This is a genomic window from Croceicoccus hydrothermalis (genome assembly GCF_022378335.1).
GTDB classification, from domain to species: Bacteria; Pseudomonadota; Alphaproteobacteria; order Sphingomonadales; family Sphingomonadaceae; genus Croceicoccus; species Croceicoccus hydrothermalis.
The window spans coordinates 55775-109955 of the sequence record NZ_JAIQCI010000004.1 but is presented as its reverse complement, the minus strand read 5'-3'; the positions used below and the strand labels follow the sequence as shown (position 1 = coordinate 109955).

At 65.4% G+C, this 54181-nt stretch carries 63 protein-coding genes, 1 tRNA gene and 3 pseudogenes (2 of these 67 cut by a window edge); 25 read left to right on the top strand and 42 right to left on the bottom strand.

The genetic code is table 11. The annotated features are described in order from the left end of the window. The 10 genes in view from flgK to flgB are tightly spaced (at most 32 nt apart) and all read right to left on the bottom strand, a layout consistent with a single transcriptional unit that may run on beyond the window. On the bottom strand, positions 1-518 hold the 5' end (the start) of the coding sequence (gene flgK / locus K4G67_RS04610) for a flagellar hook-associated protein FlgK (RefSeq protein WP_239805207.1). Its footprint begins 823 nt before the window's first position; 518 of the gene's 1341 nt are visible here — the first part of the coding sequence; its start codon is at positions 516-518; the stop codon falls past the left edge of the window. Beyond that, positions 518-880 (bottom strand): rod-binding protein, encoded by a 363-nt coding sequence (locus K4G67_RS04605; protein WP_239805206.1) that lies wholly within the window; start codon positions 878-880, stop codon positions 518-520. The genes flgK and K4G67_RS04605 overlap by 1 nt, the downstream gene beginning before the upstream one ends. Continuing rightward, entirely contained in the window at positions 880-1983 is a 1104-nt protein-coding gene (locus K4G67_RS04600) for a flagellar basal body P-ring protein FlgI (protein ID WP_239805205.1), read from the bottom strand. The genes K4G67_RS04605 and K4G67_RS04600 overlap by 1 nt, the downstream gene beginning before the upstream one ends. Before the next feature lie 21 nt (positions 1984-2004). After that, positions 2005-2664, bottom strand: a complete 660-nt coding sequence (locus K4G67_RS04595; protein WP_239805204.1) for a flagellar basal body L-ring protein FlgH — start codon at positions 2662-2664, stop codon at positions 2005-2007. Beyond that, entirely contained in the window at positions 2664-3452 is a 789-nt protein-coding gene (flgG, locus tag K4G67_RS04590) for a flagellar basal-body rod protein FlgG (protein WP_239805203.1), read from the bottom strand. The genes K4G67_RS04595 and flgG overlap by 1 nt, the downstream gene beginning before the upstream one ends. Positions 3453-3484: 32 nt before the next feature. Continuing rightward, a complete protein-coding gene (locus K4G67_RS04585) occupies positions 3485-4225 on the bottom strand; it encodes a flagellar basal body rod protein FlgF (RefSeq protein WP_239805202.1) in 741 nt (246 codons plus the stop codon). Between the two features lie 5 nt (positions 4226-4230). After that, positions 4231-5046 (bottom strand): flagellar hook-basal body complex protein, encoded by an 816-nt coding sequence (locus tag K4G67_RS04580; RefSeq protein WP_239805201.1) that lies wholly within the window; start codon positions 5044-5046, stop codon positions 4231-4233. 26 nt (positions 5047-5072) lie between these two features. Then, positions 5073-5360 carry a flagellar hook assembly protein FlgD gene (locus K4G67_RS04575; protein WP_239805200.1) on the bottom strand — a complete coding sequence of 96 codons (288 nt, stop codon included), beginning with the start codon at positions 5358-5360 and terminating at the stop codon, positions 5073-5075. Next, positions 5357-5761, bottom strand: coding sequence for a flagellar basal body rod protein FlgC (gene flgC / locus K4G67_RS04570; RefSeq protein ID WP_239805373.1), 405 nt, complete (start codon positions 5759-5761; stop codon positions 5357-5359). Before flgC ends, K4G67_RS04575 begins: the two co-directional genes overlap by 4 nt. Continuing rightward, the gene (flgB, locus tag K4G67_RS04565) at positions 5761-6108 is read right to left on the bottom strand and encodes a flagellar basal body rod protein FlgB (RefSeq protein ID WP_239805199.1); all 348 of its coding nucleotides are present in this window, start codon (positions 6106-6108) and stop codon (positions 5761-5763) included. Before flgB ends, flgC begins: the two co-directional genes overlap by 1 nt. A 271-nt stretch (positions 6109-6379) precedes the next feature. On the opposite strand from flgB, the gene K4G67_RS04560 reads away from it, so the two are divergent. The 8 genes from K4G67_RS04560 (at position 6380) to K4G67_RS04525 (ending at position 12688) form a co-directional block, all read left to right on the top strand. Next, complete coding sequence (locus K4G67_RS04560; protein WP_239805198.1) at positions 6380-7117, top strand: MotA/TolQ/ExbB proton channel family protein; 738 nt, start codon at positions 6380-6382, stop codon at positions 7115-7117. Then, a complete protein-coding gene (locus K4G67_RS04555; protein WP_239805197.1) occupies positions 7114-7578 on the top strand; it encodes a hypothetical protein in 465 nt (154 codons plus the stop codon). Before K4G67_RS04560 ends, K4G67_RS04555 begins: the two co-directional genes overlap by 4 nt. Positions 7579-7622: 44 nt before the next feature. Next, entirely contained in the window at positions 7623-8141 is a 519-nt protein-coding gene (locus tag K4G67_RS04550) for a flagella basal body P-ring formation protein FlgA (protein ID WP_239805196.1), read from the top strand. A gap of 87 nt (positions 8142-8228) precedes the next feature. Continuing rightward, positions 8229-8528, top strand: a complete 300-nt coding sequence (gene flgM / locus K4G67_RS04545) for a flagellar biosynthesis anti-sigma factor FlgM (protein ID WP_239805195.1) — start codon at positions 8229-8231, stop codon at positions 8526-8528. Positions 8529-8584: 56 nt separating this feature from the next. Further along, positions 8585-8851, top strand: a complete 267-nt coding sequence (locus K4G67_RS04540; RefSeq protein WP_239805194.1) for a flagellar protein FlgN — start codon at positions 8585-8587, stop codon at positions 8849-8851. Between the two features lie 68 nt (positions 8852-8919). Beyond that, positions 8920-9828, top strand: a complete 909-nt coding sequence (locus K4G67_RS04535) for a lytic transglycosylase domain-containing protein (RefSeq protein ID WP_239805193.1) — start codon at positions 8920-8922, stop codon at positions 9826-9828. A gap of 47 nt (positions 9829-9875) precedes the next feature. Further along, a complete protein-coding gene (locus tag K4G67_RS04530; protein ID WP_239805192.1) occupies positions 9876-11966 on the top strand; it encodes a flagellar biosynthesis protein FlhA in 2091 nt (696 codons plus the stop codon). Next, entirely contained in the window at positions 11963-12688 is a 726-nt protein-coding gene (locus tag K4G67_RS04525) for a sigma-70 family RNA polymerase sigma factor (protein ID WP_239805191.1), read from the top strand. The genes K4G67_RS04530 and K4G67_RS04525 overlap by 4 nt, the downstream gene beginning before the upstream one ends. A gap of 75 nt (positions 12689-12763) precedes the next feature. Here the strand turns inward: K4G67_RS04525 and K4G67_RS04520 are convergent, their stop codons facing one another. From K4G67_RS04520 to K4G67_RS04485, 9 genes are all read right to left on the bottom strand, one after another. Continuing rightward, a complete protein-coding gene (locus K4G67_RS04520) occupies positions 12764-13264 on the bottom strand; it encodes a DUF2141 domain-containing protein (protein WP_239805190.1) in 501 nt (166 codons plus the stop codon). 8 nt (positions 13265-13272) lie between these two features. Continuing rightward, complete coding sequence (locus K4G67_RS04515) at positions 13273-13473, bottom strand: hypothetical protein (RefSeq protein WP_239805189.1); 201 nt, start codon at positions 13471-13473, stop codon at positions 13273-13275. Continuing rightward, positions 13470-14690, bottom strand: a complete 1221-nt coding sequence (locus K4G67_RS04510) for a nucleotidyltransferase domain-containing protein (RefSeq protein ID WP_239805188.1) — start codon at positions 14688-14690, stop codon at positions 13470-13472. Before K4G67_RS04510 ends, K4G67_RS04515 begins: the two co-directional genes overlap by 4 nt. Then, complete coding sequence (locus K4G67_RS04505; protein WP_239805187.1) at positions 14687-16462, bottom strand: ABC transporter ATP-binding protein; 1776 nt, start codon at positions 16460-16462, stop codon at positions 14687-14689. The genes K4G67_RS04510 and K4G67_RS04505 overlap by 4 nt, the downstream gene beginning before the upstream one ends. Then, on the bottom strand, positions 16455-18188 hold the full coding sequence (locus tag K4G67_RS04500) for an asparagine synthase-related protein (protein ID WP_239805186.1): 1734 nt from the start codon (positions 18186-18188) through the stop codon (positions 16455-16457). Before K4G67_RS04500 ends, K4G67_RS04505 begins: the two co-directional genes overlap by 8 nt. Positions 18189-18405: 217 nt before the next feature. Beyond that, positions 18406-18534 carry a hypothetical protein gene (locus K4G67_RS17515; RefSeq protein WP_275588743.1) on the bottom strand — a complete coding sequence of 43 codons (129 nt, stop codon included), beginning with the start codon at positions 18532-18534 and terminating at the stop codon, positions 18406-18408. Positions 18535-18640: 106 nt separating this feature from the next. After that, complete coding sequence (locus K4G67_RS04495; protein ID WP_239805185.1) at positions 18641-19069, bottom strand: lasso peptide biosynthesis B2 protein; 429 nt, start codon at positions 19067-19069, stop codon at positions 18641-18643. After that, positions 19066-19341, bottom strand: coding sequence for a PqqD family protein (locus tag K4G67_RS04490; RefSeq protein ID WP_239805184.1), 276 nt, complete (start codon positions 19339-19341; stop codon positions 19066-19068). The genes K4G67_RS04495 and K4G67_RS04490 overlap by 4 nt, the downstream gene beginning before the upstream one ends. Then, positions 19341-20264 (bottom strand): phosphoenolpyruvate carboxykinase (ATP), encoded by a 924-nt coding sequence (locus K4G67_RS04485; RefSeq protein WP_239805183.1) that lies wholly within the window; start codon positions 20262-20264, stop codon positions 19341-19343. Before K4G67_RS04485 ends, K4G67_RS04490 begins: the two co-directional genes overlap by 1 nt. A 152-nt stretch (positions 20265-20416) precedes the next feature. Between K4G67_RS04485 and rpe the strand changes: the two genes are divergently transcribed. The 6 genes from rpe (at position 20417) to K4G67_RS04455 (ending at position 26110) form a co-directional block, all read left to right on the top strand. Continuing rightward, complete coding sequence (rpe, locus tag K4G67_RS04480; protein ID WP_239805182.1) at positions 20417-21079, top strand: ribulose-phosphate 3-epimerase; 663 nt, start codon at positions 20417-20419, stop codon at positions 21077-21079. Next, positions 21072-22997: a heparinase II/III family protein gene (locus K4G67_RS04475; RefSeq protein ID WP_239805181.1), complete on the top strand. Its 1926-nt coding sequence runs from the start codon at positions 21072-21074 to the stop codon at positions 22995-22997. The genes rpe and K4G67_RS04475 overlap by 8 nt, the downstream gene beginning before the upstream one ends. Before the next feature lie 130 nt (positions 22998-23127). After that, positions 23128-24714, top strand: coding sequence for a bifunctional phosphoribosylaminoimidazolecarboxamide formyltransferase/IMP cyclohydrolase (gene purH / locus K4G67_RS04470; protein ID WP_239805180.1), 1587 nt, complete (start codon positions 23128-23130; stop codon positions 24712-24714). Between the two features lie 61 nt (positions 24715-24775). Next, a complete protein-coding gene (locus K4G67_RS04465; protein WP_239805179.1) occupies positions 24776-24922 on the top strand; it encodes a hypothetical protein in 147 nt (48 codons plus the stop codon). A gap of 41 nt (positions 24923-24963) precedes the next feature. Next, a complete protein-coding gene (gene msrA / locus K4G67_RS04460; protein ID WP_239805372.1) occupies positions 24964-25599 on the top strand; it encodes a peptide-methionine (S)-S-oxide reductase MsrA in 636 nt (211 codons plus the stop codon). A 46-nt stretch (positions 25600-25645) separates the two neighbouring features. Further along, positions 25646-26110, top strand: coding sequence for a Fur family transcriptional regulator (locus K4G67_RS04455; RefSeq protein WP_239805178.1), 465 nt, complete (start codon positions 25646-25648; stop codon positions 26108-26110). A gap of 3 nt (positions 26111-26113) precedes the next feature. Here K4G67_RS04455 and K4G67_RS04450 read toward each other — a convergent pair whose 3' ends face one another. From K4G67_RS04450 to K4G67_RS04435, 4 genes are all read right to left on the bottom strand, one after another. After that, positions 26114-26749: a PilZ domain-containing protein gene (locus K4G67_RS04450; protein ID WP_239805177.1), complete on the bottom strand. Its 636-nt coding sequence runs from the start codon at positions 26747-26749 to the stop codon at positions 26114-26116. A gap of 147 nt (positions 26750-26896) precedes the next feature. Then, positions 26897-26981 (bottom strand) — tRNA-Leu (locus K4G67_RS04445). Between the two features lie 148 nt (positions 26982-27129). Then, on the bottom strand, positions 27130-27414 hold the full coding sequence (locus tag K4G67_RS04440; protein WP_239805176.1) for an integration host factor subunit beta: 285 nt from the start codon (positions 27412-27414) through the stop codon (positions 27130-27132). A 163-nt stretch (positions 27415-27577) separates the two neighbouring features. Further along, positions 27578-27922, bottom strand: a complete 345-nt coding sequence (locus tag K4G67_RS04435; protein WP_239805175.1) for a GntR family transcriptional regulator — start codon at positions 27920-27922, stop codon at positions 27578-27580. A gap of 250 nt (positions 27923-28172) precedes the next feature. On the opposite strand from K4G67_RS04435, the pseudogene K4G67_RS04430 reads away from it, so the two are divergent. Both K4G67_RS04430 and K4G67_RS04425 read left to right on the top strand, forming a co-directional pair. Further along, positions 28173-29740 (top strand): annotated as a pseudogene (locus tag K4G67_RS04430) (peptide MFS transporter). An 80-nt stretch (positions 29741-29820) separates the two neighbouring features. After that, positions 29821-30501 carry an NnrU family protein gene (locus K4G67_RS04425; RefSeq protein ID WP_239805174.1) on the top strand — a complete coding sequence of 227 codons (681 nt, stop codon included), beginning with the start codon at positions 29821-29823 and terminating at the stop codon, positions 30499-30501. A 32-nt stretch (positions 30502-30533) separates the two neighbouring features. Here the strand turns inward: K4G67_RS04425 and dxs are convergent, their stop codons facing one another. Further along, positions 30534-32456, bottom strand: a complete 1923-nt coding sequence (dxs, locus tag K4G67_RS04420) for a 1-deoxy-D-xylulose-5-phosphate synthase (RefSeq protein WP_239805173.1) — start codon at positions 32454-32456, stop codon at positions 30534-30536. Between the two features lie 150 nt (positions 32457-32606). After that, the gene (msrB, locus tag K4G67_RS04415; protein ID WP_420829988.1) at positions 32607-33095 is read right to left on the bottom strand and encodes a peptide-methionine (R)-S-oxide reductase MsrB; all 489 of its coding nucleotides are present in this window, start codon (positions 33093-33095) and stop codon (positions 32607-32609) included. Between the two features lie 100 nt (positions 33096-33195). Between msrB and queG the strand changes: the two genes are divergently transcribed. After that, entirely contained in the window at positions 33196-34296 is a 1101-nt protein-coding gene (gene queG / locus K4G67_RS04410) for a tRNA epoxyqueuosine(34) reductase QueG (RefSeq protein ID WP_239805171.1), read from the top strand. On the opposite strand, the gene K4G67_RS04405 is transcribed toward queG, so the two are convergent. The 7 genes from K4G67_RS04405 to K4G67_RS04375 all read right to left on the bottom strand — a co-directional run bounded on the left by K4G67_RS04405 (position 34274) and on the right by K4G67_RS04375 (position 39429). After that, the gene (locus K4G67_RS04405; RefSeq protein WP_239805170.1) at positions 34274-35506 is read right to left on the bottom strand and encodes an NAD(P)/FAD-dependent oxidoreductase; all 1233 of its coding nucleotides are present in this window, start codon (positions 35504-35506) and stop codon (positions 34274-34276) included. The genes queG and K4G67_RS04405 overlap by 23 nt on opposite strands. Positions 35507-35701: 195 nt before the next feature. Beyond that, complete coding sequence (locus K4G67_RS04400; RefSeq protein ID WP_239805169.1) at positions 35702-36688, bottom strand: LLM class flavin-dependent oxidoreductase; 987 nt, start codon at positions 36686-36688, stop codon at positions 35702-35704. After that, the gene (locus tag K4G67_RS04395; protein WP_239805168.1) at positions 36685-37578 is read right to left on the bottom strand and encodes a tetratricopeptide repeat protein; all 894 of its coding nucleotides are present in this window, start codon (positions 37576-37578) and stop codon (positions 36685-36687) included. The genes K4G67_RS04400 and K4G67_RS04395 overlap by 4 nt, the downstream gene beginning before the upstream one ends. Before the next feature lie 57 nt (positions 37579-37635). Beyond that, positions 37636-38421 carry an alpha/beta fold hydrolase gene (locus K4G67_RS04390; protein WP_239805167.1) on the bottom strand — a complete coding sequence of 262 codons (786 nt, stop codon included), beginning with the start codon at positions 38419-38421 and terminating at the stop codon, positions 37636-37638. A gap of 51 nt (positions 38422-38472) precedes the next feature. After that, positions 38473-38670 (bottom strand): helix-turn-helix transcriptional regulator, encoded by a 198-nt coding sequence (locus K4G67_RS04385; protein ID WP_239805166.1) that lies wholly within the window; start codon positions 38668-38670, stop codon positions 38473-38475. A gap of 10 nt (positions 38671-38680) precedes the next feature. Beyond that, positions 38681-39289, bottom strand: a complete 609-nt coding sequence (locus K4G67_RS04380; RefSeq protein WP_239805165.1) for a hypothetical protein — start codon at positions 39287-39289, stop codon at positions 38681-38683. Further along, positions 39286-39429 (bottom strand): hypothetical protein, encoded by a 144-nt coding sequence (locus K4G67_RS04375; protein ID WP_239805164.1) that lies wholly within the window; start codon positions 39427-39429, stop codon positions 39286-39288. Before K4G67_RS04375 ends, K4G67_RS04380 begins: the two co-directional genes overlap by 4 nt. Positions 39430-39834: 405 nt before the next feature. On the opposite strand from K4G67_RS04375, the gene thrS reads away from it, so the two are divergent. Beyond that, positions 39835-41847, top strand: coding sequence for a threonine--tRNA ligase (gene thrS / locus K4G67_RS04370; RefSeq protein ID WP_239805163.1), 2013 nt, complete (start codon positions 39835-39837; stop codon positions 41845-41847). A gap of 32 nt (positions 41848-41879) precedes the next feature. Here the strand turns inward: thrS and K4G67_RS04365 are convergent, their stop codons facing one another. The 7 genes from K4G67_RS04365 to rpmH form a co-directional block, all read right to left on the bottom strand. Then, the gene (locus K4G67_RS04365) at positions 41880-42728 is read right to left on the bottom strand and encodes a S1/P1 nuclease (protein WP_239805162.1); all 849 of its coding nucleotides are present in this window, start codon (positions 42726-42728) and stop codon (positions 41880-41882) included. After that, positions 42725-43390: a glutathione S-transferase family protein gene (locus K4G67_RS04360; protein WP_239805161.1), complete on the bottom strand. Its 666-nt coding sequence runs from the start codon at positions 43388-43390 to the stop codon at positions 42725-42727. Before K4G67_RS04360 ends, K4G67_RS04365 begins: the two co-directional genes overlap by 4 nt. A gap of 78 nt (positions 43391-43468) precedes the next feature. After that, complete coding sequence (yihA, locus tag K4G67_RS04355) at positions 43469-44137, bottom strand: ribosome biogenesis GTP-binding protein YihA/YsxC (RefSeq protein ID WP_239805160.1); 669 nt, start codon at positions 44135-44137, stop codon at positions 43469-43471. After that, positions 44134-45909 (bottom strand): membrane protein insertase YidC, encoded by a 1776-nt coding sequence (gene yidC / locus K4G67_RS04350; RefSeq protein ID WP_239805159.1) that lies wholly within the window; start codon positions 45907-45909, stop codon positions 44134-44136. The genes yihA and yidC overlap by 4 nt, the downstream gene beginning before the upstream one ends. A gap of 99 nt (positions 45910-46008) precedes the next feature. Continuing rightward, positions 46009-46218: a membrane protein insertion efficiency factor YidD gene (gene yidD, locus K4G67_RS04345; RefSeq protein WP_239805158.1), complete on the bottom strand. Its 210-nt coding sequence runs from the start codon at positions 46216-46218 to the stop codon at positions 46009-46011. Further along, the gene (gene rnpA, locus K4G67_RS04340) at positions 46215-46655 is read right to left on the bottom strand and encodes a ribonuclease P protein component (RefSeq protein ID WP_239805157.1); all 441 of its coding nucleotides are present in this window, start codon (positions 46653-46655) and stop codon (positions 46215-46217) included. The genes yidD and rnpA overlap by 4 nt, the downstream gene beginning before the upstream one ends. Before the next feature lie 8 nt (positions 46656-46663). After that, positions 46664-46798, bottom strand: a complete 135-nt coding sequence (gene rpmH / locus K4G67_RS04335) for a 50S ribosomal protein L34 (RefSeq protein ID WP_202087482.1) — start codon at positions 46796-46798, stop codon at positions 46664-46666. A 213-nt stretch (positions 46799-47011) separates the two neighbouring features. Here rpmH and K4G67_RS04330 point away from each other — a divergent pair. Both K4G67_RS04330 and K4G67_RS04325 read left to right on the top strand, forming a co-directional pair. Then, a pseudogene (locus K4G67_RS04330) lies at positions 47012-47926 on the top strand (YifB family Mg chelatase-like AAA ATPase); the annotation flags it as partial. A gap of 132 nt (positions 47927-48058) precedes the next feature. Further along, complete coding sequence (locus K4G67_RS04325) at positions 48059-48913, top strand: hypothetical protein (protein WP_239805156.1); 855 nt, start codon at positions 48059-48061, stop codon at positions 48911-48913. On the opposite strand, the gene K4G67_RS04320 is transcribed toward K4G67_RS04325, so the two are convergent. Beyond that, entirely contained in the window at positions 48910-49134 is a 225-nt protein-coding gene (locus K4G67_RS04320; protein ID WP_239805155.1) for a DUF6471 domain-containing protein, read from the bottom strand. The genes K4G67_RS04325 and K4G67_RS04320 overlap by 4 nt on opposite strands. Before the next feature lie 104 nt (positions 49135-49238). Here K4G67_RS04320 and K4G67_RS04315 point away from each other — a divergent pair, with 104 nt between their 5' ends. From K4G67_RS04315 to K4G67_RS04305, 3 genes are all read left to right on the top strand, one after another. After that, entirely contained in the window at positions 49239-50192 is a 954-nt protein-coding gene (locus tag K4G67_RS04315; protein WP_239805154.1) for an IS1595 family transposase, read from the top strand. Between the two features lie 101 nt (positions 50193-50293). Next, positions 50294-50575 carry a hypothetical protein gene (locus K4G67_RS04310; RefSeq protein ID WP_239805153.1) on the top strand — a complete coding sequence of 94 codons (282 nt, stop codon included), beginning with the start codon at positions 50294-50296 and terminating at the stop codon, positions 50573-50575. Then, positions 50562-51035, top strand: a complete 474-nt coding sequence (locus tag K4G67_RS04305) for a hypothetical protein (protein WP_239805152.1) — start codon at positions 50562-50564, stop codon at positions 51033-51035. The genes K4G67_RS04310 and K4G67_RS04305 overlap by 14 nt, the downstream gene beginning before the upstream one ends. On the opposite strand, the gene K4G67_RS04300 is transcribed toward K4G67_RS04305, so the two are convergent. After that, positions 51032-51466 (bottom strand): hypothetical protein, encoded by a 435-nt coding sequence (locus K4G67_RS04300; RefSeq protein WP_239805151.1) that lies wholly within the window; start codon positions 51464-51466, stop codon positions 51032-51034. The two genes, K4G67_RS04305 and K4G67_RS04300, sit on opposite strands and share 4 nt — an antisense overlap. Positions 51467-51528: 62 nt before the next feature. On the opposite strand from K4G67_RS04300, the pseudogene K4G67_RS04295 reads away from it, so the two are divergent. Continuing rightward, positions 51529-52134, top strand: a pseudogene (locus K4G67_RS04295) (ATP-binding protein); the annotation flags it as partial. A gap of 4 nt (positions 52135-52138) precedes the next feature. On the opposite strand, the gene K4G67_RS04290 reads toward K4G67_RS04295, so the two are convergent. Next, positions 52139-53653, bottom strand: coding sequence for a GAF domain-containing protein (locus K4G67_RS04290; protein ID WP_239805150.1), 1515 nt, complete (start codon positions 53651-53653; stop codon positions 52139-52141). A 108-nt stretch (positions 53654-53761) separates the two neighbouring features. Here K4G67_RS04290 and K4G67_RS04285 point away from each other — a divergent pair, with 108 nt between their 5' ends. Next, on the top strand, positions 53762-54181 hold the 5' portion of the coding sequence (locus K4G67_RS04285; RefSeq protein ID WP_239805149.1) for a hypothetical protein. The gene runs 225 nt beyond the window's last position; the window shows 420 of its 645 coding nt (coding positions 1-420); the start codon lies at positions 53762-53764; its stop codon lies off the right edge, out of view.

Here is a 54181-nt window from a genome sequence, read left to right as displayed (position 1 = left end):
ACGTTGAGCGTGGTCACATCCTCGGTCGCGCGAATATGCAGCCCGCGGGTCGAGGCATCGAGCCCTTCGACCGCGATGGCGAAGGTCTGCACCAGCGTTTCGGCTTCTTCCACGACCTGCGTGCGCAGCGATGGGTCGAGCGGATCGGACACGAGCTGCGACAGCGCGGATTCGAAATCCACGCCAGCCTCGAAAATGCCGGCCTTCTCGATCGCGGTTTCCTGCTCTCGCATGCCTAGGAGTTCGGCATCGGCGCGGGTCACGTCCGATTCGGTGCGCCGCGCCTCGCTCAACAGGAAGGCGGAGCTAACGCGGTTGACCCGTTCGGTCCGCACGCCGGACGGCGCGCTGCTGGAATTGAGGCCGATGCCGCCGGTCGCGGTCACCTCGGACAGTTGGATCGAGCGACGGGCGTAAGTCGCGTTTTCGGTATTGGCGATATTCTGCGCGGTGAGTTCGAGCGCGGCACGCGCCGCCGCGGCCCCGCTCTTGCCGATCACCATCATGTTCGAGGACATCAGCGCATTCCCTTCATTGCGGCCAGTTGCGTTTCGATCGACGCGGCGAGGCCGAACGCGCCGGTTTGTGAGGCGATGTCGGCGAGATGTTCGTCACGCATCGCGGTAAACTGTTCCATACCCTGGCCGCCCATGACGTCCTCGCCGCCGAAATCGGTCGCGCGGGCAGAGGCGAAAAGCTGGCGCAGCATGATCGCCTCGAAGGCCTGCGCCGCGCGCTTGATCTCCGCGCGTTCGGCGCTGGCCTGCTCGGCCTGTTCGGGCGCTGCTTCGCTGGCGCGCGGCGGCGCGGTTCCCTCCGCCGCCCCGGTGATGCGCAGGGCAGAGACGGGCGGGGCGGCCATGGGGACGATCGGCGGCATCACAGCACCACCATTTCGGCCTTGAGCGCGCCGGCCTGTTTCAGCGCCTCGAGGATGACGACGAGGTCGGACGCCCCGACGCCGAGCATGTTGAGCGCATCGACGATCTCGGCAAGATCGGCGCCGCCGGGCATCAGGTTCACCTTGCCGCCATATTCGTCGGCGCTGACCGTGCTCGACGGTTCGAGCGCGGTGCGACCGTCGCTGAACGGGGCGGGCTGTACCACCATCGGGTCTTCGTCCACCCGCACGACGAGGCGGCCATGGCTGATCGCGGCGGGCGACAGGCGGACGGCCTGATTGATGACGACAGTGCCCGAACGGCTGTTGACGATGACCTTGGCGGCGGTTTGGGCCGGGTTCACCTCGATCGTTTCGATCTCCGCCATCATCGCGGAGCGAATGTCGGCGCCATGCGGCAGGACGAGCGACAGGGTGACGCCATCGACAATGCTGGCACAGCCGGGAAAGCGCGAATTGATCGCATCGCGCAGCCGCCGCGCGGTCAGGAAATCCGCATCGTGAAGATTGAAGCGCAGCGCCCCTTCGGAATCGAAACCGGTGGCGACGCCGCGTTCGACCGTGGCGCCGGCGGCGATCCGCCCCACGGTCGGCACGTTGACGGTCAGGCTGGACCCGTCGCGGCCTGTCGCGTCGAGCCCGCCGACGGCAAGGTTGCCCTGCGCCATGGCGTAGATCTGCCCGTCCGTCCCGATCAGCGGGGTCAGCACCAGCGCGCCGCCGCGCAGCGATTTCGCCTTGCCGATGGTGGACACGGTCACGTCGATCCGCTGCCCCGGCTTTGCAAAGGCGGGCAGTTCGGCGGTGATGATGACGGCCGCTGCGTTCTTGAGGCCAGGTTCGACGCCCGGCGGCAACGGCATGCCGAGCCGGCCCGATACGCCGCGCATGGCCTGTGTCACATATTCCAGATTGTTGTCGCCGGTGCCGGGAAGGCCGACGACCACGCCATATCCGGTAAGCTGGTTCGGGCGCACGCCCTGAAACTCGCCGAGATCGCGCACGCGTTCGGCATGCGCGGGAACGGCGGCGACCAGGCCTGCGCAGGCGGCGATCAGGGCGAGAAGGAATTTGCGAAACATCACGGGCACTTTCTCAAGGGTTCAAAACGGGCTGATGCGGCCGAAGAAACGGCTGAGCCAGCCGGGGCGGCTCGCCTGCTGCACCGCGCCGTCGCCGGCGTAGATGATCCGCGCATCGGCCACGGCGGTCGACAGAATCTGATTGTTGTAATCGATGTCGACGAGCCGGATGATGCCCGAAAACTGCACCCATTCGGTCCCCTGGCTCAGCAACATCTGTCGTTCTCCCTTGATCAGTGCGGTGCCGTTGGGTCGCACCTCCGCGATGGTGACGGCGATCGCGCCGGTCAGCGCGGAACCCTGCGCCGCATCGCCCCGTCCATTGAACGACGATTGGGCCGCGGCCTTAAGAGCCTCCGGGTTGAGGAAATCGAGCGGGCCTGCCGCGGGCGGCGTGATCGACGCGCTGCCGTTGCGCTGCGTTCGTGCATCGGCGTTCTTGGTGGCGTCGATGAATTCCACGAGCAGCACGGTGACAGGATCGCCGACGCGCGCCGCCCGCGCGCCGGAATGCAGCCCGGCATAGCCGTCGGCCGCATGAAAGATCGCCCCGTCGCGCGGTGTATAGACCGGCGGCGGCGCGGGCAGGGCGGCCTGATAACCAGGCTGCGGCTGCGTCGTGGCGCAGGCCGACAGCATGAGGCCCATGATACCGACCGAGAGGGGAACGACGCCGCGCATCACAGCGTCTGGTTCGCGTTGCGGAGCATTTCGTCGACGGCGCTGACCATCTTGGAATTGATTTCGTAGGCCCGCTGCGCCTCGATCATCTCGACCAGCTCTTCGACGACGTTCACATTGCTGGATTCCAGCATGCCCTGATTGATCTTGCCGCGCCCGTCGACCCCGGCAACGCCCTGCTGCGGGTCGCCGCTCGCCGCGGTGGCGCGCAAAAGATTGTTGCCCATCGCCTGAAGCCCGTTGGGATTGGCAAAGCTGGTGACCGTGATCTGGCCCAGCTGCACCGGCTCCGCATCGTCGGCGAGCACGGCGGAAACCGTGCCGTCTTCGGCGATGGAGATGGATTGCGCGCCTTCGGGCACGTCGATGCCGGGCTGCACCGGGTAGCCGTGCGAGGTGACGAGCTGCCCCTCGCCCGAAAGGGTGAAATTGCCGGCGCGGGTGTAGCCGATCGTGCCGTCTGGCATCTCGATCTCAAAGAAGCCATCGCCGTTGAGCGCGACGTCGAGCGCATTGCCGGTGCCGTTCAAGGTGCCTTGCGAGTTGATCCGGCTCGTCCCCTGGATCGCGACGCCGGTGCCGAGGTTGATGCCGACCGCATAGGCGGTGTTCTCGCCCGATTGCTGCCCGGCGACGCGCGCATCCTGATAGGCGAGCGTGGCGAAATCGGCGCGGTCACGCTTGAACCCGGTGGTGCCGATATTGGCGAGGTTGTTGGCGATGACGCGCATGCGGGCGTCCTGCGCCTCAAGCCCGGTGCGGGCGACGTGGAGAGCGGAAACGGGCATGAATTATACTCCTTGGCGAATGCGCGCGCGGATCAGCGCAGCGACATCAGGCGGGCGGTGGACTGGTCCAGCTCGCTCGCGGTGGAAAACAGTTTGGAACGGCGGTCGAAGCTGCGCTGCGCCTCGATGATGTCGACCAGCACCTGGCTGGAATCGACATTGCTCTGCTCCAGCGCGCCGGTCAGCAATTCGGCGGTCGGGTCGGCGGGCAGAACGCCGCCGCCCACGACCCGCATGAACCCGTCGAGATCCTTCTCGATCCGGCTGCCGGCGGGATTGGCGAGCTTGATGCGGCCGATATCCTCGGCCGGTTCCTCGGGCTGGGCCGGGTCGGCGGCGAGGACGGTGCCGTCGTCGCTGATCGTTACGATGCGGCCCGGCGGCACGGTGATCGGCCCGGCCTCCCCCATGACGGGGCGGCGGTCGCCATTCTGCAACACGCCGCCCACGCCCACGGACAGATCGCCGCGGCGCGAATAGACCTCCGCCCCGTCGGCGGCCTGCAAGGCGATGAGAGCCTCGCCCGTCACCGCCACGTCGAGTGGCTGGCTGGTCCGCACGATCTCGCCCGCCGTCATGTCGGCGCCGCGCACCGTGCCCTGCGTCTGCGCGCGGGTTTCGAGAGCCGGCCCCTTCAGCGTCTTGGTCTGCACGGCGAAGGTTTCGCCACGAAAGCCCGGCGTCTGCGCATTGGCGAGATTGCTGGCCACGGCGCGTTGACGCACCATGGCCGAATCCATGCCGGTGAGCGCAGTGTAGATCATGCGGTCCATGGGTCTTAGCTCCGCAGGTTCAGGATCGTCTGCGAAAGCTGCGTCGCGGTATCGACCGCCTTCGCATTGGCCTGGAAGTTGCGCTGCGCGGTGATGAGACCGACCATCTCCTCGGCCAGATCGACGTTCGAACGTTCCAGCGCGCCCGACAGCACATTGCCGTAACGCCCGATCCCCGGCAGGCCATAGGTCGGATCGCCCGACAGGCCGGTCGATTCCCACTGCGAATTGCCGAGCTGCCTGAGGCCCGTCGGCGCGATGAAGCTGACGAGGGCGACGCGGCCGACCGGTTCGACTGAGCCATCGACATAGGACGCGGTCAGAATGCCGTTCTTGCCGATCGAGATGCCGGACAATTCGGCGCCCGCGCCGTTGGCCTGCGGGATTTGCGCATCGATGGTGGTGGTCGTGTCGATCACGTCGCCATTGGCATCGACCGCGTAAAGCTGCAGCCGGTTGTTGAAACCGTCATGCATGAAGCCCTGCCCGTCGACGGCAAAGGCGCCGTTGCGGGTAAAGGCGGTCTTGTTGTTTTCGGCGCCGCGAATGGCAAAGAAACCGTCGCCGTTGATGGCAAGGTCGGTGGTCGCGCCGGTCTGTTCGGTGGCGCCCAGCTTGAAGTTCTGCTTGATCGAGCTGACCTGCGCGCCGATGCCGACGGTCAGGCGGGGATCGGCATTGGCGCCACCGGCGACGAGATCGGAAAACTCGGTATCGCTTTTCTTGAAGCCGGTCGTTTCGGCATTGGCGATGTTGTGCGCGATCACGCCGAGATCGGTCTGCGCATTCTTGAGGCCGCTCAGCGAGGTGTAGAAGGACATCGGTTATTCTCCGCTTGGTAAAAGGGTCAGGACGCTGCGGTCTGCGCCGCGATCAGCGCATCCAGCTTGTCCGAGATGTCGGACAGGCGTTCGTTGGTTTCATTGGTGCCGGCGAGGCTGGAGAACTGGGCCATCTGGGCCAGCATGTCCTTGTTGTCGGCGGGATCGGTGGGGTCCTGCTGCTGAAGCTGTGTCATGAGCAGGCGCAGGAAATCGGCATGGCCGAGCTGTGCGAAACCGCCGCCGGCCTGCGGGGTGGTCGCCGCGCTGACATTATTGGCGGCGGTCAGCTGATTCAGGCTGGTGACGGTCATTTCATCCTCATCGTATCGATCATCAATTGCTTGGCGGTCTGCATCGCCTCGACCAGGTTCTGGTACTGTCGGCTGCTTTCCATGATCTCGACCATCTCGGCGGTCTCATCGACGGAGCTGTCCCACACGTCGCCGTTTTCATCGGCCATCGGGTGGCCGGGTTCGTGGCGGCGGATGGGGGCATCGTCGCTGCGGTAGACACCGTTGACCTGCACCGTGGACAGGCCCGAGGCGCGGTCGAGATTTTCGCTGAATACCGGGCGGAGCGGGCGGTAGGCGTCCTGCTCGCTCCCCGCGACGGCGCCAGCATTGGCAAGGTTGGACGCCGCCGCGTTCATGCGCACGAGCTGTGCCGACATGCCGCGTTGAACGACGGAGAACAGGTTGAGATTATCGGCCATCATTCGCCTCGCAATGCGCGGTTGACGGTGTTGACGCGCCCTTCGACGAAGGACAGCGTGGCCGAATAGGCGACCGCATTCTCGGCAAAGGCCATCTGCTCGTTGGCAAGCTCCACCGTGTTCCCGTCGAGCGAGGGCATCACCGGAATGCGGTAACGCGTGGCGCCCGCAACGGCGCGGCCGGTGTCGCTCCCCCCTTCGCGCATGGCGAGGGCGGTGGCGAAATCGATGTCCTTCGCCTTGTACCCAGGCGTCGCGGCATTGGCGATGTTGGAGGTCAGCATGCCAAGCCGCTGCGAGCGCAGTTCGAGCGCGGCGCCGTGAATGCCGAAAAGACCTTCGCTCATGTGCTCGTGCCTTTCTGTGTGTTCGTGTCCATCGGACGTGTCCCTGATCGTGAATGGCTGTGCCGGAGGTATCAGCAAGGTGCGTGCCAGTTTTGCGCCGCCGCCCGATTTACGGGGCGTTCCAGGCGGCGCAGGGCAGGGCGGGGATGTGGCGGAGAAAAGGCGCGGAAACGGGGGCGGCAAGCGTTTGCCGCATCCGGCAAATGAACGCCGTGCCCTGAAAACCATGCGTCCGCTGCCGTTCTTGCCGGGAGAAGGAGAACCCCGTTCGATGCCCGCATCCGTCCCATCCGATCCATCGCTCCCCGGTTCCGTGTCGGATGGCTGGCTGTCGCTCGCCTGGATGCCGACCGAGTTTGCTCTGTTCGACTGGAGCAGCGCGGCCATCGTCATCGGCGGTACGCTGGTGGCGACGGTGCTGCGTTCCGGGCGGGCGGATCTTGCCGCGACGGGGCGGGCGCTGGCCGGGCTGCGCGTGCGGGCGTTCTCCTATGACCATGCACGCGCGCAGGTCGCGAATGCGGTGGAAAATCTGCGCCATGACGGGCTCTATCGTCCCGGTGATCTGCCGCGCGACGATGCCGAAACGGCCGAGGCGCTGGACGCGCTGGTGACGACACGTTCGCTCGATGCGCTGGGCGCTGTGCACGATGCCTTTGCGCGCAGGCGGCGCATGCTTCGCAACGCAGCCTTGCGCGTGTTGCAGCAGGGGGCCGAACTCGCCCCGGTGTTTGGCATGGCCGGCACGCTCGTCGCGCTCGCACAAGTGCCGCAGGGTGGATATGGCGCGGGCGCCATGGCGGGCGCGGTGGCGCGCGCGGTGCTGACCACGCTTTACGGGCTGTTGCTGGCGCATCTCGTGCTGATGCCGCTCGCCCGCTATATCGAACGGCGGGGCAAGCGGGAGGACGAGGATCGCGAGCGGCTGGTCCATTGGTTGAGCGAACAGCTCGCCGAGGCAGTCCCGCACGAGGAGCTGACCCGCCCGGTAGAGCGCGAGGCGGCATGAGCGGGATCGGCAAAAGCTGGCAGGTGATGCTCGCCGATCTGGCGATGATCCTGTTCCTGGTCGCGGCATCCGCCGTGCCGGCGCGCGAAATCGCGCCCGCCGAGGTCGCCTTGACGGAGCCGGTCGTCGCGGGCGAGCCGAGTGCCGTTTTCCGCGACAATGGGGAGGATAAACGCTTTGCCCGCTGGCTCGACAGCCGGTCCGCCGACGCGCGCGAAACGCTGACCATACGGGGCGGGCCGGAGGCCGGGCGGTATGATGGCGCGCTGGCGCGGGCGGCGGCCCTGTCCGCGATTGCCGCCGCGCGGTGGGTTGCAACGCGCATCGTGCTGGAACCCGAAAGCGGGGATGCTGTGATCGCCGTATTCGCGTTCGACCGGCGCGGGGCGGGATTGCCGAAACGGGAGAGGGAAGGCGACAAGGCACTCGCCGCATCGCTGGTCGCGCCGCTTGGCATATAGCTTGCATCGAATCGCGCATGACACGCGTTTCAAGAGGCATACCCATGACATTTCACCCCATCGCCATGCTGGCCGCGACGATGGCGCTGGCGGCGGCCGCGCCGGGCGCGGCGCTGGCGCAACCGTTCACCGACCCCGCCGCGATCGACGCCGCCGTCGCCGGCTTTACCGGCGCATCCATCGGCGAACCGCGCGGTGCACGCGGCCCGGTCGACCGGCGCCTGAAACTGGCGCGCTGCGGCGTTCCGCTCGCCTTGGAATGGTATGGCCGGCGGCAGGATACGGTGCGCGTCGCATGCCCCGATGCGGGCTGGCACGTATTCGTCGCCGTCGATCCGGTTCGCTCCACCGCGGCAAAGCTTGCCGCCACCCCGGTGGTGAAGCGCGGCGACCGCGTGACGGTGATGGTGCGCGGACGCGGCTTTACCGTGTCCCAGGGGGGCGAGGCGACCGCCGATGGCGCCGCCGGCGAATGGATCACGGTGCGCATGGACGGTTCGCGCGAAGAGGTGCAGGCCCGCGTCGAACGCGCCGGAACCCTGATCATTCCGGCCCTGTCCTGAAATCGTGAAAAATCGGCGAGGGGCGGTTAATAAACATGCCGATGCGCCGTTCTTCAATTCGAACGCATGACCCATAGGAGACCTTCTGTGTCACCCTTCGATATTTCCGCCGTCAATTCCTCTGCCCGCACTGGTGCGGTATCGGCGCGCGACATGGGCCAGGCCTCGGCCCCTGCACTGTCGGACGGGGCAAAACCTGTCGCTGCGGCGCGGAACGATGCGGTTCGCGTCGAAACCAGCGCGACCCCGACGAACGGCGCCCCGTTCGATGCGGACCGGGTTTCGGCCATTCGCAACGCGCTGCGCGACGGCACCTACCCGATCCAGCCGGCCAAGATTGCGGATGCAATGATCGCAGGGCGCCTGTTGTTGAGCATTCCGCAGTGAGCCGGCGCGTGAAACCCGCGCCAAGGCCGAACGGGCCGGAGGCGGCATTGCGGCAAATGATTGCCGTTCTGCACAAGGAGCGGCAGGCGCTTGCCGATCTCGACCTCAACGGTCTGGTCGGCTCGGCAGAGGAAAAGCAATCGCTGTGCGGTGCGCTTGATCACATGACGCCTGCGACCTTGCCCGAAGAATGCCGCAGCCTTGCGGAATCGGCGCGTCAGATGAACGAGGTCAACCGCCGGATCCGCAACCTCCTCGCCGCGAATGTCGCCATGCGGCTCGAAATGATCGGCGGCACCAGCGGGCTTTACCGCCCGCGCTGATATTCCGGCACATCTGGCACGGCTCTTGCTGAAACACTCCTCGAAGACAGTCTTCGAGGATTTCGCATATGAGCGGTCAGAACCCAATCGCGCTATCGCCGGTCGCCACGCCCGGCGCCCCTGTGGATCGCACCCGCGCCGCGATCGCCGGCGCGGCACAGGCCACCGGCACCGATTTCCACTTCATGATGGCACAGGCCCGGATCGAATCGGGACTCAATCCCTCCGCCCGTGCGCGGACCTCCTCTGCCACCGGACTTTATCAATTCATCGACAGCACCTGGCTCGCCACGCTCAACCGGCATGGGGAGGCGCTGGGTTATGGCGGGGCGGCGCGGGCCATCGACATGCGCGGCGGTCGCGCGGTGGTCACCGACCCTTCGCAACATGCCGCGATCATGGCCCTGCGCTACGATCCGCAGGCCAATGCGCTGATGGCCGGTGCGCTTGCCAATGACAATCGTGCGGCGCTGACCCCGGTGCTGGGGCGGGAACCGGATTCGGCGGAGCTGTATCTCGCGCATTTCCTGGGGGCGGGCGGGGCGTCGCGCTTCCTAACCGCGCTCAACGCGGAGCCGGGGCAGTCGGCCGCCGCCGTGCTGCCGCAGGCGGCCGGTGCCAACCGGGCGATCTTCTACGACGGCGGTCGGGCTCGTTCGCTGGGTGAAGTGATGGGGGTGATCCGTGGCAAGATGGCGCACGCGATGCGCGACGACGGCGCCGTGCCGCAATTTGCGCCGTTCGACCCGTCCGCCCCCGCCGGTCCGGGGCAACCCTGGCGGATGGAGGCGGCGCGATGGGCGGCGGATCATCCCGCCCGCTCCTCGCCAATGCCGGCGCCGATGGCCACACCGGCGCATCATGCCGCGCCGGTATCCGACATGCTGCGCACCAATTTCGCGCTCGACGGGAATGACGGACCGGGCGGCGCCCATGTGCGCCGGGCCTATGCGCGCCTGCGGGCGGTGGGGCTTTGACGATGGAGAACGCTGCATCGAAAGCGCCTGGATTCCGGGCCGCGAGCATGGCCCTGCCGGTCGGTATCCTGACATTGATCACGCTGATGGTGCTGCCGATCCCGGCGGTGATGCTCGATGTGTTCTTCGTCCTCAACATCGCGCTTTCGGTGGCGGTGTTGATGGCGGCGATGAATGCGATGAAGCCGCTCGACTTCTCGTCCTTTCCATCGGTGCTGCTGTTTGCGACCCTGCTGCGGCTCGCGCTCAACGTCGCGTCCACCCGCGTCGTTCTGGTGAGCGGGCATGAGGGCGCGGGCGCGGCAGGCGATGTCATCGAAAGCTTTGGACAGTTCCTCGTCGGCGGGAATTTCGCGGTCGGTATCTTCGTCTTCGTCATCCTGCTCATCATCAACATGATCGTGATCACGAAGGGCGCGGGCCGCGTGTCCGAGGTCAGCGCACGTTTCACGCTCGACGCGCTTCCGGGCAAGCAGATGGCCATCGACAGCGACATCGCCGCCGGGCTGATGACCTCGGACGAGGCGAAGGCCCGCCGTGCCGAAGTCGCGACGGAGGCCGATTTCTACGGCGCGATGGACGGCGCGAGCAAGTTCGTGAAGGGCGACGCGATCGCGGCCCTGCTGATCCTGGCCGTTAATATCATCGCCGGTTTCTGCCTCGGCATGATCAGCCACGGGCTGACCGCGGCTCAGGCTGCGGAAAGCTATATCACCCTTGCCGTCGGCGATGCGCTCGTGGCGCAGGTGCCCGCGTTGCTATTGTCCATCGCGGCGGCGGTGATCGTCACGCGCGTCACGGACAAGAGCGACCTTGCCGGCCATATCGGCGGGCAGTTTTCCGACCCGCGCAGCTGGATGCCGGTCGCCGTTGTCATGGGTGCGCTGGGCATGATCCCGGCCATGCCGCAAAGCGTGTTCCTGCCAGCGGCAGCCATCGCCGGCTATCTGGCCTGGCACCTTAAGAAACGCGCCGCGCGTCCCGAACCCGTGGCGGAGGCGCCGCCGGTTTCGCCCGACCGCATCACGATGGAGGATGTGAGCGACCGCACGCTCATCACGATCGAGATGGGCTATGGTCTCGTCCATCTCGTCGACAAGACGAAGGGCGCGCCGCTGGTCGCGCGGATCACCGGCGTGCGGCGCCAGTTGTCGCAGACCTTCGGTTTCATCGTGCCGCAATTCCGGGTGCGCGATTCGCTCGACATCGATGCCAATGCCTATCGCGTCCTGCTGGGCGGGGTGCATATCGGCGGTGCCACGATACGGAGCGGGCGCGTGCTTGCCATCGACATCGGCGATGTGCGGCAGGGCCATGCGATCGAGGGGGAAGCCACCGCCGATCCCAGCTTTGGCTGTCCCGCCCTCTGGATCGAGGAGAGCGAGCGCGACCATGCCACGGCCGAGGGATTTCTGACCGTCGATCCCTCCACCGTGATCGCCACCCATCTCGATCAGCTTTTGTCGCGGCGCCCCGATGCGCTGCTCGGGCCGGAGGAGGTGCGCGCATTGCTCGACACGGTGAAGGAGGATTCGCCGGGCCTCGTCGAAGCGATCCATCCCGATCCGCTGTCGCTGTCGAAGCTGACCCGCGTGCTGCGGGCGCTGCTCGCCGATGGCATTTCGCTCGCGCATCCGCTTCCCGTGCTGTCCTCACTCGCCCTCGCCCTGCAGCAGACGCAGGATTTCGAGGCGCTGATCGACCGGGTGCGGATCGATATGGGCGGCTGGATCGTCGGAAAGATCTGCCCTTATGGCGAGGTGCTGCCGGTGGTGACGCTCGATGCGCGGCTGGAAAGCGCGATTTTGCAAGGCATGCGCGACCCCGCGACCGGGCAACCGATCATCGAGCCCGATCTTGCCGCCATGATCGGCGAACGCCTCGCCCGGATCAGCGCGGATCTCGCGCGGCGCGACACACCCGCCAACACGCCTACGCTCGTCGTGCAGCCGCCGGCCCGCCGCGCACTTAGTGCGCTGGTGCGCGCGCGTGCGCCCGATTGCGTGGTGATGGCGCTGGCCGAATTGCCCACCTCGCAGGCCGTCGAGGTCATCGCCGTCATCGGCGCCGAAGAAGAACAGGCTGAACCGCAAAACACCGAATCGCAAAACGCCCGGCAAGAGGAGCTTGCAGCATGAAGTTGGACCATCGACAGTTCCGCGCCGCCAGCGCCTATGGCACGCGCGACGGGGCAGAGGACCGGATACGCCGGTTCCTCCCCATGGTGCATCGCGCCGCCTGGCACATCAACGGGTCGGGGCGGGCCGGACTGGAGATCGACGATCTGGTTCAGGCCGGGATGGTCGCGCTCACCGAATGCGCGCGGCGGCACGACGGCCCGACCGAGGATGGCTTTGCCGCCTATGCCCGCATCCGGGTGCGGGGTGCGATGTTCGATGCGATCCGCCGCACGCTTCCCGATTCGCGCGGGGCGGTACGCCGCCGGCGGCAGCGCGAGGAGATGCGGCAGAAGCTCACCGGCGAGCTGGGCCGCGAGCCGGAGCGGGCCGAGCTGAATGCCGCGCTCGACCATATGCCGGGCGGGCACGGGGCCGACGAAATGCCGGTGCGGTTGACCTCGCTCGATGCGGATTACGACGATAAAGATGCGCGTTTCGCCGACGATACGCCCGATGCCTTCGACCTTTTGTCGGGCGCGCAGGACCGCAGCACGCTGATCGTCGCCATCACCCAGTTGCCCGAGCGGCAGCAACTCGTCCTGCAGCTCTATTTCACAGAGGAATTGAACCTGACCGAGATCGCCGCCGTCTTGGAGGTGTCGGTCCCCCGCGTGCATCAGATCAAGGCCGCCGCGCTCAAATCGTTGCGCGGCCTGCTGGAACAGGACGAAGCCGCCTGAGCGCGTGAAACGCCCCGCCGGCCATGGGGGCGGGCGGGGCAGTTCGTGTCCGGTGCGGTCAGGATGAACCGTGCATCACGGGTAGCGCATGTTGATGCGCGTCGCGAGGCCCGGCTTTGCCACGTTCAACCGTACCGAGCGGAAGGCAGGAAGGCCGGCAACGGTGCTCGGATTGTTGGTAAAGCCGAACCCTTCGGTCGGCAGGCCGAACGTGCTCCGGTCGATCTTCCGGTTGGCGTTTTCGTCGTGATAGACTGCGATCGCCCAGACCCCGTTCGACGGGAGCTTGAGGCAGGCCTTCGTCGTGCCCGCCTGCGCCGGAATGCGCTCGACATCGCGCGACCCGCCCTTTGCAAGGAACTTGCTGCGATCATCGTCATACAGCGTCAGCGTGACATAGCCGTTCGAATTCCTGACGCCCGCCACCTCGACATAGATCCAGCTGTTCCCGCTGGTATCGCCATTGCACCCGGCGGGGGCGGCATGGGCGGGTGCGGCGCCCAGCGCGAGGCCGCCGACACCGACCGCCATCGCGGCGACAGCCGCCTTGCCCCATTGGCCAAACTTCGTTTTCATCGTCTCGGTCATAATGTCCGGTCAGTCCTGATTACATGATGCGTCGGCAAAAGCTGCGCTGCGACCGTGCGCGGCGCAAGGTTTTTCGCAGCCAAAGTAACAACGAATCGCAAGGCCGTATCTGAAGACTTGTCGATCCTTGCCGCCGTAATGGCGGTTACACGGTGAATAGGCCCTGAATTTCCATGCCATACGGCGATGTCGGTCATCGCTGACGGGGGCGGTTGGTCCTTTCGCCACTTTCGTCGCTATCGGAAAGCCACCGCGAGAGATCTCCGCCGGCCTGCGCCTCGGACCTTGCGCGCGAGGTGCCGGCCTGCGCGATGGTGCGGATCGCCCTGTTGCCGAGCCAGCGCAGCCGACCTTCGGGTGCCGGCTCCGCAAAACCGGCGCTCAACCGTTCGAACATGGTCGAAACCATGCCGCCGCCCTGCGCGGCCTCGACCGCGAGCTTGACCTGATCGCGCGTCTCGAAATCCTGCAATATCAGGTTTTCGCCCCATGCCATCACGTCGTCCGGCACGGTGGCGGCGGCATTTCTGCCCGGGATCGAGCCGAAGTACCGTTCGACGAGCGCGAGAACGAGCATGGCACCCGATTCGTAACCGGCCTCCCGCGCGCGGGCGGCAAATTCGGTCCAGTCGATCGTGCTGTCGCGGCAGAGCATCGCGATATCCGACAGGGCAAGCGGGCCGCAATCGAAACGATGGTTATAGGCGGCATGCAGGATCTGATGGGCCAGCATGTGCTGTGCGCTGGGGTAACGGACCTCCTGCCCGCTCAGCTTGCGGGTCCGTGCCTCGGCGAGGATGTCCTCGGTCGCGATATGGGGCACGAAGGGGCCGCGCGGCTTTTGCGGTTCCATGATGCGATGATGCAATTCGATATGGCGGTCGAAAGCGGGAAAATAGATCGGATCGACGTGCTTTTCGCGCAGTGCGCGCGCGATGGCCGCGTCCCGATCGTCGGGAACGACACAGCCCATCTGCGCCATCACCGACAATGCGGCCGATAGATCGTCCGGCGCGACCAGTATGTCGACATCGCGCATCGGGCGCAGCGCCTCGTTCGGATAGTCGAAGAAGGCGAGCTGTGCGCCTTTCAGCGCCACCATCGGCACGCCCGCGTCGGCAAAGCCATTGGCTAGGCGCACGATCGCCGCCTTCGCGGTCAGCGCGCCGATCACGCCGGCCTGATACGCCCGCCGCCATCCTTCGCGCAGGGAGCCGGGCATCGGCCATTGCGGATCGGCATGCTCCGCCCGCATGTGCAGCCAGGGATAGAGGCGGTGCTGAAACGCCATGGCGTCGATCGCGTCCCAGTCGCCATCGGACAGTTCGGCCAGGGTCACAGGGTCCGGATCGGCGATGGCCGGGGCCATCAATGCCATCAACAGCGCCTTGAGCTCCTCGATCGGGCGTATCATGCCGCATCCTCCCTGCCGCTTCGTATGTCGACGATGCGCCCCTCGGCCAGTTCGACGATGCGGTCGACATTCTTGATCAACGATCCGCGATGGCCGATGATGACAATCGCGCGGCTTGTGCGCAACTGGCGAATGGCCCGGGCGATCGCCGCCTCGCTTCCTGCATCCAGCGCGCTCGTCGCCTCGTCGAGGATGAGCAGCGCCGGATCGCGCAGCAACGCGCGGGCGAGCGCGATCCGCTGCCTCTCGCCGCCCGAAAGCTGCCGCCCGGCATCGCCGACCGGCGTGTCCATTCCCATCGGCAGGTCGAGCACGAATTCCGCCGCCGCCATGCGCAGCGCACGCTCCAGATGCGCATCGTCCGCATCCGGTTCGGCCCAGCGCAGACTGTCCCGCACGCTGGCGTTGAAGAGCACGGCTTCCTGATGGACATAGGCGACGTGACGGCGCCACGCCCGCCGTTCCGCATGGCCCACCGCTTTCCCGTCGAGGAGGAGCGCGCCCGCGTCCGGCCGCGTCAATCCGCCGAGCATGTCGGCGAGCGTCGTCTTGCCTGCGCCCGAGGCTCCGATCAGCGCGATCGTCTCGTCCGACCTTATGGCAAGATCGGCATCGTGCAGAGCGGCGGCATCGCGCCCTTCGTGCCGCACCGTCGCGCCCCGCACCGCAATGGTGTGCAAGGGCCGCGCGACGACGGTGCCATCGTCGGGTTCGGCGGTGGCATCGGCACGCGCGATCAGCTGCTGTGCCTCCTGCGCCGCGGGAACGGCATGCGACCAGTTCGCCCAGCTCGTCTGCAGCGTGTCGAGGAGGGGAACCGCGCGCGCGAAAAGCGCGACCAGCGGGATCAGCACGGCCGCCTCCACCCCGCGCGATAACGCGATTCCCGCCACCAGTGCGAGCACGCCCGCCGCGCCGATATGGAGCATCGCCTGACCCAGCCCGGCCATACGCTGAAACGCGATCTGCGTCTCGCGGACCGAGCGAAAGCCGCGGGTGAGCGCGCGCGCGCTCGCCTCCTCCTGCCCAAAGCTCTTGATGAGACGCAGCGCGCCCAGCCCTTCGCCGAGGCGGGCATGGACGGCCTGATGCGCGAGGTTGAGTTCCTTGCCCATCATGCGCGCCCGGCGCCGCAACCGCGCATAGAACGCGAGCACGACCAGCCCGCCCCCACCGATGCCCAGTGCGAGCAGCGGCGAAAGCAGCAGCGCCGCGAGCCCGAGCGCCCCGAACGCCACGAGCGCCGACATCGTCTGAACCAGGCTGCGAAAGCCGAAGCCCAGCATGTTCACATGGTCGAGGATCAGGCTGCTGTTGTCGGCAAGGCGCAGGCTTGACGCAAAACGCAAATCCGCGTTGAGCAATGCGCGGTAGATCCGGTCCCGCAACCCGTCGACCAGCGTGAGTTCGAGCCGCGCCGCCTGCATCCCCTGCGCGTATTTGAGCGCGGCGCGCAACGCGACCAGCGCCACGAACGCAAGCAGCAGCGGACCGATGCGCAGCGGTATGCCGACCGCCGCGATGGCATCGGAAACATGCGCCACGATGCCCCCCGGCGCCGCGCCCTCGGCCATGATGGCGAGCAGCGGCACGAGCATCACGATGCCCAGCCCTTCGGTCAGCGATGCCGCGACGATCGCAGCGAATACCAGCACGACCGACCCGTGCGGCACCAACCGCCAGACGAACGCGAGCGGACCGAGCCCGCGCGCCGCGCCCGCCCCCGCTTCAGGCCCCGCCCCCGGTCCGGACCCAGCTCCCGGTTCAGACATCGTTGCGGCCATCGACGTAATTGGCAAAGCGCGCCGCAACCACGGCCGCGCTGATCGCGTTGAAAAGATCGCTGCGCGCGGTGCCTGTCACCGGCTCGCTCTCCGGCCAATCGGCAAGAAGGGCGCGCGCACGGTCCACGTCGATGATCCGGGCAAGGTCGGGGTGATCGCCAATCCGGTCGATCTCGGCGCGCAATTCGGAAAGGCGCGGCGTCATGCGCGCATGCCAGTCGGCATGGTGCAGGCCGTAATCGCGCATCTCCGCCTGCCGCGCGGGCATTCGCCCCTTCGCCAGGCGCCGGCCGAGATATCTCTGCGTTCCGCCGCGCACATATTGCGTCGTGGGCAGGCCGTGGCACAGCTCGATCAGCGGGCGGTATCGCGGGATGCTGCGCAGGCGAATGCCGAAGACCTGTTCGTGCGCGGCGCCCATTTCCGTGCCCAGGTCGGCCATTTGCCAGCAATGGTCGATGAACTCGCGGCGGGAGCGGAACCATTCGTCGTCGAGCCGCCCGCGCGACCGTTCGCGCCGTTCGCGAAGGCGCAGGGCACCGGCGAGTTCGGGCCGGATCAGGTGATCCGCGTGCGGCGCGGAATGCACCAGCCTGCGCAACGTCTTGCGCAGGCGAGCCGGCAATTGCGGCAATACCGAACGGGCCAGCACGCGGCGCGCCATCGGGCGGCTGTCGCCCGGATGATCGCGCAGCATCTGCCACAGCTCGCCCCACTCGCCGGTACGCAGAAACTCGCTAAAGGCCCAGCGGCCGTCGATGCTGAATGTCTGGTTTCCGAAATCGGCGGAAAAGAGCCAGTCGCATCCATGATCCGTCGCCGCCTGCATCGGCCCGTGATAGGCCGCCGTCAGGTTCATGTGCCGATGCGCGGTATCCGCCGCGATGAACAATCGGTCGAGCCTGCTGTCGAAACCGATGTCGCGATTGTCGGTGAAATGCGGGTCGAGCCGGGGATGCATCGCGGCATAGGCCTCGACCAGCGGGCGTTCGTCGGCAAAACTGCCCGCCGGCACATGGCCGTCCCATTCGGGAAGCGTGGTGAAGGTGAACGACGCGAGGCGCGCTCTCTCCGGCATTTGCGCCATCAGCACATCCGCGACCGTTGCCGAATCGAGCCCGCCCGACAGCATGATCCCCGGCTTTTTCGCGGGGCGCAGCGCAGCCGCGCACGCCTCGCCAAGCTTTTCGGCGACCGCATCGACATAATTGCCGTCGTTTTTCAGTCGGATCGCCGGAATATCGTGGGGATCGTACCACCGGTCGATCGCCGCGCCATCGGGCGACACGGTGACGATACTGCCCAAGGGCACCCGGTGCAGGCCGCGATAGAAATATTCGGTGCGGCCAATATCGTGGTCCGACCCGTGGAGCATTTCCGCCATGCGATCGGGCAAAAGCGATTTGGGAAAGCCGGCAGCGAATATGGGCCGGGGAATCGACGCGGCGGCGGCGGCATCGCGGTCCGCAGCCCAGAACAAGGCCTGCTGGCTCCACGGCGAACGGGACAGGCGAAGCGAGCGGTCGCGTTCCACGACGATTCCGACATAGCTGCCGACAATTCGCCGTTCGGCATCGTCGCCCCATGCATCGAGCGCGGCGCCATAAAGCGCGGCATCGTCACCGCCTGAAAAATCGAGCTCGGCCTTCAGCGAATCGGCATTGTCGATCCAGCCGTCGAGCAGAACGGGCCGCCCGGACAAGGAAAGAGCCACGCGCCAGCCCTTTCGGGGCCGTCCGCGTGGCGTCTTTAACTAGGCGAAAACCGCCCCTTCGGTCACCTGGCTATCGGCTTCGCATCCGGCAAAGAGTCCGAGCGATCGGGCAATGCGCTCCGGCTGTAGCCAAGACGAATCGTCCCAGCTCATTCCAATTGCAATCATTGCCGGTCGATAGACTCAACCAGGGATCACCGAAACCTTTTCGTCGCGATCAGCTGTTCGCGACCGAACCACTGCTCCGGCCCTGGTTCTGGACGGTGCCGTTGCCGGCGACGTCCGCCATCGTGCCGAGAACGCGCAGTTCGGGGCGGGGCCATGCTTTCGTCGTGGTCTTGGTCATAACACTATTACTTGATAATGATACTCAAGGCTTTGGTTTACAAAGCGTTAAAGCGCGTTGCATGGTTTGCCGCGCCGCAGCAATGCCCGCGTTATCGCCCCGCGTTTCATGGATCAAAGCGGGACGCCATCGAAATGATCGGGACATGCCTTGCATTGCTGTCGCCGATTTCGATTCCGCGCCAGCTCGTGATCCAGGCATGGAGCCTGTCCTCGGTATCTTCCGCGGCGCCCGGCAGGAACCCTATGGTCAGAACGGATGGCAGTTTCCGGCGCGAAAGCATCCATTGCAGCGCCATCGCCTGCGGCAGGCAGATCGCGCCGGGCACGTAAGCGGCTCCGCGCCGAATCGCGGCGCGGCACCCGCGGATCCTGTCATCGGCGTCGGATCGCGCCGGTCGCGCAACCACCCGGTCATGCGCGACGGGCGTGCCGAGCATCGTTTTCCAACTCGCAAAGGGCACAAGGGCGATAAAAATACGAGCCGCGGCGAGGAGCGCGATCGCCTCGGCGACCCTCAGCCGGTGGCGAATCACGAAAGGCGTCGCTCCGCAATGAGCCCGGCATCCGACAGCGAGTCGAGAAACGCGATCACATCGTGCGCGACGTCGCCCGGCGCAACGCCGTAATCGTCCGCGACCACGGCAACGATCGCATCCCGGTCGCGCGCGCCGTCGATCGCGGTCCAGATCGCCAGCCCGCTTTCGCGCAGGGAATAGAATTTCCCGTCCGAAAGCTTCATCAGCACCGATTCGCCGTCGATCTCGGTTTCGACATAGGCGGACGGGCATTTTTCGATCACGGTCATCACAGCAGCCGTTCTTCAAGGCATCGCTGCGTAAAATCAAGCATTTGTGGGAAACGATCCGGGTCCATCGGCCGGGTCAGCCGCCAGCACGGCACCGCCGATGCCAGCGTGACCAACGCCCGCAGCCGCCCCGCCGGGCCGTCGAGCGATGCCACCTCGTGCAGCCGGGCGATGTAATGATCGTCGTTGAGCGCCGCGATCTTCTCCCCGCCGTGCAGCGGATCGAACGCGAAATCCGCGCCGGTCGCGAGCACGACGATCCCGGCGAGCGGGCAGGGTTCGTCCTGTGCCGGGCCCGCCTGCGCCACGTAATGCTTGCGATAATTGGGCGATACGATGTCCCCCGCCTCTGCCCCGGTCATGGCGACCGCATCGGGCCAGAGTTTCATCCGCTTGTGTCCCGGCAGGCAGATCGGCGCGGGTTTCGGCCCGCCATCGTCGGCCCCGCGATATCCGGCCTCGCCATCACCGAACCGGCCATCCGGCATGGCGAGGATCAACGTGTCATCGGCAAGCAGGCCCATGCCCCGCGACGCCAGCCCTGCGCTCAATGTCGATTTCCCCGCGCCAGATGGCCCGGTGATGGCGATCGCGCGCCCGTTCGCCACGACGGCGGAGGCATGCACCGGATACAGCCCGTTCATGCAGGCGACCGCCGCATGGGTGGTGCCCGACAGATAGAGGTCTAGCCTGCGCTCGGCATCGGCGGTCGCGACATGCACGCAAATGCCGCGGCCCGTTTTGTAATAGACCGTGCAGCCGCCCGCCCGGAGCAGGAATTCGTCGCCGATGAGCAACCATTGCCCCTCCGCGACGCGCTGGCCGCCGATGGTGTCGGGGACGGGGCCGTGCCGAATGCGCGTCTCCCGCCGAATCAGCGCGGCGGCGCGTTGACCCCGATCCTGCGCACCCGACCCGTCCATGCCTGATCCGCTATCCCGCCCCGCGGCGCGTGGCAAGCGGGACATGATTGGACGATGCGGCGCGACCGGGCACCCGGCACGAGGCGCGAACCGTGTTTAAAACGCGACGATCCCGCTTGTGCGTTTCAACCGCGGGGGAGTAAGGGCAGGCCATGCCGATTCCATTGATTTCCCCATCCATTCTGTCCGCCGATTTCGCCCGCCTGGGCGAGGAGGTGCGCGCCATCGACGCCGCCGGCGCCGACTGGATCCATGTCGACGTGATGGACGGGCATTTCGTGCCCAACATCACCATCGGACCTGCCGTGGTAAAGGCGCTTCGCCCGCATAGCGACAAACCCTTCGACGTGCATCTGATGATCAGCCCGGTGGACTCCTATCTCGAAGCGTTTGCCGAGGCCGGCGCCGACATCATCACCGTCCACCCCGAAGCCGGCCCCCACACCCATCGCACGGTGCAGGCGATCAGGGCGCTGAACAAGAAGGCGGGCATATCGCTCAACCCCGCGACGCCGGCAAAGATGCTCGACTATCTCATCGACGAGATCGACCTCGTGTTGGTGATGAGCGTCAATCCCGGCTTTGGCGGGCAGAGCTTCATCGCCTCGCAATTGAAGAAGATCGAGGCGGTGCGCCGCATGATCGACAAATCGGGCCGCGACATCAGGCTGGAGGTGGACGGCGGCGTCAATGCCGAAACCGCGCGCCAGTGCGTCGATGCGGGGGCGGATGTGCTCGTCGCCGGGTCCGCCACGTTCAAGGGCGGGGCCGATCGCTACGCGGCGAATATCGCGGCGCTCAAGAATCATGGGTAAGGTGTGGACCGGTGGCGATCCCAACGATCCGGTGCGCACCGCGGGTGAGGACCGTCCATCGCTGTCCGCTGGGCTGGAACGGAGTCCTGCGTGGACGCCGCACCGGGGCATTGCGCGCATGACCCATGACGACCGCCCGCAGGTCGCCGACGATCCGGCGCACGGCGCGCCGCGCGATCCGGAGCACGGCCCGATGAAGGCCGCCCCGCGCGACATGCGGGGGGAGCCGGCCCTGCCCGATCTTCGTCCACCGCAGCTCGGCGCGGTCGACCGGGCCATCCGCTTTGCCTATGCGCAGGGCGTGTCGGCGCGCACGCTGACCCATCCGTTCCGTAAACCGGCGCGGCTGCGCCTGCTCGCCACGGTGGCGGAACCGGTGCCCGGCGAACGCGCCGCGGGCATGGCGCTTCGGGCCGGACATTTCCTCGTCGCGGGAAAGCGCGTCGCGATCGATGGCTTTACCGGGCGCACGTTGACGCCGCTGGCCGCGTCCTACGTCCATCGTTTCGCGTGGCTGCCCGATCTGGAGGCGGCGGGCCCGCGCGACCGGATTACCGAGGTGGCGGAGGAGATCCTGCGCCGCTGGTTGCTGGTCCATCACGAGATCGGCGAAACGCCGGCATGGGGCGTGGCCGATACGGGGCACCGGCTGATGAACTGGCTCGTGCATGCGCCGCTGCTGCTGTCGGGCGGGGACAAGATGTTCCGCGCCAGCCTGCTGCGCCATGTCGCGGCGACGGCGTCGTGGCTCGACCGGCAGACGGGCCGCTCGCTCACGGCGGCGGATGCCATTCCCGCTTGGGCCGGGCTGACCGCGGCGGGCCTGCTCCTGCCGGAGGGCAAGCCGCGGCGGCTTTATGCCGAGGCGGGGCTGATTTCCGCGCTGGGCGACGCGGTGGGCGAGGATGGCGGCATGCTGTCGCGCCGCCCGACCGATCAGATGGAAACGATCGTCCTGCTGCTCCGCGTGATGGCCTGCTATCGCGCGTGCCGGATGGAACCGCCGCCGCAGATGGAGGCGTTCCTCGCCATGACCATGCGTGCGCTGCTCGCGCTGACCCATGCCGACGGTTCGCTCGGCAGCTGGCAGGGCGCGCTCCCGGTCGCGGCCGGACGCATCGGACAGCTGCTCAATGCCGCGAACCTGCGCAACCGGCCGCTGCGCGATGCAGGGCCGTGGGGGTATCAGCGCATGGCCGCCGGACAGGCCGTGGTGCAGTTCGACAGCGCGCCCCCGCCCGCCGGCCGGACGGGACATGGGCAGGAAACGGCCGCGGCATGCGCCTCCACCCTCGCCATCGAATTCAGCCACAGGGACCAGCGTATCGTCGTCAATTGCGGCGGCGCGAGCGTTGCGGGCGGGGCGGTGCCGATGCGCATCCGCGACGGGCTGCGCTCCACCGCTGCGCATTCGACGCTTGTCCTCCACGATTCCGATTCGACCGAGCTTCGCGAGGACGGCACGATGGGCGCCGGCGTGCGCGAGGTGCAGCTCGAACGCGACCGTGCCGAGGCGGGCGAGGCGATGTGCGGTATCCACGACGGCTATCTCGCGCGGTGGGGGCTGATCCACGAACGGCAATTGTCGCTGGCGAAGACCGGGCTTCTGTTCGAAGGCATCGACATATTGACGCCGAAGAACCGCCGCGCGCGCAAGGGCACGCACCCGTTCGACATCCGCTTTCACCTCGGCCCCGGCGTCGGGGTCGAACAAGCGGCGCATGGCGGGGGCATGACATTGTCGCTGCCCGACGGCAGCTTCTGGCGCTTTCACAGTCCGGACGTGCCGGTCGCGGTGGAGGAAAGCCTTTGGGTCGATGCCGATGGCCGTCCGCAGAACGTGCAGCAGCTCGTCCTGTCCGAAACCGTCGATGGCAGGGGCGGCGCGATCCGCTGGAGCTTCGAACGGATGAAGTAAGCGGCGTTCCCCCGCCCGCCGCCGATGGGGCAAAAGCCTGGCCGCGCGACCGCGCGCTTGACCTGTGGGCGGCGGGGCTTATGGGCGCAGCGTGATCCCCCGTCCCGACGCCAGAGGAACCGCAAGCCCCATGACCGATCTCGTCCCCGTCCGCCGTGCCCTGCTGTCCGTATCGGACAAGACGGGCCTTGCCGATCTTGGCCAGGCGCTTGCCGAGCGGGGGGTGGAGCTGGTGTCCACCGGCGGCACCGCGCGCACGCTGCGCGAGGCGGGGCTGACCGTGAAGGACGTGTCCGACATCACCGGCTTTCCCGAAATGATGGACGGGCGGGTCAAGACGTTGCACCCGATGGTGCATGGCGGTCTGCTCGCCGTGCGCGACAATCCCGATCACGCCGCGGCGATGAAGGAGCATGGCATCGGCGCAATCGATCTCGTCGTCGTCAATCTCTACCCATTTGCCGAAACGGTGAAGAGCGGGGCGGACCGCGACACGGTGATCGAGAATATCGACATCGGCGGCCCGTCGATGGTGCGTTCGGCGGCAAAGAACCATGCCTATGTCGCGATGCTCACCGATCCTGCCGATTACGACGAATTGCTGAATCAGATCGACGCGGGCGGCACGACGCTGTCCTTCCGCAAGCGCATGGCGGCCAAGGCGTTCGCCGCCACCGCCGCCTATGACGCCGCGATCAGCCAGTGGTTCGCCTATGTCGATCAGGAGGAACGCTTTCCCCCCCGCCGCGCGATGGCGAGCCGGCTCGTCACCCCGCTCCGCTATGGCGAGAACCCGCATCAGAAGGCGGCGCTCTATGTGCCGGAGGGGCCGCATGTCGCCGGCCTGCCGCAGGCCGAGCAGGTGCAGGGCAAGGCCTTGTCCTACAACAATTACAACGATGCCAACGCGGCGCTCGAACTGGTGGCGGAATTTGCGGGCGGCCCGCCGACCGTCGTCATCGTGAAGCATGCCAACCCGTGCGGCGTCGCCACCGCCGATACGCTGGCCGAGGCATGGGACCGGGCGCTGGCGTGCGATTCGGTGTCGGCATTCGGCGGCATCGTCGCGGTCAATCGCCCGCTCGACGGCGCGACGGCGGAGCGTATCGCGAAGATATTTACCGAAGTGGTCGTGGCCCCCGGCGCCGATGACGACGCCCGCGCGGTGTTCGCGAAAAAGAAGAACCTGCGCCTTCTCCTCGCCGACGGGTTGCCCGATGCACGCCGCCCCGGCGTGACGCAGATCGTGATCGCGGGCGGATTGCTGGTACAGGACCGCGATGCCGCCCATGTCAGCCCCGCCGATCTGAAGGTCGTGACGAAGCGCGCACCCACCGATGCGGAGCTGAAGGACTGCCTCTTCGCGTGGACCGTTGCCCGCCACGTCAAGTCGAACGCCATCGTCTATGCCAAGGACGGGCAGACCGCCGGCATCGGCGCGGGGCAGATGAACCGCCGCGACAGCGCGCGCATCGCTGCGATGAAAGCCGCCGAGGCCGCCGAAACCTACGGCTGGGCCGAGGCGAAGACGGTCGGCAGCGCGGTGGCATCGGATGCGTTCTTCCCCTTTGCCGACGGGCTTCTCGCCGCGTCGGAGGCGGGCGCCACCGCGGTGATTCAGCCCGGCGGCTCGATCCGCGACGACGAGGTGATCGCCGCCGCGGACGAGGCAGGGCTGGCCATGGTGTTCACCGGGATGCGGCATTTTCGCCATTGATGCGAGCGGGTTAGGGGCGGAGCGACGTTCAGCGCGGGGTCAGCACGGATCGGGTAGAAACGTGCTCATGAAAACCCAGACCGCCGCCCTGTCCCAAACCGCCCTCGTGTCCCGCCTCGCGCTTGGCTTCGGCCTTGGCGCGGGATTGCTGTCCTTCATCAACGGTCATGCGTTCATTGCGCCCGTCGCGGCAATGGTGGCGTCGTGATCGGCTTTGCGCGAAACGTCGCACTGGGCGTGTCGGCGGCCATGCTGGCATCATGCATGACCCCGGCGATGGCAGCGGAAGAACCGGTGCATGCGCCCGCCGCGATCGCCCCGGCAAGCGAGCACGGCATGCAGACGGCGATCTTCGCCGGCGGCTGTTTCTGGGGCGTGGAGGCGGTGTTCAGCCATGTGAAAGGCGTAAAAAGCGCGATCTCGGGCTATCACGGCGGGACGAAGGCCAACGCCGATTACCGCACGGTCAGCGCAGGCGGCACCCGCCATGCCGAGGTGGTGAAGATCACCTACGACCCGTCCGTCGTGCGCTACGACGAATTGCTGCGCATCTATTTCTCGGTCGTGGCCGATCCGACCCTGCTTAACCGACAGGGACCCGATCGCGGCCCGCAATATCGCAGCGCCATCGTCCCGACGAGCCGGCACCAGGCAAAAATCGCCCGCGGCTATATTGCGCAGCTTGAAAAGGCGGGCCTGTGGGACCGTCCCATCGTGACCCGGCTGGAGCGATTGCAGACATTCTACCCGGCCGAAACCTATCATCAGGATTTCGCGCTCAAGAATCCGCGCCACGGCTATATCGTCCGGTGGGATGCCCCGAAAGTTCGCAATCTGCAGGCGATGTATCCCGACGATTACCGGGCGCGCTTCGTCACTGGATAACGGCGCCGCATTTGCCAGCGTGCGCCGGGCCACCTATATGATGGTCATGTCCTGCTCCGCTCACCCGCATGTCGAACATCATGGAACCGCCCTTGTTACAGAGGCGCGCGGCGTGTTGACCGACGCGGGCGAACAATGGACCGACATGCGCGCACGGGTGTTCGACGCGCTTGCGAATCGCGATGCGCCGGCGTCGGCTTACGACATTGCCGAAACACTCTCCGCATCGGAGGGGCGGCGCGTTGCGGCCAATAGCGTGTATCGCATTCTCGACCTGTTCGTGCGAACCAATCTGGCAAATCGGATCGAAAGCGCCAATGCCTATCTGGTGAACAGCCATCCCGGGTGCCGACACGATTGCATTTTCCTGATCTGCGACCATTGCGGGAAGGCGGAGCATGTCGATGACGACCGGCTGACCCATTCGCTTCGCGAGGCGGCGGACAAGGCGGGTTTTTCCGATGTGCGCCCGGTCGTCGAACTGCGCGGTATCTGCGCGGCCTGCAAGTAGGCGCTACGCATCGCGGGCGTAGATTTCGCCTGCGTCCCCGCCTGCCTGCTGCTGCATCACGCGCACGGCGCGCGCCATCGCCTCGAAATGGAAGGTTTCCACGAAGGCGAGACCATATTCGCGGTCTTTGCGCCAGCGCACGGTCGCGACCACGTCGCCCAGCTCGGGAATGGCGAGTTTGAGCCGCTGATCAATGGCGAAATGGGCGGCGCATTCGATGCAGGCCCCTTCGTGCGAGAGATTGCGGATGGTGACGTCCTGCGTCCCGCTCAGCGCCTGAACCTGGCTCACAACCGAAACGGCGACGCGGATCGCGCGTTTTTCATAAGGCCCCTGCGGACACAGCAGCCTTTGCCGGTCGGCCTGCTCGCAAAGGCGAAATCCCGCTTCGGTCCCACGTTGCCAGATCAGCATCACGGTGACCGTCTCCCCGTCGCCAAACGCCAGCGTCATCGGCGATACGCGCATCGGAACAGGCCCGAAGAGCCGTACCCGAAGCCGGTCCTCGCCCACTTCGCGCAGGACGCAGGGAAACTCGCCGCTGTCGCCGACAAGTTTCGCAAAGCGGATGATCGTGGTCCGGCCGTCCCCGCCGTCATCGAAGGGGGCGGGTCGGGTAAAGCTGTTCGTCTGCTGCATGGTTCGCATTGCCCCTGTTCGCGCCCCGGTCGACAAGCTCATCGCACCGAAGCGCGAAACCCGTCTTCCATCCGGGGTAAGGGGAATTGGTTAAGGAGGCGTTTGCAAATACTAAAGATCGGTCCGAAAACGGGTCTTGACCGTCCATGGTGCGGGCGGCGGGACTCGAACCCGCACGAGCACAGCTCAGGGGATTTTAAGTCCCCGGCGTCTACCATTCCGCCACGCCCGCATGCTGCGCCCGTCGTGTTAGCTGCCCGCCAGCCGTCCCGCAATCGGCGAATTTGGGACAGGGTATTGCGATTTTTTCGTGGGATACCGGCACGGCGGCAGCATTCATGACACGCCCGCTTCACAGCCAAACCGGGGCGTTGCTCGCATCAATCCGCGTCGTTGAGACGCTCGCGCATTTCCTTGCCCGGCTTGAAATAGGGAACCCGCTTCGCCGGTACCTCCACCGCCTCGCCCGTGCGCGGATTGCGCCCGGTGCGGCCGTCGCGCCGCCGGGTGGAAAAGGCACCGAACCCGCGCAGTTCGACCCGCCCGTCCTTGGCCAGCTGATCGCTGATGGCGTCGAAGAACACGGTGACGATCGCATCGACTTCGTCGGGACGAAGCTCCGGATTCTCGGCGCTTAGTTCTTGAACGAGTTCTGAGCGTATCATCGTATTCCTTGGGTATGATTTGGGCGCGACCCCCGAGATTCGATTTGTATCATGGCCGGCGGAGCCGCCCCCCTAGCCTATGGACCGAAAAATCCTGAATGCCCTGATGCTAGGGATTTGTACCTAGTCCAGAAAGGCCCTTACTTCGATAGATCCGGCAATATCAATCCGCAAAGGAACCGGATGCGGTCAGATCCGCAATATCTATGTCGAGCAACCGCATTCGCGCGGCGATATCCGGCCATTCCGCACTCAGAAACTGGCGGCGTTCGGCCTGTTTCAAACGTTGCCGCGCCCCTTCGAGCACGCGAATGCCGATGCCGCGCTGCACTTCGATGAGGCCATCGTCCTGAAACTGCTGATAGGCCTTGGCCACGGTGAGCGGGTTGGCACCCTGATCCGCGGCGAAAGCACGTACGGACGGTAGCATTTCCCCTTCGCAAAACGTTCCGTCGATGATTGCCGCTGCGATGATTTCGCGCAGCCGCATGTAAACCGGCTTCGCCATGCCGGCCCCCGCGGCTGGCATGGGCCCCGCGGACCGGGTACCGGCGGGGCGGCTTTCGGTCATGACGTTTCGATCGGGCATGGTGGTATAGTGCCATAACACAGCGAGTCAGTCAATCTCGCGCGTGGCGGTTTGCAGGCGCATCGGTCTTCGCCGACCCGGTTTCCGACGAAACAAATGCGCTTCACATCAACGCAATATGCTTTAGGGTCGCGCGCTTGTGAAAATATAATCGGGGGATCGATCGCTCATGGCGACCCAATACGCGCAGGACGGCGATGCAGCCGGCACGTTTCTCGGCCATCCCAAGGGCCTTTTCGTGCTGTTCTTCGCCGAGATGTGGGAGCGTTTTTCCTATTACGGAATGCGCGCCCTGCTCATTTTCTACCTGACCCAGCACTGGCTCTTTTCCGATAGTCAGTCCGGTGTCATCTACGGCGCCTATACCGCGCTCGTCTACATCACCCCGGTTCTGGGCGGCTATCTCGCCGACAAATATATCGGGCAGCGCAAGGCGACCGCCTTCGGGGCGATGCTGCTGACCTTCGGCCATTTCCTCATGGCGTTCGAAGGGACCGGCGGCCAGGACGATGCGACGATCAACATCTTCTGGCTCGCACTCAGCTTCATCATCATGGGCACCGGCTTTCTGAAGGCGAACATTTCGGTCATGGTGGGGCAGCTTTACCCCCGCACCGACGTCCGCCGCGACGGCGCCTATACGATCTTCTACGTCGGCATCAATCTCGGCGCGGCGTTCGGGTCGCTGCTGTGCGGCTATCTCGGGCAGACCTACGGCTGGGCCTATGGCTTTGGCGCGGCCGGCGTCGGCATGCTGGCCGGCCTCATCGTGTTCACCATTTTCCGTCCCCTGCTGCTCGGCCGCGGCGAACCGCCGATCGCCCTGTCGAAGGCGCGCGAATTCACGATCTATGGCGTGTCGGTCGCCGGCATCGCGGTTCTGTGGACGCTGATTCAGTATCAGGAAATGGTCGGCTGGCTGCTCATGGTGGCAGGCGTAATTCTTGTCGGATACGTGTTGATCGTGGCGGTGACGAAGCTGGAGCGGCACGACCGCGACCGGATCTTTGCCGCGATGTTCCTCATCATCGGCTCGATCCTGTTCTGGGCCCTGTTCGAGCAGGCGGGCTCCTCGCTCAACCTGTTCACCGACCGCCATGTCGATCGCGGCGGGGTTCCGGCCTCCATGTTCCAGTCGATCAATGCGATCTATATCGTCCTGCTCGGCCCGGTGTTCGCGGGGCTGTGGACGCTGCTCGGGCGCAAGGGGCTCGAACCGTCGGCCCCGGCGAAGTTCGGCCTCGCGCTGTTGCAGCTGGCGCGGGCTTTCTCGTGCTCGTCGCCGGTGCGGCGGCGGCAGGGCCGGAACTCGTCCCTGTGTTGTTCATCTTCCTCATCTACCTGCTGCACACCACGGGCGAGCTTTGCCTGTCGCCGGTCGGGCTATCGGCGATGAACCGGCTGGCCCCGGCGCATATGGCCTCGCTCATCATGGGGACCTGGTTCTTCGCATCGGCGACCGGCAATTTCGTGGCCGGCCTGATTGCCGCTGCGACCGGGTCCGAGGCGGCGAGCGGCGAAGGTGCGGCACGCGAAACGGTGATGGGCGTCTATAGCCAGATCGGCTGGATCTCCATCGGTGTTGGCGTGGTCGTGCTGGTGATTTCGCCGTTGATCAAGAAGCTGATGCATCTCGACACGCTGGCCGACAACAATGTCGGCGACGACCTTCTGGGTCAGGCGGAGGTCGGCGAGCAACAGGCCGCCGGGGTTCACCCCGAAACGCGGCCCGGCTGAACCCGGCCGATATGCGAAAAAACAGAACGCCCCCCGCCGCCCCCGCGCGCCGGGGGGCGTTTTGATGCAAAGGACCGGTGATGACCGACATATCTTTTCTGCTCTCTGCCGCAATCGTGTTCGTGGGCACGCATATCCTGCTCTCCGGCCCGCTCCGCCCGCTTGCCATCGGATGGCTGGGGGAGCGCGGCTTTGCCATTGCCTATTCGCTCATCGCATTGGTCACGCTGGGCTGGATGGCGCGCGCGTTTCGCTATGCGCCCGCCGCGTCGATGCTGTGGGACGGGTGGCATATCGCGAGCTGGCTTGCAGGGAGCGTGCTGACGCTGCTGGCGCTGGTTTTCATTCTTGGCAGCGTGGTGCGCAATCCGGCATTGCCCCACCCCGAGGCAGAGGCCGTCGCACAGGCGCGCGAGGCGACCGGCATCTTTGCCGTCACGCGCCATCCGATGATGTGGGGCATCGCCCTGTGGGCCGCGGCGCATATCGTGGTCGCGCCCAATCCGCGCACGCTTGTCCTTGCCGGCGCGCTCGGCTTCCTCGCCCTCGTCGGCTCGGCGTTTCAGGATGGGCGCAAGGCGCGCACCATGGGCAAGGACTGGACCGCCTGGCGGTCGCGCACGACCTTCTGGCCGCGGCTATCGCGGCTCGGCACGGTGCGGTGGCCGTTCTGGGCGGGGGCGGCGGTGCTCTGGCTCGGCATTACGTGGATGCACGGGCCCATCGGCGGCATTCCCGCCGGGGTCTGGCGCTGGCTGTAACGCGCAGGCTTTAACCATCGGGGGCGCGCGGCTTACGCGCTGGCTTCCGCGATCCCGGCGCTGTTGTGGCGCAGTGCTTTCAACACCGTGTCCACGATCTGCGGCGCGTTCAATCCGGCAAGGTCATATTGCTTGTCCGGCGCATCATGGTCGAGGAATGCGTCGGGCAGGCGCATCGTCCGGATCTTCAGCCCGCCATCGGTCAACCCCTCGTCGCTCGCCATGGTCAGCACGTGGGCGCCCAACCCCCCGATGCTGCCTTCCTCGATCGTGACGACAACCTCGTGGGAGGCGATGAGCTTGCGGATCAGTTCCTCGTCCAGCGGTTTTGCAAAGCGCATGTCGGCGATGGTGGTCGAAAGCCCCTTCGCCTCCAGTTCGTCCGCCGCCTTGCGCGCCTCGCCGAGCCGGGTGCCCAGCGACAGGATCGCGACCTTGGACCCCTCGCGCACGATGCGTCCCTTTCCGATCTCGAGCCGTTCCGGCTCCGCGGGCAGGTCCAGCCCCACGCCCGAACCGCGCGGATAGCGAAACGCGATCGGCCCGTCGTCATAGTGCGCGGCGGTATGGACCATATGCGTCAGTTCGACCTCGTCCGCCGCGGCCATCACCACCATGTTGGGAAGCGATGCGAGATAGGTCACGTCAAAACTGCCCGCATGGGTTGCCCCGTCGGCCCCGACGAGCCCGGCCCGGTCGATGGCGAAGCGCACCGGCAGATTCTGTATCGCAACATCGTGCACGACCTGATCGTAGGCGCGTTGCAGGAAGGTCGAATAGATCGCGCAGAACGGGCGCATCCCCTGCGCCGCAAGGCCGGCGGCGAAGGTCACCGCATGCTGTTCGGCGATGCCGACGTCAAAGCTGCGCTCGGGAAATTTCTGTGCAAACTTGTCCAGCCCGGTGCCGGACGGCATCGCGGCGGTGATGGCGCAGATGCGATTGTCGCTCTCCGCCTCGGCGATCAGCGCCTTGGCAAAAATGTTGGTATAGCTGGGCGGACCGCCGGCGGATTTCTTCTGCTCACCGGTGACGACGTCGAATTTCTGCACGCCGTGATATTTGTCGGCGGATTTTTCGGCCGGGCCGTATCCCTTGCCCTTTTGCGTGACGACATGGATCAGGCACGGACCCTCATCCGCGTCGCGCACGTTTTCGAGCACGGGGATGAGCGCGTCCATATCATGCCCGTCGATCGGCCCGACGTAATAGAAGCCCAGCTCCTCGAACAATGTGCCGCCCATCGCCATGCCGCGGGCATATTCGTCGGTCTTGCGCGCCGCGTTCTGCAGCGGGCGGGGCAGGCGGCGCGCGAACTTGCGCGCCAGCTCGCGAAAGCCGAGGAAGCGCCCGCTCGACACCAGCCTTGCCAGATAGCTCGACAATCCGCCGACCGGCGGCGCGATGGACATGTCATTGTCGTTGAGGATCACGACGAGGCGATTGCCCGCCGCCTCCGCATTGTTCATCGCCTCATAGGCCATGCCCGCACTCATCGCGCCATCGCCGATGACGGCGATCGCCTTGCCTGGCGCGCCCGAGATTTTGTTCGCGGTGGCAAAGCCCAGCGCGGCGGAGATCGACGTACTGGAATGCGCGGCGCCGAAGGGGTCGTATTCGCTTTCGCTGCGCTTGGTAAAGCCGGAAAGCCCGCCGCCCTGCCGAAGCGTGCGGATACGGTCCCGGCGCCCGGTCAGGATCTTGTGCGGATAGGCCTGATGCCCGACGTCGAAGATCAGACGGTCGCGCGGCGTGTCGAACACGTAATGGATCGCGGCGGTCAGTTCGACCACGCCGAGACCGGAGCCCAGATGCCCGCCGGTCTGCCCCACCGCGGCGATCATCTCGCTGCGCAGCTCATCGGCGAGTTGGCGCATTTGCGCAGGCTTCAGCTTGCGCAGGTCAGCAGGCGTGTCGACGGTATCGAGAAGAGGCGTGGCCGGTTCGGCAGTCATCCCCCCGTCCTATACGGCCAATTCGCGCTTGTCGAATAGGTAAGTGGATCGTCGGTTGCAAAATGCGCGCCGAACGGATTTATCGCACGCGGGATATGCCCCGCATCGTTCCGAAACTTGCCGCATGGAGATTTCCCGAACGGTCGAGCCTCATGCGGCGCGGAAATCCATCGCCGCCCCGTTCATGCAATACCGTTTTCCGGTGGGTTTGGGCCCGTCGTCGAACACATGGCCGAGATGCCCGCCGCACCGCGCGCAATGCACTTCGGTCCGGGGTATGCCGATCTTGTAATCCGTGGACGTGCCGACCCCGCCCGGCAACGGACGATAGAAGCTCGGCCAGCCCGTGCCGCTTTCGAATTTCGTCTCGCTTGAAAACAGGCGATTGTCGCACCCTGCGCAAATATAGGTGCCGGCGCGCTTTTCCGCGTTCAGCGGCGAGGAATAGGGCCGCTCCGTCCCCGCCTTGCGCAGGATGCGGAACTCCGCCGCGGACAGCTTTGCGCGCCAGCGGTCCTCGCTCATCGATACGGGGAAATCCTTCGCCTGGGCCGGGCAGCCGCCGCATGCCGAAACGAACGGCGCCGCCGCACAGGCCGAAAGCCAGGAAAGAACGCTGCGTCGTGACGTGTTTTTCATGGGGGCCATGATAGGGTACGGCCGCTGACCCGTCCATGAACCTCGCGAGTGCACGCCTGCGGGGTCGCGCCGCGCCCGGCATTGCGGCATAGGAGGGGGCATGACCGACACCGTCCAGACCCGTGAAAACGATGCGCTCGCCGAACTGCGCACGCGATTGTTGATGCAGGCGGCGGAGGAAGGGTTCGCCAGCGTCGGGATCGCCGATGCCGCCGCCAATCCCGAACGCAGCGCGCATTTCGCACGGTGGCTCGCCGATGGTCATCACGCGACGATGGCCTGGATGGAGGAACGCCGCGAGCAGCGCGCCGACCCGCATGCCCTGTGGCCCGATGCGCGCCGGGTCATCGCGCTCGGCATGAGCTATGCGCCGGCGCACGATCCGCTGGCGCTGGCCGAGGCGGGCGATACCGGGCGAATTTCGGTCTATGCGCAGGGCCGCGATTACCACGATACGGTGAAAAAGGCGCTGAAACGGCTGGCGCGGTGGCTGGTGGCGGAGGCGCCGAAACACGGGTATCCCGATCCGCAGGTGAAGGTGTTCGTCGATACCGCGCCGGTCATGGAAAAGCCGCTCTCCGCCGCCGCCGGCATCGGCTGGCAGGGCAAGCATTCCAACATGGTGAGCCGCCGCCACGGGAGCTGGCTGTTCCTTGGGGCGATCTATACCAACCTGCCCTTCGCGCCCGACACCGCCCATCCCGACAATTGCGGATCGTGCCGCCGCTGTCTCGACGCGTGCCCGACCGATGCGTTTCCAACGCCCCGCACGGTCGATGCGCGCCGCTGCATTTCCTATCTCACGATCGAGCACAAGGGCCCGATCCCGACCGAATTTCGCAAAGCGATCGGCAATCGCATCTATGGCTGCGACGATTGTCTTGCCGTGTGTCCGTGGAACCGTTTTGCCGATGCGGCGGCGGCGAACCGGGCCTTCCTGCCGCGTGCCGAACTGGCGGCGCCGTCGCTCGATGCCTTGCTCGACCTTGACGATGCGGGGTTCCGGGCGCTGTTCTCCGGCTCGCCGATCAAGCGGATCGGGCGGGGGCGGTTCGTGCGCAATTGCCTGATCGCGGCGGGAAATTCGGGCGACCCGGCCTTGCGGGCGAAGGTCGATGCCCTGCGCGCCGATGCCGACCCGGTGGTGGCCGACGCGGCGCGTTGGGCATCGGCGGAGCTCAGCTCGCCTTCATCTCCTTGAGCGCGACATCATTGTCGGCGAGCAGGTCGGGGTCGATCACCGCGCGGCGTTCGACCAGCTTGCGCCCTTGCACGTAATCCTTGACCTTGTTCACGCAATCGAGCGCGATGATCCGCCCGTCCTTGAGGTAGATCACGGAAAAGCTGCGATCGGCCGGATCCCCGCGCAGGACGGTGCGATCATGGTCCATCGACAGGCCCACGGTCTGCAGCTTGAGGTCATATTGATTCGACCAGAACCACGGCGTCGCCGCATATGGCGTTTCCTCGCCGCAGATCGCCTTGGCCGCGGTCGTGGCCATGTCATTGGCGTTCTGCACCGATTCGAGCCGGATGACCGCGCCATCGGCAAATTCATTGCCATGCGCGGCGCAGTCTCCGATGGCATAGACGTCGGGCAGGCTCGTGCGGCAGAACTCGTCCACCTCGACCCCGTTGGCACCCGCCGCGCCCGCCACGATGAGCGGGCCGATGCACGGCACGATGCCGATGCCGACGATGACCATGTCGGCCGGCACGACGGATCCGTCCGCCATTCTCACGCCGTTGAGCTTCTCTCCATCGCCCTCGATGCAATCGACCGCGGCTTCGAGGCGGAGATCGACGCCGTGCCTGCGATGCTCCTCTTCGTAAAATCGGGACAGATCCTCGCCCGCGACACGCGCCAGCACGCGGTCCAGCATTTCGAGCAGCACGACCTCGACCCCAAGCTTGCGCAGGACCGCCGCTGCCTCCAGCCCGATATAGCCGCCACCGATGATGACCGCACGGCGCGCGCCCGCGTCGATTTCCGCCATCATCCGGTCGACATCGGCGCGATTGCGGACCGAATGCACCCCGGCAAGCCCGGCACCCGCGCACGACAGCCGCCGCGCATCGCCGCCCGCCGCCCAGATCAGGTGGTCATAACCCATCTCGTTCCTGTCGGAGAGGGTCACGCGCTTTGCCTGCGGGTCGATGGCGGTCACCTCACGGCCCAGCATGAGGGTTATGTCCTTGTCGTCCCAGAAGGAGAGCGGACGGATATAGAGCCGTTCGAATTCCTTCTCCCGCGCGAGATATTCCTTCGACAGGGGCGGCCGTTCGTAGGGCGGTTCCTGTTCGCGCCCGATTAAGGTGATGGTCCCCTCAAAACCGTTCTGACGCAGCGCGAGCGCCGCCGCGGCGCCGCCATGGCCCCCGCCGACGATGATGACATTGGAATGATCCATAAGAGCCCTCTCTCCCTATTCGTGCCGATTGCTAGGGCGCGGGCGGGAAAGGGGCAAGAGCACAAGACAAGTTTTCATGCCAGCGCCCGCCCCGCGCCCGTGAGCGTGATGCGATGACTATAAGGGGATCAGGGGGCAGGGCACGACACGGTTGGTTGGTCCCGAACGCCTCGCGCCCGCCCCCTAACACACAGGTCACAGATCGCCTGCCATCCCCGCGATAATGTCGAGCGAGCGATGCCGCGCCAGCGGATCGTAGGTCGATCCCGACAGCATCAGCTCGTCGGCGCCGGTGCGCTGAATGATGGATTGCAGCGATTGGCGCACATCGTCTGGCGTGCCGATCGCGCTGACCGAACGGGTGGCCTGCAACATGGTCTGCGCCTGCGCGGGCAGGTCGTCGCGGTATCCGCGCACCGGTTTCGGCAGGCGGCCGGGGTTTCCGGTGCGCAAGGCCACGAAAGACTGATCCATCGACGACGCGTGATAGAACGCATCTTCCCGCGTATCGGCGGCATAGGCATTGACCGCGACCATCACGCGCGGCCGGTCGAGCGTTTCGGACGGCTCGAACCGTTCGCGATAGGTGGCGAGCGCCTCGTCCAGCGCGGCGGGCGCGAAATGCGCGGCAAAGGCATAGGGCAGGCCCAGTATCGCGGCGAGCTGCGCGCCGAACAGGCTGCTACCGAGCATCCACATCTCTATCCTGGCGCCGGCGCCGGGTGTTGCCTGTAGCGGCAATTGCGGATCGCCTTCGAACAGGGCGCGCAATTCGACGACATCCTGCGGGAATGCCTCCGCGCTGCGGTGCAGATCCTTGCGCAAGGCACGGGCGATGCGGCCATCGGCGCCCGGCGCGCGGCCGAGGCCGAGATCGATGCGGCCGGGATGGATCGCGTCGAGCGTGCCGAATTGTTCGGCGATGACGAACGGGTTGTGATTGGGCAACATGATGCCCCCCGCGCCGAGCCGGATGGTCGAGGTCGCCTGTCCGACATGGGCGAGGCAGACCGAAACCGCCGCGCTGGCAATGCCGGGCATGGCGTGATGTTCCGCCATCCAGAACCGGTGAAAGCCTGCGTCTTCTGCCTTTTTGGCAAGCGCCGCGCTGTGGTCGAGCGATTTCGCGACGCTGCCATCCTCGGTAATGGAAGCGAAATCGAGAACGGAAAGAAGGGTCATCGACCGATCTCCTGCATATCGGGGTCCTGCGGGGGCGGAGCCTTTGAGGCGGGGGCGGAGGGGGCGTCGCTGCGCATCGCGTCGAGCTGCTGCAGATAGAATTGCGCGCGGGAGGCCGTTTCGCTGCCGGGTGCGCTTTCGACGATGCGGCGCCATGCGCTGGCCGCGGTCAGGTCGTCGCCCGCCATCGCCGCGATCAGCCCGCCTTCGAGCATGATGTCCGGATTTCCCGGCGAAAGCGCGTCGGCCACCGCGATGGCGCGCGCCGCATCCGCCAGCCTGCCGGTGCGCCGGGCGAGCGTCGCGCCGAGGAGGAAAGCCGTCGCATCCTGCGGGTCGCCTTCCTGCGCGAAGATCAGCGCCTGCGCCGCATCGTCGTCGCGCGACAGGGCGACGAGCGCGCGGGCGCGATCGACATGAAGCCCGGCGGCAACGCGCCCCGGCACCGCCATCCCGTCAAGCGCTGAGAGCCCTGCGTTAAAGTGGGTGAGCGCGCCGGCCGCATCGCCATTGGCCAGCGCGGCATTGCCCGCCTGCGCATGAAGCGCGGACAGGCGGCGCGGATCGGGGGCGGGACGTGCGGCGAGATCGGCGGCGGCCTCGGCAAAGGCGGCCTCGGCCTCCGCCCACATCGACCGGTTGGCATAGGCGGTGCCGAGGCATTGCAGCGGCAGCGCGCGCGAGCCTGCCGTGATCTCGGCCCGCCATTGTTCCGCCTGCACGATCGCGGCGGCCGAATCGCTGCGCGCCTGCGCAAGGCAGCCCGACAGCCGCGCATCGATCAGCGGCATGGCCAGAGGCGGATCGGCGGGCGCATTGGTGGCGGGCGGTTCGGCGGGCGCGCCCTGCATCAATAGCAGCAGCGACGAAAGCAGGGGGAGGGTAATCATGCCCCCTATCTAGGGAGCCTGCGCTGAACCCCAAGTGTCGGCGTCCTCCCGCCGCGATCACCCGGCAAGTTCGTCGAGCGTGGCCAGCAGCAGCGCAATATCCGATTCGCGCGAAAGACGGTGATCGCCGCCCTTGATCAGTGTGACCCGGACATCGCCCGCCTCCAGCCGTTCCGCCAGGCGGAGCGAGACGGCGACCGGCACCTCGGGATCGTCCTGCCCGTGGAGCAGGCGGGTGGGGCAGGACAGCGCAATGGTGTCGCCAAGCATCCGCTGCGCCTGCCCATCGCGCCAGAACCGCGCATGGGTCGGCGTGGGATCGTAGCCGTAATTGTTATCCTCGAACACCGTTTCGCCTGCGGCCAGCGCGGTCTTTTGCGCGTCATCGTAACCCCAGTCGGTGAAATCGGGCGCGGCGGCGATGCCCACCATGCCCGCGACGGCCGCATCGCCGCCCCGGCTCACCAACGCGCGCGCGACCATCAGCATGAGCCATCCTCCCATCGACGACCCGACGAGCAGCACCGGACCCGATCGCGCGCCCTCGGCCACATGGTCGAGCAGGGCGATCGTCTCCGCACACCATCGCGACAGCGTGCCATCGGCGAAATCGCCGCCGCTCTGCCCGCACCCTGCGTAATCGAGCAGCAGGCAGGCGCGCCCCTTCGCCATGGCATCGGCCATGACCCGCGTCGCCTTGCCGCCTTGCATGTCGGACATGTAACCGGGCAGGAACACGATCGTCGGCCCGTCGCCGGAGTGGTGGCGATAGGCGATGTCATCCGCATTCGGCACGGTGAAATGCCGCACGGGGGGCAGGGCGGTTTCGGCAGTCTGGATCATGGCTGTGCGGGATAGGGCGAGGCCGCGCGGCTGGCAATGCGCGGCACGAGGTCAATCCGCATCGCGCAGGAAAATCTCCTCTATTCGCATGGCGAACAGTTCGGCGATGCGGAAGGCCAGCGGCAGGGACGGATCGTAGCGCCCCTTCTCGATCGCGTTCACGCTTTGCCGGCTGACCTCGAGCCTGTCGGCGAGATCCTGCTGGCTCCAATCGCGTTCGGCGCGCAGCACCTTGAGCCGGTTCTTCATGCCCGCGGCCTCATGCCTTGTCGTCGGCGCGATTGCGCAGGGTCATCCAGCATTGCGCCGCGCTCATGCCGACGGCAAAGACCGGGACCGACATCCATCCCGGCACGTGCGGCACGACCGAAAACGTTTCGAGAAACCCCCAGAACGAGCCCAGCGCCAATACCGCGCCCAACCCGACGAGCGAGGCCTGGACCGCGCGGTGGCGCAGATATTCGTCCTGTTCCTCCACGATGTATCGCCCCATGATAAAAATGATGGCGAGCGTTGGGATCACCGGCAAAAGCGCGACGAAGAACAATGCAAGAGGCGACAGTTCCAACCGATTATGTATCCACACCGCGACGCCCAGCCCCGTAATATAGGCCAGCGAGGTGGCAACCAGGCGCGTGTTATAGCGCCGCACGGCGGGGCTCATGCAAATATTGGTGCGGTTGCGCGCCCGCGCCATGGGGATCAGCAGCGTGAAGCAGCATGCCAGAAGGATGAAGCCGACAGGCTCGTGTATCGCATCGCTCAACCGCAGACCCGCGACCGCCGCGATCGAGGCAAAATACAATCCGATCCAGAGGCCCGGCCGGGCACGCCTGTCGATCTGCGCCTCGTCATGCGTCGCGGTCATCGCCTAAATTCCCGCAGCTTGCATTTGTGGCGCCGAACGAAGAGGGCAGGGCTCGCCATCGCCGCATAGACCACCCAGTCGGGCGTCCCTTCCGACAGAAAGCCCTTCACGCTTAACAGGGCGAGCAGGATGATGGCCATTCCCCATAACACGGCAGAAATCGGCGGCATGTGTCAATCTCCATTGCTATTGTGTAAAGCGACATTGACTATTCGTGCGTGGCTGTCAAGCAAGATTGACAATACGACAGGATGCCTTGTCCCGTTATCGCCGGATGACAGCGGCGATCCGGGGTGCTAAACCCTTGCCTCATGCGGATGTTTGCATCTTTCACGACTACCACCCGGATCCGTCCGGGCACGGTGCGCCCGGCCTGAAAGCCGGCGCGATACCGCCGCCCGGCGTTGCGGGTGGACGGCATCCCCATCCGTTTTACGTCCGATTCGAACCCACCCTTGCGATGCCGGACCTTTCGGTTGCCGCGCGCCTGTGTCATGGCGCGGTTCGATGGCGGCCCGGACGGGCCCGAATGAGAGACCTGTGTGATGAGTGAGCTTTTGAAGATCAGCCTGCCCGACGGTTCGGTGCGCGAAGTCGAGCCCGGCACGACCCCCGCCGACATTGCCGCCGCCATCGGTCCCGGCCTTGCCAAGGCGGCGATCGCCGCGCGTGTCGATGGCGAATTGCGCGACATCATGCGGCCCTTCGACGGCGATGCGCAACTCGCGCTCGTCACCGCGAAGGACGAGGCCGATGCGCTCGACCTCGCCCGCCACGATTACGCGCATGTCCTGGCAGAGGCGGTGCAGGCGCTCTGGCCCGATACGCAGATCACGTTCGGCCCGTCGACCGACGACGGGTTCTATTACGATTTCGCGCCAGGCGAACGCGGTCCGTTCACCGATGAGGACCTGCCCGTCATCGAGAACAAGATGCGCGAACTCATCAAGGCGGACAAGCCGCTCCGCCGCGAGGAATGGGACCGTGACCGGCTCATCCAATGGTTCCGCGACCATGGCGAGACGTTCAAGGCCGAATGGGCCGGCGAACTGCCCGAGGGCGAGGCGCTGACCGTCTATCATTCGGGTGAGGACTGGCTCGACCTGTGCCGCGGGCCGCATCTGGCCAGCACGGGAAAGCTCGATCCGGCCGCGTTCAAGCTGACCCGCGTGTCGGGCGCATATTGGCGCGGGGATCAGTCGAACGCCATGCTCAGCCGCATTTACGGCACCGGCTGGCTGAATAAAAAGCAGTTGAACGCCCATCTCGTCCGGTTGGAGGAGGCGGCCAAGCGCGACCATCGCAAGCTCGGCAATGAAATGGACCTGTTCCATCTTCAGGCCGAGGCGCAGGGCAGCGTGTTCTGGCACCCCAAGGGCTACCGCATCTGGCGCGAGCTGGAATCGTATATGCGCCGCAAGATGGACGGCGCAGGCTATGCCGAGATCAAGACGCCGCAGCTCATGGACGTGCGCCAGTGGGAGCAATCGGGCCACTGGGGCAAATATGCGGAGAACATGTTCGCCGTGCCCGACATGGTGCCCGAGGTCGACGGCCTTGGCGATGGACCGGCCAATCCGAAGGTCGCGCCCGATGCCGACTGGATGGCGATCAAGCCGATGAATTGCCCGGCGCACGTGCTGGTGTTCAAGCAGGGCATCACCTCCTATCGCGACCTGCCGATCCGGCTGGGCGAGATGGGATGCTGCCACCGCAACGAACCGCATGGCGCGCTCCACGGGTTGATGCGGGTTAGGCAGTTCACGCAGGACGACGCGCATATCTTCTGTACCGAGGCGCAGGTCGTCGACGAGGTTCGCGCCTTCTGCAAGCTGGCGGACGAAGTCTATCGCGATTTCGGATTCAGCTATCACGTGAAACTCGCGCTGCGTCCGGAAAAGCGGTTCGGCAGCGATGCCGATTGGGACAAGGCGGAGCAGGAATTGCGCGACGCCGTCGCCGAGGCGGGCATGGCGAACGACGATTATGGCTGGGAAGAATTGCCGGGTGAGGGGGCGTTCTATGCGCCGAAACTCGAATGGCATCTGACCGACGCGATCGGACGCACCTGGCAGGTCGGCACGATACAGGGGGACCGCGTGCTGCCCGAACGGCTCGACGCGAGCTATGTCGGGGAGGATGGCGCGCGCCACCGCCCGGTCATGCTGCACCGCGCGATCTTCGGAAGCTACGAACGTTTCATCGGCATATTGATCGAGCATTTCGCCGGACGCCTGCCGGTCTGGCTCGCTCCGGTGCAGGCGGTGGTGGCGACCATCGTGTCCGACGCCGACGATTATGCGAAGGACGCCGCGGCGAAATTGCAGGCTGCGGGCATCCGGGTCGAATCGGACCTGCGCAATGAAAAGATCAATTACAAGGTGCGCGAACACAGCCACGCGAAGGTTCCGCACATCCTCGTCGTCGGCAAGCGGGAGGCCCAGGAAGGCACCGTCGCCGTCCGCACGCTGGGTGAGCAGGCGCAGCAGATGATGACGCTCGACGAGGCCATCGCCATGCTGAAGGGGAAGGCAACGCCCCCCGATCTTGCCCGATAGGGCCGATCCCGCCCGATCGGGCGGCTCGGACCTTAATTCGAGAGTGCCGTGTTCAGCAATCGGGCGAGACGCAGGCCAGCCTGCCGGATGCGGTCCTGCACGACCGGCACGCTGGCCTCGATGTCGGCCTCGGTCCACACGGTCGCGGGGATCGGGCCGTCTTGCGCACACGGCGCTCCGTCGGCGGCGCGCGGGTAGATCAGACCCCGCCCGATTTCCCAGCTTTCCCGGCCCCAGTCGCCCGGATCGCCCGTGGCGATGGCGCGCCGTTCCGCCTCGCTGTACCGGCGCACGAGATCGCGGCCACCTGCGCTAATCGCACGCTCGGCGAGCGGGCCGTCCCAAACGGCATGCAGGTTGAAGCCCGGCACGATGCCATAGCTTGCCTCGACATCGTTGCCGCCGCGATCCTCGTGATCGCCCGAGTGCAGCGGTTGATGCACGTCGCCTGTCATGTGCACGACATAGGACAGTGCGCGCAGCCGTTCGTTCGCGGGCAGGGCCTGGTCGGCGAGCCGGGCCGCCTGCGTCTCGATCGCGGCATTGACGCAATCGCCATCCTCGCAATTGTCGTCGGGGGCGTAGGGGAGGCACACGTCATGCGTCTGATAATGCCAGGGTGCGGTGTTCCGGAACCCGTCGACCCGGCGAATGCAATCGGGCCATGTCGCGGCATCGTCCATGTTGGCAAGATCGCAACCGGCGCCGACATCGCCGTCGGCGGCGCGGAAGATCGCGTCGATCCTTGCGCGTGTGGCAGGCGCGACATTCTCCATCGCGATGTCGGCAACGGTGCGATGGCCGAACCCGCTCCATGCGAAGGACGGGCTCGCGACCATCGCCGCCACCGCCGCGGCCATCACGAAAAAGGCGCGCATCATGCCTCCTCCATTTCGAAGCTTTCGATCACCCAATCCTCGTCTTCGGCGGCGTTGATCCATTGCTGCATCCAGTCATGCTCCCACACCGCCTGCATATAGGCCTGCGCGAAACCGGGCACGCCCACGCCATAGGTCATGAAGCGCGACACCACCGGGGCGTAGAATATGTCCGCCGCGCAGAACGCCCCGAACAGGAACGGCCCGCCGCCACCGAATCGCGAGCGCGCCTCCGCCCAGAGCGACAGGATGCGCACGATATTCCCGGTCGCGTCGTCGGATATGCGGTGCCCTTCGATCCGGCGGCGCACGTTCATCGGCATTTCGCGGCGCAGGGGGAGATAGGCGCTGTGCATTTCGGCGACCATGGCGCGGGCCATGCCGCGCGCGACATCGTCCTTGGGCCAGAACCGGTCGCGCCCCACCTTGTCGCCCAGATATTCGAGGATCGCGAGGCTGTCCCAGATCACAGCATCGCCGTCCCACAGAATTGGCACCTTGCCGGAGGAGGGCTGCACATCGCCCCATTCCTTCTTCTGCGCTTCCCAATCCTCGCCCGAAATATTGACGGTCAGCTCCTCGAAGGACAGTCCCGATTGCTTCGCCGCGAGCCAGCCGCGCAGGCTCCAGCTCGAATAGTTCTTGTTGCCGATGACAAGTTTCATGCATGTGCCCCGCTGTTTGCAGGGGCGGGCGTAACGGCTGTCGGCGGGCAAGTCGAGTGCCGCCGCACGCTCTGCGGTTCAGCCTTCGGCGCTGTCGAGGACGAAACCGCGCAGGGCGGCGATGCCCATGCCCTTTTCCGCGCTGGTGATCGAAATTTCGGGATGGGCGGCGGGACGCTTGCGGATTTCGGCACGGGTGCGGTCGGCGACGGCGGCAAGCTCGCTCGCCTTGATCTTGTCCGCCTTGGTCAGGCAAATGCGATAGGACACCGCCGCCGCGTCGAGCATTTCCATGATGTCGGCGTCCACCGGCTTGATCCCGTGACGCGCGTCGATGAGCAGCAATGTGCGTTTGAGCACGACGCGCCCGCGCAGGAAATCGTTCACCAGGAACCGCCATTTCTTGACGACGGCTGGCGGCGCCTTCGCGAACCCGTATCCCGGCATGTCGACGAGCCGCAGCACGGCGGGATCGCCCACGTCGAAATAGTTCAATTCCTGCGTCCGGCCCGGCGTGACCGAGGTGCGCGCGATCGCCTTTCGCCCCGTAAGCGCGTTCAGGAGCGAGGATTTGCCCACGTTCGAGCGTCCGGCAAAGGCGATTTCCGGCACCGTCGGTTCGGGCAGGAAATGCAGCGCGGGCGCCGATTTCACGAATTCGACCGGCCCTGCGAAAAGCCGCCGCGCGCGCTCTTCCATCTCGGCAAGGCGCAGCCCCTCCGCATCGGGTCCGGTGGCGTTGCTCATGTCTTCGGCTTTCGCTTGCCCTTGCCCGCGCCGTTTTCAACCACCTGCGCGGCGGGCGATTTCGCTTCCTCGGCCTGCGCCTGAAGCTGCGGATGGCGTGAATAGAGCCATTTCTGCTGCGCGATGGTAAGCGTGTTGGACGTGATCCAGTAGATCAGCAACCCGGCCGCGAACGGCGCCATCACGAACATCAGGATCCACGGCATGAACATGAAAATCTGCTGCTGCTGCGGGTCCATCTGCGCCGGGTTCAAACGGAACTGCAGCCACATGGAGAAGCCGAGCAGGAGCGCGAGCACGCCGATGGCGAGGAAGCCCGGCGGCTGAAAATCGAGCAGGCCGAACAGGTTGAGGATCGTCGCCGGGTCGGGCGCGGAAAGATCGCGAATCCACAGCGCGAACGGCTGATGCCGCATCTCGATCGCCAGCATCAGCACCTTGTACAGGGCGAAGAACACCGGAATCTGAAGGAACATCGGCAGACAGCCGGCGAGCGGATTGACTTTCTCCCGCTTGTACAGCTCCATCATCTCCTGCTGAAGCTTGGGCTTGTCTTCTTTATAGCGTTCCTGCAGCGCCTTCATCTTGGGCTGCAACGCCTTCATCGCGGCCATCGACTTGAACTGCTTCTGCGCGACGGGGAACATCACCAGCCGCACGAGCAGCGTCAGCAGGATGATCGCCACGCCGAAATTCCCGACCAGCGCGAACAATTGCTTCAGCAGCCAGAAAATCGGTTTCTCGAACCAGCGGAACCAGCCCCAATCGATCGCGAGGCCGAAATTGGCGATGCCCTGCGCCTCGTAGGCGTCGAGCACATTGCTTTCCTTCGCGCCCGCGAAAAGCCGCGTGGTGGTGGAGTACTGCCGCCCGCCGGATACGGTGACGGGGTCGTAGATCACGTCGGCGCGATAGCTCTCGCCGCCCAGCGCGCGAAACGCCGCCTCCGCCTGCGCGCCATCGTCGGGCACGAGCGAGGACAGCCAGTAAATGTCGGTAAACCCGATCCAGTCGGCCCGGCCCGCAGGCTCGATCAACCGGTCCTCGTCAATATCGTCGTAATCATTGTCGAACGCGACCGACCCGTCGAATGCGCCGATGGGGCCGGAATGCACGGTCCAGGTGTCGGTGCTCGCCGTGGTGGAGGTGCGGTTGATGAAGCCGTAGGGCTGCACCGCGACCGACCCGCCGCCGGTGTTGGCGACCGTCTGCGTCGCGGTGATCATGTAATGATCGTCGATCGCAAAACGGATCTGGAAAACCTGCCCCTGCCCATTGTTCCAGCGCAGCGTGACGGGATTTTCGGCGGTCAGCACCTCGCCATCGGCCTGCCACACCGTATCGGGGCCGGGGGTCGCCACCCCTTCGCCCAGAAAGCCGAACTGCGCATAATATTGCGCGGGCGTTCCGGCGGGGGAGAACAGGCGGACGGGGCCGCTGTCCTTGTCGATCGTCTGCCGATGGGTTTTCAGCGTGACGTCGTCGATCTTTGCCCCGACCGGATTGATCGAACCGGCGATCTCCGGCCCGTCGATGCGAATGCGGTCCGCCTGCGTCAGCTCGGTGGCGAGATCGCGCTGCTCCTCCGCAATGGCGACTGGATTGGTCAGCCCGCCTTCGCGCGTGCGTTTCACCGGCGCGTCGCCGGGTTCGGCGTTCTCGATCACCTCGCCGCGCGGCTGCGGATAGAAATAGCCTGTCGCGGCATCCCAGCCGAACAGCAGCACGGCGACTAGCACCACGGCCAGGAGGAGGTTGCGCTGCTCGTTCACGTCAATTCCCTAATTCGCAATTGCAAAGGCGGTCGGGCCGGGCCGTCCGCGCCTGTCGTCGTCGGTCATGGCAGGGCCGCCGGACGCTGTCCGAATGCCTCATGGCACCGGATCATGGCCGCATCCGCCCCACGGATGGCAGCGCAATAGCCGCTTGCCCGCCAGCCAGCCACCCTTAATCGCGCCATGCCGGCGAAGCGCCTGTATCGCATATTCGGAGCAGGACGGCGTGAACCGGCACGAGGGCGGCAGGATGGCCGACGGCCCGATCTGCCACAGCCGGGCAATGGCGATGAGCACGTATTTCATCGGACTGTTGCCGCCGTATCGCCGCGCTCGCCGGCGGTCGGTCCGCGACGTCCGCGTGGCCTGCTGCCGGAATTGCGGCCGCGCGGCGGATCGCCCTTGCCATCGCGCGCACGCTTCAACGCCGCGCGCAATTCATCGGCAAGCCGTTCGAAATCGCGTTCGACCCCGCCGCTGCGCCCGATCAGCACGTGATCGTGCCCCGCCAGCCCGCATTCAGGCAGGATCGCCCAGATCAATTCGCGGAACCGACGCTTCATCCGGTTGCGCACGACGGCATTGCCGATCTTCTTCGTGACGGTAATGCCATAGCGCATCGCTTGCGGGTCGAGCCCGTTGGGCCGCGCGAGCAGCACAAAACCGGGCCGCGCGACACGCACGCCCCGGTTGGCGGCCAGATAGTCGGCCCGCCGGGACAATCCGGACGGGCGATTCGGCATAAAGTGGTTTAGGCCGACAGCTTCTTGCGGCCGCGGGCGCGGCGGGCACGCAGCACCTTGCGGCCACCGGGGGTGGCCATGCGGCTGCGGAAACCGTGGCGACGCTGACGCACGAGATTGCTCGGCTGGAAAGTGCGCTTCATGGCGAAATCCTGTATCTCTGGTTGGCCGGGATGCAATGCGCGAAACCGGCACGAATAAACAGGGCCGCCAGACGATGGCGACCGCGTGATGCGCTGCCGTTACGGTTCGCGCGCCGCAGAGTCAAGCACGAAGCCGGTGCGACGCCGCTCTCGACTTTGCAAACGATGCGCGTCACAAGCCGCAGCACGGCGTGAAAGAGGGCATTGAGCGATATGGTCGCACTGGTATCGACGGTTGCCTATCTCGGGCTGGAAGCGCGCCGGGTCGAGGTGCAGTGCCAGCTCGCCGCCGGATTGCCTGCGTTCAACATCGTCGGGCTCGCCGACAAGGCGGTGGGCGAGAGCCGCGAACGCGTGCGCGCCGCGCTGGCCGCGATGGGGCTGGCCCTGCCGGCAAAGCGGATCACCATCAACATGTCGCCTGCCGATCTGCCGAAGGAAGGCTCGCATTTCGATTTGCCCGTGGCGCTCGCGCTGCTCGCCGCGATGGAGGTGGCCGACGCCGAGCAATTGTCGGATTACGTCGCCGTGGGCGAACTCGCGCTTGATGGGCGGATCGTCGGCTCGCCCGGCGTGCTGCTTGCCGCGATCCATGCGGCGCAGGCGGACAAGGCGCTCATCTGTCCTGCCGTACAAGGCGCGGAGGCACAATGGGCGGGCGGGGCGTCGGTCGTTGCCGCGCCCGATCTCGTCAGCCTGCTCAACCATCTGAAAGGCACGCAGCAATTGCCGGTGCCCGCCCCCGGCGAGGTGGAGGAGCCGATGCCCGGTCCCGACTTGCGACAGGTGAAGGGGCAGGAGACGGCGAAGCGCGCGCTGGAAATAGCGGCGGCGGGCGGGCATAATTTGCTGATGATCGGGCCGCCGGGGGCGGGAAAATCGCTCCTTGCGAGTTGCCTGCCCGGCATATTGCCGCCGATGACATCGACAGAGGCGCTCGAAAGCTCGATGGTGCAATCGGTCGCGGGCCTGATGGAGGATGGCCGCATCCGCCGCGCGCGCCCGTTCCGGACCCCGCATCATTCCGCCTCGATGGCCGCGCTCACCGGCGGCGGGCACAAGGTGAAGCCAGGGGAAATCAGTCTCGCTCATCTTGGCGTGCTGTTCCTCGACGAATTGCCGGAGTTTCACGGCATTATGTAGCAAACGCACCAACGCGATGACGGGTGTAATCCCAAGTGCATGCAGGTGCCTCGCTAACGATGATGCCGCTCCAAATTAGGAGTTGGAAATTTGGCATACGTTTCATACAGCAGGGCTATGGGGAAAGAAGGCGCGCACATTCGGCTTAAGCTGGACACGGAAGAACCTGTAGCGCTTACGGCTTTTGTCTCGGAGTTTGTTGGTATTGCCAATCAATTCGAGAAATTTGTTTCGCGCGAATTCCCCGATATGAAAGCCGATAGTGAAATCTACATCAAGGAGGTCCGGAACGGCTGCATCGAAGCTGATCTTGTGACCTTTATCGCAGGAGGCACCTTATCGGCGGCGGCGGGCGCAGCAGTCTTTGCGCTCGATGCGATGGATAAGGTGCAAATCTTCGCGAAATTTGTTGATAGCCTCAAGAGGCGTGTTTCCCCCTACTTCCGTAAGGGTGGGAGAACGCATGACGCTAGCAAAGGCGATCTAAACGACTGGCTGAAAACGACACAGGCTATAGCGAATGATCCGAATGGCTCCACTTCTTTGGAAGCGGCAGTTTTCGAAGATGGTGAGCGCAAGGTTCGAGCCGCGTTTAAGTTCAACAGCAGCCAAGCGCGCGAAGCTGAGCGTGAAATCAATGAGCACAAGAAAGAATTAGAAACGGGAACTGCTGCTGATCATCCGCGGGTGATGATGCGGTTCGTTCGCCCTTCGATTGAAAAGGTCAGCAGTCACAAGAGGACAGGCGAACGAGCCCTGATCGAATCCGTTCATCCCAAGCCTCTTGCTGTGATGTATGCTTCTGACATGGCACGAGAACGCATACAGCACACATTGAAAGAAAGCGAAATCAACACGTTCAACCTTCTGTTCGATGTAGACGTGAACGTGGAAATGAGCAGAGGTAAGCCAACTGCTTTCCGTATTGTCCACATGCATGATGTGACTGACGCGCCCGACGAAGAAGACTAAATACGAATCTCTCGCGCTTCAATTGCTGTCAGACATTGAACAAGAAACACCGCTGTAAATTTGCCCCGGCTGATCTTGTTACGGATGTTCGGCTCTGTGTCCATCACGCCAATGTCAGCCAGTTTGCCAACTAGATCGGCATAGGTGATGCCCCGGCGCTTCAATTCGCCCTTGAGCATCCCTTTGACGCGATCCTCCCATTCTTTCTCTCTGACCGGCATTGCGTTCTCCTATGATGCTACATGCCATCATAGGCGATGCATTCGTCATTGACAACGCTACGTTATGTCATCATAAAGAGTGCATAAGCACTGGAAACGATGATATGCAACACTTTCTCCTCTCCGCCGCCGCTCGCACGTTGAGCCTCAAGGCCGTCTTTCGGATGACCGAAGAACGCGCTTACTCGACGTTTTGCGAGCTGCGCTGGCCCGAGACGGACGGCGAGGCGATCTGCCCGCGCTGCGGCTGCACGGAGGCTTATCACATCAGCACCCGCCGCAAGTTCAAGTGCGTTGCCTGCCATCACCAGTTCAGCGTCACCAGCGGCACAATCTTTGCCTCACGCAAAATGTCGTTCGGCGATCTGCTGGCCGCTATCGTGATCTTCGTGAACGGTGCGAAGGGCATTGCTGCCCTACAGCTTAGCCGCGATCTGGATTGCCAGTATAAGACGGCCTTCGTTCTTACGCACAAGCTGCGTGAAGCGATGGCGCGCGAGCAGATGGACCGCCAGCTTAATGGCTCGGTCGAAATCGACGGCGCTTATTTCGGTGGCTATGTGAAGCCGGAAAACGTGAAGGCCGATCGCAAGGACCGCCGCCTCACCGCAAACCGTTCGGGCAAGCGCCAGTGCGTTGTCATCATGCGCGAGCGTGGTGGCAAGTCGCTGCCGTTTATCGTGCGCAATGAAGGTGATGCCGTCCCTTACGTTCGTGACCGCGTTGGCACACTCGCGACGATCCATGCCGACGAAGGTACGGGTTGGGATGCGCTTCACGCCGGTTGGGACACGCATCGCATCAACCATTCGGTGCAGTTCATGGACAAGGGCGTCTGCACCAATCAGGCGGAAAGCTTCTTTAGCCGTCTTCGCCGCATGGAAGTCGGCACCCATCACCATATCGCAGGGCCGTATCTCTACGCCTATGCTAGCGAGGCGTCATGGCGCGAGGACAACCGCCGTGTGGATAACGGCTCGCAGGCTGCGATGGTGGGGGGCGCTGCCATGGCCTCGCGTCAAAGCCGGGTTTGGGCGGGGTATTGGCAAAGAGCTTGACATACCGATTTTTGCAAGTTACTGCCGCGCAGACGCAGTAACTTGTTGCCATTTTTGGTTTGCTCACTAAACTTACACTGTGGTAAGTTTGGAGTTCGCTTATGGCAGACACGATTTCGGACGAGCTCGAAAAGCTCATACGCGATCGCCTCGCGGACATGAGTGTCACTGATATCAGGATTTGTCTTGATTCTGATGACGCTGGTGAGCGAGCCTATCGCGTAATGGTTGTTTACGAAGCTAAACGTGGCGCATTGGAGTCGGCTAAAACGGCATCGCTTGCTCGTTATGCTCGACACAAGTTGCTTGATATGGACGAAAACGCTTTTCCGTTCTTTAGGTTTGTTTCCGATAAGGACGCGAAGGCTCTTGCAGCCGCTTGACCTTATAAAATCTGCGAAAGTCTTGCTGGAATCCAGTTCCGGCAAGCCTTCGCAGGTAAACTTAAGGCGTTCAATTAGCAGCATCTATTACGCCCTTTTTCATTGCTTGGCCCGTAATTCGGCAGACCTGCTAATTGGGGGCACGGGGTCTGACAGAAGCAAGCCTGCGTGGCAGCAAACCTATCGCGCTCTTGAACACGGTGTCGCGCTGAACGCATGTAAGGTCGACTCCGTAATAAGACAGTTCCCCAAACCTATCGAGGATTTTGCTAATCACTTCATCACTATGCAGGACAAGCGGCATAAAGCCGATTATGACCCCTTTGTGAAATTTACAAAATCTGAAACGGTCGCTGATCTAATGATCGCGGAAACCGTATTGGACGATTTTTATCGCGTAGCGATTAAAGACCGAAGGGCCTTTTGCGCCCATGTAATTTTCCGCAAAAGGAAAATTTAGTTTTTTAAAATCCCCCAAACCAGCAACCCGCTCTTACCCGGCTCTGAGACAACCAAAGCCCGATCCCGCAGATTGCGCAAAGCCGCGCCGATCCGCTTCTGCATCGCCTTCGTAAGATCGCGGTCGTTCAGGTTTAATTCCCGCTCTGCCATAAGCCGCAACGTGATGGCTTTTACGTCCATCGCGCCCTCTTTGCGCAGCATTGCTAGGATCGCCCGCGTTACCTGTCCCTTGAACGCCCTGTGGCGCGGTGGGAGCGGCTTGGGCTTTATCTCGTCCAGTTCAATGTCCGGATCGAACATGCGCAAGCTGGCGTCGATATGATCGAGGTCTATCATCGCCTGCCGAAGCTGGTCCTGTAGCCCGTCAATCTGTCCAGCGAGTTCGCCGCGCTTCTCTCGCAATGCGCTTACTACGTGTGTGTCTGCCATATGGTGACATTACGCCACGCGCATGATTGCAGCCATATACATGCTGGTGCGTTTGCTACATAATGCCGGAGTTTCAGCGTGCGGTGCTCGATTCGCTGCGACAGCCGCTGGAAACTGGCGAGGTCAGCGTCGCGCGGGCCAACGGCCACGTGACCTTCCCCGCCGATGTGCAGCTTGTCGCGGCGATGAACCCGTGCCGCTGCGGCCATCTGGGGGATCCGGCACTGGCGTGTTCGCGCGCGCCGAAATGTGCCGCCGATTATCAGGGCAAGATATCGGGACCGCTGCTCGACCGGATCGACCTGCATATCGAGGTCGACCCGGTGTCGGCGCGCGATCTGGCACTGCCGCCGGCGGCGGAGGGCAGCGCCGAGGTTGCCGCGCGCGTCGCCGCGGCCCGCGCCGTGCAGGCCGAACGCCAGGGACGGACCGGCGCGCGCACCAATGCGCAGCTCGATGGCGAGGCGCTGGACCGCTTCGCCACGCCGGACGTGGCGGGCCGCGAATTGCTGTTCAAGGCCGCCGATGCGATGCGCCTGTCGGCCCGCGGCTACACCCGCATCCTGCGCGTGGCGCGGACCATCGCCGATCTCGCCGGCGCGCGCGACATCGGCCGTCCGCACGTGGCGGAGGCGCTGTCCTATCGCCGGCAGGCCCCGCGCGCGTAAAGGCTTATCCCGCGACGCGTGCCACCGGCGCGGTAAAGCGCACGGCCATCCCCTCTTCGCCGAAAGTCACCTTCGCACTTCCGGCAGGGTCGAGCCCGCTTTGCACGAGCCGCATGCCCAGCCCCTTCTTCTCCGGCTCGGTGGCGGGCGGTCCGCCGATCTCCCGCCATTCGACGACGAGTTGCGGCCCATCGGCGTGATCCTCGACATGGCTGGCGATTTCGGCCCGGCCCCCTTCAACGGAAAGCGCGCCATATTTCATCGCATTCGTCGCCAGCTCGTGCACCAGTATCGAGAGCAGCAGCGTGGGCCGCGAGGCAAGGTTGAAATCCGCCCCCGACCAAACCGCCCGCTCCTCCACGCCGAGCCGCGACAACACCGCGTCCACCACCGCGCGAAGCGAACCTGCCGCGTGCGTCCGGCTCAACAATATGTCGTGCGCCGACGACAATGCGGCGATCCGGCGGTTGAATTCCATCACCGGTGCCGCATCCGCCACGCCGCGCAGCGTATGGCTCGCGATCGCCTGCACCAGCGCCAGCGAATTTTTCAGCCGGTGGGACATTTCCTGATTGATCGCGCGCTGTTCCGTGACATCGGTGATCACGCCGTAAAGCCGGTCCGGTTCGCCCTTCTTGCCCGGCGCCAGTTCCGCGCGCCTTTGCACCCATCGGCGCGCGCCGCCCGGTTGCTCGATCTCGTATTCCGAGACGCGCAGATCGTCGGCATCGTCCACGGCATCGAACCGCAACGCATCGCCAGGCTGCATCGCCGACAGCATTTTCACGTCGAGCGCGCTCGCATCGTCGAGGCCGTAGATACGGCGGAATTCGCGCGTGGTTTCGACGATTCCCGTCGTCAGATCCACCTCGAAGGCGCCGACATGGCCGGCCTCCTCGGCAAGGCGCATACGCTCCACCGTGCGGCGCATGATCGCGGTTTCGCGTTCGGCGTCGGCCACCTCGCGACGGAGTTCCAGATTGTTGACGACCTGTCTGGCAAGGCCGGTCAACATGCGCTGTTGTTCGCGGCTCAACCCGCCGGGACGGGGTACGGTGTCGATTACGCACAGCATTCCGATGATCGTCCCGCCGGGCGTGATCAGCGGCGCGCCGGCATAGAAGCGGATGTGCGGATCGGCGGTGACGAGCGGATTTTGCGCGGTGCGCGCATCCTTCGTCAGATCCTCGATGACGAGCATCCGGTCGCTGTGCATGCCATGGCGGCAGACCGACTGGCTGATCGGGGTTTCGCACGCCTCGAACCCGATGCGCGCCTTGAACCACTGGCGATCCGCCTCGACCAGGCTGATGAGAGCGACCGGCGCGTCGCACAGCTGCGACGCGATAAAGGCGATTTCGTCGAAAGCGTCCTCCGCCCCGGTGTCGAGCACGCGATAATCGTCGAGCGCGCGTCGGCGTTTGCGCGCGGCGCGGTCCTGTCCGGGCGGCGCGCTTTGCGCCGTGTCGCCGGGCTCTGTGGTCGAATCGTCGCGGGAGGGGTCTGCGGTATAAGTCATGATGCAAGGCGACCGTAACATGGCGGGCGGGCGGCGGCGAGACCTTGGCCGACAAGTCGATCATCAAGGCGATTGACGCTATCCACGGGCCGGGTCCATAGCATAGCCATGCTGTTTCGTATCGCGTTTTCTGTGCGGACCACGATGGCGGCGGCCATCGTCGCCGCCTCGCTGTCGTGGGCGATCACGGCCACGCTGGCACAGGATGCGGGCGCGGTCTTGGTGCCGGGGGCGGAGGACCGGGCGAGCCTGCGCTGTGCCGCGGCGTTTGCGCTGGCGGACGGCGCAAGGGCGCGCGGCAATCCCGTGCCCGGCTATGCAGGAACGGGCGAACGGGGGCGCGAATATATGGTGCGTACCGGCGCGCGCCTGACCGCCGCGGGGTGGAGCCGCGCCGATGTCGCCGCCGCCATGCGCGATGCGGCGGTCGAGGTCGCCGGACAATTGCCGCAACTGGCGCGGTCATGCAATGCGCTGCTCGACACAGAAGTGCCGCCCGCCCGCCCGGTAACGCGCGCGCGATGCGTG

Coding starts and splice junctions, on each gene's coding strand:
- K4G67_RS04475 (WP_239805181.1), top strand. CDS start 21,072: ATGGGTAAGGTGTGGACCGGTGGCGATCCCAACGATCCGGTGCGCACC.
- thrS (WP_239805163.1), top strand. CDS start 39,835: ATGAGTGAGCTTTTGAAGATCAGCCTGCCCGACGGTTCGGTGCGCGAA.
- K4G67_RS04440 (WP_239805176.1), bottom strand. CDS start 27,414: ATGATACGCTCAGAACTCGTTCAAGAACTAAGCGCCGAGAATCCGGAG.
- rnpA (WP_239805157.1), bottom strand. CDS start 46,655: ATGCCGAATCGCCCGTCCGGATTGTCCCGGCGGGCCGACTATCTGGCC.
- K4G67_RS04300 (WP_239805151.1), bottom strand. CDS start 51,466: ATGGCAGACACACACGTAGTAAGCGCATTGCGAGAGAAGCGCGGCGAA.
- K4G67_RS04550 (WP_239805196.1), top strand. CDS start 7,623: ATGACATTTCACCCCATCGCCATGCTGGCCGCGACGATGGCGCTGGCG.
- K4G67_RS04600 (WP_239805205.1), bottom strand. CDS start 1,983: ATGTTTCGCAAATTCCTTCTCGCCCTGATCGCCGCCTGCGCAGGCCTG.
- K4G67_RS04535 (WP_239805193.1), top strand. CDS start 8,920: ATGAGCGGTCAGAACCCAATCGCGCTATCGCCGGTCGCCACGCCCGGC.
- K4G67_RS04485 (WP_239805183.1), bottom strand. CDS start 20,264: ATGGACGGGTCGGGTGCGCAGGATCGGGGTCAACGCGCCGCCGCGCTG.
- K4G67_RS04490 (WP_239805184.1), bottom strand. CDS start 19,341: ATGACCGTGATCGAAAAATGCCCGTCCGCCTATGTCGAAACCGAGATC.
- K4G67_RS17515 (WP_275588743.1), bottom strand. CDS start 18,534: ATGACCAAGACCACGACGAAAGCATGGCCCCGCCCCGAACTGCGCGTT.
- K4G67_RS04595 (WP_239805204.1), bottom strand. CDS start 2,664: ATGCGCGGCGTCGTTCCCCTCTCGGTCGGTATCATGGGCCTCATGCTG.
- K4G67_RS04580 (WP_239805201.1), bottom strand. CDS start 5,046: ATGTCCTTCTACACCTCGCTGAGCGGCCTCAAGAATGCGCAGACCGAT.
- msrB (WP_420829988.1), bottom strand. CDS start 33,095: ATGAAAAACACGTCACGACGCAGCGTTCTTTCCTGGCTTTCGGCCTGT.
- yihA (WP_239805160.1), bottom strand. CDS start 44,137: ATGAGCAACGCCACCGGACCCGATGCGGAGGGGCTGCGCCTTGCCGAG.
- K4G67_RS04540 (WP_239805194.1), top strand. CDS start 8,585: ATGATTGCCGTTCTGCACAAGGAGCGGCAGGCGCTTGCCGATCTCGAC.
- msrA (WP_239805372.1), top strand. CDS start 24,964: ATGCTGGCATCATGCATGACCCCGGCGATGGCAGCGGAAGAACCGGTG.
- K4G67_RS04555 (WP_239805197.1), top strand. CDS start 7,114: ATGAGCGGGATCGGCAAAAGCTGGCAGGTGATGCTCGCCGATCTGGCG.
- K4G67_RS04315 (WP_239805154.1), top strand. CDS start 49,239: ATGCAACACTTTCTCCTCTCCGCCGCCGCTCGCACGTTGAGCCTCAAG.
- K4G67_RS04450 (WP_239805177.1), bottom strand. CDS start 26,749: ATGCAGCAGACGAACAGCTTTACCCGACCCGCCCCCTTCGATGACGGC.
- K4G67_RS04365 (WP_239805162.1), bottom strand. CDS start 42,728: ATGATGCGCGCCTTTTTCGTGATGGCCGCGGCGGTGGCGGCGATGGTC.
- K4G67_RS04575 (WP_239805200.1), bottom strand. CDS start 5,360: ATGACCGTCACCAGCCTGAATCAGCTGACCGCCGCCAATAATGTCAGC.
- purH (WP_239805180.1), top strand. CDS start 23,128: ATGACCGATCTCGTCCCCGTCCGCCGTGCCCTGCTGTCCGTATCGGAC.
- K4G67_RS04435 (WP_239805175.1), bottom strand. CDS start 27,922: ATGGCGAAGCCGGTTTACATGCGGCTGCGCGAAATCATCGCAGCGGCA.
- dxs (WP_239805173.1), bottom strand. CDS start 32,456: ATGACTGCCGAACCGGCCACGCCTCTTCTCGATACCGTCGACACGCCT.
- flgG (WP_239805203.1), bottom strand. CDS start 3,452: ATGCCCGTTTCCGCTCTCCACGTCGCCCGCACCGGGCTTGAGGCGCAG.
- rpe (WP_239805182.1), top strand. CDS start 20,417: ATGCCGATTCCATTGATTTCCCCATCCATTCTGTCCGCCGATTTCGCC.
- K4G67_RS04510 (WP_239805188.1), bottom strand. CDS start 14,690: ATGATACGCCCGATCGAGGAGCTCAAGGCGCTGTTGATGGCATTGATG.
- K4G67_RS04530 (WP_239805192.1), top strand. CDS start 9,876: ATGGCCCTGCCGGTCGGTATCCTGACATTGATCACGCTGATGGTGCTG.
- K4G67_RS04360 (WP_239805161.1), bottom strand. CDS start 43,390: ATGAAACTTGTCATCGGCAACAAGAACTATTCGAGCTGGAGCCTGCGC.
- flgC (WP_239805373.1), bottom strand. CDS start 5,761: ATGGCCGATAATCTCAACCTGTTCTCCGTCGTTCAACGCGGCATGTCG.
- K4G67_RS04400 (WP_239805169.1), bottom strand. CDS start 36,688: ATGACCCTTCTTTCCGTTCTCGATTTCGCTTCCATTACCGAGGATGGC.
- K4G67_RS04325 (WP_239805156.1), top strand. CDS start 48,059: ATGGGGAAAGAAGGCGCGCACATTCGGCTTAAGCTGGACACGGAAGAA.
- K4G67_RS04375 (WP_239805164.1), bottom strand. CDS start 39,429: ATGGCCATCATCCTGCTCGCCCTGTTAAGCGTGAAGGGCTTTCTGTCG.
- K4G67_RS04515 (WP_239805189.1), bottom strand. CDS start 13,473: ATGACCGACATCGCCGTATGGCATGGAAATTCAGGGCCTATTCACCGT.
- K4G67_RS04505 (WP_239805187.1), bottom strand. CDS start 16,462: ATGTCTGAACCGGGAGCTGGGTCCGGACCGGGGGCGGGGCCTGAAGCG.
- K4G67_RS04395 (WP_239805168.1), bottom strand. CDS start 37,578: ATGATTACCCTCCCCCTGCTTTCGTCGCTGCTGCTATTGATGCAGGGC.
- K4G67_RS04310 (WP_239805153.1), top strand. CDS start 50,294: ATGGCAGACACGATTTCGGACGAGCTCGAAAAGCTCATACGCGATCGC.
- flgB (WP_239805199.1), bottom strand. CDS start 6,108: ATGAGCGAAGGTCTTTTCGGCATTCACGGCGCCGCGCTCGAACTGCGC.
- K4G67_RS04405 (WP_239805170.1), bottom strand. CDS start 35,506: ATGGATCATTCCAATGTCATCATCGTCGGCGGGGGCCATGGCGGCGCC.
- rpmH (WP_202087482.1), bottom strand. CDS start 46,798: ATGAAGCGCACTTTCCAGCCGAGCAATCTCGTGCGTCAGCGTCGCCAC.
- K4G67_RS04605 (WP_239805206.1), bottom strand. CDS start 880: ATGCCGCCGATCGTCCCCATGGCCGCCCCGCCCGTCTCTGCCCTGCGC.
- K4G67_RS04380 (WP_239805165.1), bottom strand. CDS start 39,289: ATGACCGCGACGCATGACGAGGCGCAGATCGACAGGCGTGCCCGGCCG.
- K4G67_RS04525 (WP_239805191.1), top strand. CDS start 11,963: ATGAAGTTGGACCATCGACAGTTCCGCGCCGCCAGCGCCTATGGCACG.
- K4G67_RS04385 (WP_239805166.1), bottom strand. CDS start 38,670: ATGAAGAACCGGCTCAAGGTGCTGCGCGCCGAACGCGATTGGAGCCAG.
- K4G67_RS04560 (WP_239805198.1), top strand. CDS start 6,380: ATGCCCGCATCCGTCCCATCCGATCCATCGCTCCCCGGTTCCGTGTCG.
- K4G67_RS04320 (WP_239805155.1), bottom strand. CDS start 49,134: ATGCCGGTCAGAGAGAAAGAATGGGAGGATCGCGTCAAAGGGATGCTC.
- K4G67_RS04390 (WP_239805167.1), bottom strand. CDS start 38,421: ATGATCCAGACTGCCGAAACCGCCCTGCCCCCCGTGCGGCATTTCACC.
- queG (WP_239805171.1), top strand. CDS start 33,196: ATGACCGACACCGTCCAGACCCGTGAAAACGATGCGCTCGCCGAACTG.
- yidD (WP_239805158.1), bottom strand. CDS start 46,218: ATGAAATACGTGCTCATCGCCATTGCCCGGCTGTGGCAGATCGGGCCG.
- K4G67_RS04425 (WP_239805174.1), top strand. CDS start 29,821: ATGACCGACATATCTTTTCTGCTCTCTGCCGCAATCGTGTTCGTGGGC.
- K4G67_RS04290 (WP_239805150.1), bottom strand. CDS start 53,653: ATGACTTATACCGCAGACCCCTCCCGCGACGATTCGACCACAGAGCCC.
- K4G67_RS04455 (WP_239805178.1), top strand. CDS start 25,646: ATGTCCTGCTCCGCTCACCCGCATGTCGAACATCATGGAACCGCCCTT.
- K4G67_RS04585 (WP_239805202.1), bottom strand. CDS start 4,225: ATGGACCGCATGATCTACACTGCGCTCACCGGCATGGATTCGGCCATG.
- K4G67_RS04520 (WP_239805190.1), bottom strand. CDS start 13,264: ATGAAAACGAAGTTTGGCCAATGGGGCAAGGCGGCTGTCGCCGCGATG.